This is a genomic window from Halopseudomonas oceani (assembly GCF_002903165.1).
GTDB lineage: Bacteria > Pseudomonadota > Gammaproteobacteria > Pseudomonadales > Pseudomonadaceae > Halopseudomonas > Halopseudomonas oceani.
Genome location: NZ_PPSK01000006.1, coordinates 1 through 57,671, shown reverse-complemented (window position 1 = coordinate 57,671; position 57,671 = coordinate 1). Strand labels below are relative to the sequence as shown.

The 57,671-nt window shown below is 61.3% G+C and carries 50 protein-coding genes (1 of these 50 running past the window's edge); 28 read left to right on the top strand and 22 right to left on the bottom strand.

The features are described 5' to 3' along the window. Positions 1-534: the end of a polyphosphate kinase 1 gene (gene ppk1 / locus C1949_RS08450; protein WP_104738047.1), read on the top strand. Its footprint begins 1,683 nt before the window's first position; 534 of the gene's 2,217 nt are visible here — the last part of the coding sequence; its start codon lies off the left edge, out of view; its stop codon occupies positions 532-534. Here ppk1 and ppx read toward each other — a convergent pair. Then, positions 513-2,018, bottom strand: coding sequence for an exopolyphosphatase (gene ppx, locus C1949_RS08445; protein WP_104738046.1), 1,506 nt, complete (start codon positions 2,016-2,018; stop codon positions 513-515). The two genes, ppk1 and ppx, sit on opposite strands and share 22 nt — an antisense overlap. 151 nt (positions 2,019-2,169) lie before the next feature. Here ppx and trxA point away from each other — a divergent pair, with 151 nt between their 5' ends. The 5 genes from trxA (at position 2,170) to C1949_RS08420 (ending at position 7,370) form a co-directional block, all read left to right on the top strand. Beyond that, on the top strand, positions 2,170-2,496 hold the full coding sequence (gene trxA / locus C1949_RS08440; RefSeq protein ID WP_104738045.1) for a thioredoxin TrxA: 327 nt from the start codon (positions 2,170-2,172) through the stop codon (positions 2,494-2,496). Positions 2,497-2,710: 214 nt separating this feature from the next. Further along, the gene (gene rho / locus C1949_RS08435) at positions 2,711-3,976 is read left to right on the top strand and encodes a transcription termination factor Rho (protein WP_088276203.1); all 1,266 of its coding nucleotides are present in this window, start codon (positions 2,711-2,713) and stop codon (positions 3,974-3,976) included. A gap of 147 nt (positions 3,977-4,123) precedes the next feature. After that, complete coding sequence (ubiD, locus tag C1949_RS08430; protein WP_104738044.1) at positions 4,124-5,590, top strand: 4-hydroxy-3-polyprenylbenzoate decarboxylase; 1,467 nt, start codon at positions 4,124-4,126, stop codon at positions 5,588-5,590. Further along, on the top strand, positions 5,590-6,561 hold the full coding sequence (locus C1949_RS08425; RefSeq protein WP_104738043.1) for a 2Fe-2S iron-sulfur cluster-binding protein: 972 nt from the start codon (positions 5,590-5,592) through the stop codon (positions 6,559-6,561). Before ubiD ends, C1949_RS08425 begins: the two co-directional genes overlap by 1 nt. Positions 6,562-6,569: 8 nt before the next feature. After that, on the top strand, positions 6,570-7,370 hold the full coding sequence (locus C1949_RS08420) for a substrate-binding periplasmic protein (protein WP_104738042.1): 801 nt from the start codon (positions 6,570-6,572) through the stop codon (positions 7,368-7,370). On the opposite strand, the gene C1949_RS08415 is transcribed toward C1949_RS08420, so the two are convergent. From C1949_RS08415 to C1949_RS08390, 6 genes are all read right to left on the bottom strand, one after another. Continuing rightward, positions 7,337-8,569 carry a heme biosynthesis HemY N-terminal domain-containing protein gene (locus C1949_RS08415; protein ID WP_104738041.1) on the bottom strand — a complete coding sequence of 411 codons (1,233 nt, stop codon included), beginning with the start codon at positions 8,567-8,569 and terminating at the stop codon, positions 7,337-7,339. The two genes, C1949_RS08420 and C1949_RS08415, sit on opposite strands and share 34 nt — an antisense overlap. Next, entirely contained in the window at positions 8,562-9,698 is a 1,137-nt protein-coding gene (locus tag C1949_RS08410; protein ID WP_170063031.1) for a uroporphyrinogen-III C-methyltransferase, read from the bottom strand. The genes C1949_RS08415 and C1949_RS08410 overlap by 8 nt, the downstream gene beginning before the upstream one ends. An 8-nt stretch (positions 9,699-9,706) precedes the next feature. Further along, on the bottom strand, positions 9,707-10,462 hold the full coding sequence (locus C1949_RS08405) for a uroporphyrinogen-III synthase (protein ID WP_104738039.1): 756 nt from the start codon (positions 10,460-10,462) through the stop codon (positions 9,707-9,709). Continuing rightward, the gene (hemC, locus tag C1949_RS08400; RefSeq protein ID WP_104738038.1) at positions 10,459-11,397 is read right to left on the bottom strand and encodes a hydroxymethylbilane synthase; all 939 of its coding nucleotides are present in this window, start codon (positions 11,395-11,397) and stop codon (positions 10,459-10,461) included. Before hemC ends, C1949_RS08405 begins: the two co-directional genes overlap by 4 nt. Positions 11,398-11,475: 78 nt before the next feature. Continuing rightward, on the bottom strand, positions 11,476-12,225 hold the full coding sequence (locus C1949_RS08395) for a LytR/AlgR family response regulator transcription factor (RefSeq protein ID WP_104738037.1): 750 nt from the start codon (positions 12,223-12,225) through the stop codon (positions 11,476-11,478). After that, a complete protein-coding gene (locus C1949_RS08390) occupies positions 12,206-13,309 on the bottom strand; it encodes a sensor histidine kinase (protein ID WP_104738036.1) in 1,104 nt (367 codons plus the stop codon). Before C1949_RS08390 ends, C1949_RS08395 begins: the two co-directional genes overlap by 20 nt. A gap of 94 nt (positions 13,310-13,403) precedes the next feature. Here C1949_RS08390 and argH point away from each other — a divergent pair, with 94 nt between their 5' ends. Next, positions 13,404-14,798, top strand: coding sequence for an argininosuccinate lyase (gene argH / locus C1949_RS08385; protein ID WP_104738035.1), 1,395 nt, complete (start codon positions 13,404-13,406; stop codon positions 14,796-14,798). Positions 14,799-14,927: 129 nt separating this feature from the next. Here argH and C1949_RS08380 read toward each other — a convergent pair whose 3' ends face one another. From C1949_RS08380 to C1949_RS08350, 7 genes are all read right to left on the bottom strand, one after another. Beyond that, on the bottom strand, positions 14,928-16,280 hold the full coding sequence (locus C1949_RS08380) for a hypothetical protein (RefSeq protein ID WP_104738034.1): 1,353 nt from the start codon (positions 16,278-16,280) through the stop codon (positions 14,928-14,930). Between the two features lie 140 nt (positions 16,281-16,420). Further along, positions 16,421-17,521 carry an agmatine deiminase gene (gene aguA, locus C1949_RS08375; protein WP_104738033.1) on the bottom strand — a complete coding sequence of 367 codons (1,101 nt, stop codon included), beginning with the start codon at positions 17,519-17,521 and terminating at the stop codon, positions 16,421-16,423. Positions 17,522-17,525: 4 nt separating this feature from the next. Beyond that, entirely contained in the window at positions 17,526-18,404 is an 879-nt protein-coding gene (gene aguB / locus C1949_RS08370) for an N-carbamoylputrescine amidase (RefSeq protein ID WP_104738032.1), read from the bottom strand. Between the two features lie 161 nt (positions 18,405-18,565). Next, positions 18,566-19,345: a M90 family metallopeptidase gene (locus tag C1949_RS08365; RefSeq protein ID WP_104738031.1), complete on the bottom strand. Its 780-nt coding sequence runs from the start codon at positions 19,343-19,345 to the stop codon at positions 18,566-18,568. Beyond that, the gene (locus C1949_RS08360) at positions 19,346-19,972 is read right to left on the bottom strand and encodes a TetR/AcrR family transcriptional regulator (protein WP_104738030.1); all 627 of its coding nucleotides are present in this window, start codon (positions 19,970-19,972) and stop codon (positions 19,346-19,348) included. A 12-nt stretch (positions 19,973-19,984) separates the two neighbouring features. Next, the gene (locus tag C1949_RS08355; protein ID WP_104738029.1) at positions 19,985-21,244 is read right to left on the bottom strand and encodes an NAD(P)/FAD-dependent oxidoreductase; all 1,260 of its coding nucleotides are present in this window, start codon (positions 21,242-21,244) and stop codon (positions 19,985-19,987) included. A 93-nt stretch (positions 21,245-21,337) separates the two neighbouring features. Then, positions 21,338-22,759: a glutamine synthetase family protein gene (locus tag C1949_RS08350; RefSeq protein WP_104738028.1), complete on the bottom strand. Its 1,422-nt coding sequence runs from the start codon at positions 22,757-22,759 to the stop codon at positions 21,338-21,340. 277 nt (positions 22,760-23,036) lie between these two features. On the opposite strand from C1949_RS08350, the gene C1949_RS08345 reads away from it, so the two are divergent. From C1949_RS08345 to C1949_RS08295, 11 genes are all read left to right on the top strand, one after another. Continuing rightward, the gene (locus C1949_RS08345) at positions 23,037-23,798 is read left to right on the top strand and encodes a gamma-glutamyl-gamma-aminobutyrate hydrolase family protein (protein WP_104738027.1); all 762 of its coding nucleotides are present in this window, start codon (positions 23,037-23,039) and stop codon (positions 23,796-23,798) included. A gap of 7 nt (positions 23,799-23,805) precedes the next feature. Continuing rightward, on the top strand, positions 23,806-25,152 hold the full coding sequence (locus C1949_RS08340; RefSeq protein WP_104738026.1) for a glutamine synthetase family protein: 1,347 nt from the start codon (positions 23,806-23,808) through the stop codon (positions 25,150-25,152). Positions 25,153-25,214: 62 nt separating this feature from the next. Continuing rightward, a complete protein-coding gene (locus C1949_RS08335; RefSeq protein WP_104738025.1) occupies positions 25,215-26,579 on the top strand; it encodes an aspartate aminotransferase family protein in 1,365 nt (454 codons plus the stop codon). 114 nt (positions 26,580-26,693) lie between these two features. Further along, positions 26,694-27,788 carry an extracellular solute-binding protein gene (locus C1949_RS08330; RefSeq protein ID WP_104738152.1) on the top strand — a complete coding sequence of 365 codons (1,095 nt, stop codon included), beginning with the start codon at positions 26,694-26,696 and terminating at the stop codon, positions 27,786-27,788. Between the two features lie 117 nt (positions 27,789-27,905). Then, positions 27,906-28,997, top strand: a complete 1,092-nt coding sequence (locus C1949_RS08325) for a polyamine ABC transporter substrate-binding protein (protein ID WP_211287110.1) — start codon at positions 27,906-27,908, stop codon at positions 28,995-28,997. Between the two features lie 133 nt (positions 28,998-29,130). Next, complete coding sequence (locus C1949_RS08320; RefSeq protein WP_104738023.1) at positions 29,131-30,267, top strand: ABC transporter ATP-binding protein; 1,137 nt, start codon at positions 29,131-29,133, stop codon at positions 30,265-30,267. Next, positions 30,264-31,163: an ABC transporter permease subunit gene (locus tag C1949_RS08315; RefSeq protein ID WP_104738022.1), complete on the top strand. Its 900-nt coding sequence runs from the start codon at positions 30,264-30,266 to the stop codon at positions 31,161-31,163. Before C1949_RS08320 ends, C1949_RS08315 begins: the two co-directional genes overlap by 4 nt. Further along, on the top strand, positions 31,160-32,026 hold the full coding sequence (locus C1949_RS08310; RefSeq protein ID WP_104738021.1) for an ABC transporter permease subunit: 867 nt from the start codon (positions 31,160-31,162) through the stop codon (positions 32,024-32,026). The genes C1949_RS08315 and C1949_RS08310 overlap by 4 nt, the downstream gene beginning before the upstream one ends. Positions 32,027-32,245: 219 nt before the next feature. Beyond that, complete coding sequence (locus tag C1949_RS08305) at positions 32,246-32,851, top strand: TetR/AcrR family transcriptional regulator (protein ID WP_104738020.1); 606 nt, start codon at positions 32,246-32,248, stop codon at positions 32,849-32,851. 41 nt (positions 32,852-32,892) lie between these two features. Next, positions 32,893-33,396 carry a DUF4334 domain-containing protein gene (locus tag C1949_RS08300; RefSeq protein WP_104738019.1) on the top strand — a complete coding sequence of 168 codons (504 nt, stop codon included), beginning with the start codon at positions 32,893-32,895 and terminating at the stop codon, positions 33,394-33,396. Between the two features lie 144 nt (positions 33,397-33,540). Beyond that, a complete protein-coding gene (locus C1949_RS08295) occupies positions 33,541-34,665 on the top strand; it encodes an aminotransferase class V-fold PLP-dependent enzyme (protein WP_104738018.1) in 1,125 nt (374 codons plus the stop codon). 227 nt (positions 34,666-34,892) lie between these two features. On the opposite strand, the gene C1949_RS08290 is transcribed toward C1949_RS08295, so the two are convergent. Together C1949_RS08290 and C1949_RS08285 are read right to left on the bottom strand one after the other, a co-directional pair. Beyond that, the gene (locus tag C1949_RS08290) at positions 34,893-35,606 is read right to left on the bottom strand and encodes a VC0807 family protein (RefSeq protein ID WP_104738017.1); all 714 of its coding nucleotides are present in this window, start codon (positions 35,604-35,606) and stop codon (positions 34,893-34,895) included. 95 nt (positions 35,607-35,701) lie between these two features. Further along, entirely contained in the window at positions 35,702-36,673 is a 972-nt protein-coding gene (locus C1949_RS08285; RefSeq protein ID WP_104738151.1) for a calcium/sodium antiporter, read from the bottom strand. A 190-nt stretch (positions 36,674-36,863) separates the two neighbouring features. Here C1949_RS08285 and C1949_RS08280 point away from each other — a divergent pair, with 190 nt between their 5' ends. Further along, positions 36,864-38,486: a methyl-accepting chemotaxis protein gene (locus tag C1949_RS08280; RefSeq protein WP_104738016.1), complete on the top strand. Its 1,623-nt coding sequence runs from the start codon at positions 36,864-36,866 to the stop codon at positions 38,484-38,486. 16 nt (positions 38,487-38,502) lie between these two features. Here the strand turns inward: C1949_RS08280 and C1949_RS08275 are convergent, their stop codons facing one another. After that, positions 38,503-40,200 carry a long-chain-fatty-acid--CoA ligase gene (locus C1949_RS08275; RefSeq protein ID WP_104738015.1) on the bottom strand — a complete coding sequence of 566 codons (1,698 nt, stop codon included), beginning with the start codon at positions 40,198-40,200 and terminating at the stop codon, positions 38,503-38,505. 274 nt (positions 40,201-40,474) lie between these two features. Here C1949_RS08275 and C1949_RS19760 point away from each other — a divergent pair, with 274 nt between their 5' ends. From C1949_RS19760 to C1949_RS08260, 3 genes are all read left to right on the top strand, one after another. Next, positions 40,475-41,566: a methyl-accepting chemotaxis protein gene (locus C1949_RS19760; RefSeq protein ID WP_104738014.1), complete on the top strand. Its 1,092-nt coding sequence runs from the start codon at positions 40,475-40,477 to the stop codon at positions 41,564-41,566. Positions 41,567-41,680: 114 nt separating this feature from the next. Further along, on the top strand, positions 41,681-42,925 hold the full coding sequence (locus C1949_RS08265; RefSeq protein WP_104738013.1) for an efflux RND transporter periplasmic adaptor subunit: 1,245 nt from the start codon (positions 41,681-41,683) through the stop codon (positions 42,923-42,925). Next, a complete protein-coding gene (locus C1949_RS08260) occupies positions 42,922-46,035 on the top strand; it encodes an efflux RND transporter permease subunit (protein ID WP_104738012.1) in 3,114 nt (1,037 codons plus the stop codon). The genes C1949_RS08265 and C1949_RS08260 overlap by 4 nt, the downstream gene beginning before the upstream one ends. A gap of 315 nt (positions 46,036-46,350) precedes the next feature. Here C1949_RS08260 and C1949_RS08255 read toward each other — a convergent pair whose 3' ends face one another. Next, positions 46,351-47,271 (bottom strand): SPFH domain-containing protein, encoded by a 921-nt coding sequence (locus tag C1949_RS08255; RefSeq protein WP_104738011.1) that lies wholly within the window; start codon positions 47,269-47,271, stop codon positions 46,351-46,353. Positions 47,272-47,297: 26 nt separating this feature from the next. Then, positions 47,298-47,768, bottom strand: coding sequence for an NfeD family protein (locus C1949_RS08250; protein WP_104738010.1), 471 nt, complete (start codon positions 47,766-47,768; stop codon positions 47,298-47,300). A 142-nt stretch (positions 47,769-47,910) separates the two neighbouring features. Between C1949_RS08250 and C1949_RS08245 the strand changes: the two genes are divergently transcribed. The 4 genes from C1949_RS08245 to C1949_RS08230 all read left to right on the top strand — a co-directional run bounded on the left by C1949_RS08245 (position 47,911) and on the right by C1949_RS08230 (position 51,918). Further along, the gene (locus C1949_RS08245) at positions 47,911-48,999 is read left to right on the top strand and encodes a transporter substrate-binding domain-containing protein (RefSeq protein ID WP_229744402.1); all 1,089 of its coding nucleotides are present in this window, start codon (positions 47,911-47,913) and stop codon (positions 48,997-48,999) included. Between the two features lie 222 nt (positions 49,000-49,221). Further along, positions 49,222-50,169, top strand: coding sequence for a triacylglycerol lipase (locus C1949_RS08240; RefSeq protein ID WP_104738009.1), 948 nt, complete (start codon positions 49,222-49,224; stop codon positions 50,167-50,169). 55 nt (positions 50,170-50,224) lie between these two features. Then, complete coding sequence (locus tag C1949_RS08235) at positions 50,225-51,232, top strand: lipase secretion chaperone (protein ID WP_104738008.1); 1,008 nt, start codon at positions 50,225-50,227, stop codon at positions 51,230-51,232. 38 nt (positions 51,233-51,270) lie between these two features. Then, positions 51,271-51,918 carry a DUF3047 domain-containing protein gene (locus C1949_RS08230; RefSeq protein ID WP_104738007.1) on the top strand — a complete coding sequence of 216 codons (648 nt, stop codon included), beginning with the start codon at positions 51,271-51,273 and terminating at the stop codon, positions 51,916-51,918. Here C1949_RS08230 and C1949_RS08225 read toward each other — a convergent pair. The 3 genes from C1949_RS08225 to C1949_RS08215 are packed head-to-tail and all read right to left on the bottom strand — an operon-like array spanning position 51,893 to position 55,039. Next, positions 51,893-52,240 carry a YdbL family probable chaperone protein gene (locus C1949_RS08225; RefSeq protein ID WP_104738006.1) on the bottom strand — a complete coding sequence of 116 codons (348 nt, stop codon included), beginning with the start codon at positions 52,238-52,240 and terminating at the stop codon, positions 51,893-51,895. The genes C1949_RS08230 and C1949_RS08225 overlap by 26 nt on opposite strands. Before the next feature lie 21 nt (positions 52,241-52,261). After that, complete coding sequence (locus C1949_RS08220) at positions 52,262-52,453, bottom strand: YnbE family lipoprotein (RefSeq protein ID WP_104738005.1); 192 nt, start codon at positions 52,451-52,453, stop codon at positions 52,262-52,264. 12 nt (positions 52,454-52,465) lie between these two features. Beyond that, positions 52,466-55,039 carry an intermembrane phospholipid transport YdbH family protein gene (locus C1949_RS08215; RefSeq protein ID WP_104738004.1) on the bottom strand — a complete coding sequence of 858 codons (2,574 nt, stop codon included), beginning with the start codon at positions 55,037-55,039 and terminating at the stop codon, positions 52,466-52,468. Between the two features lie 222 nt (positions 55,040-55,261). Here C1949_RS08215 and C1949_RS08210 point away from each other — a divergent pair, with 222 nt between their 5' ends. Next, positions 55,262-55,624 (top strand): DUF805 domain-containing protein, encoded by a 363-nt coding sequence (locus tag C1949_RS08210; RefSeq protein ID WP_104738003.1) that lies wholly within the window; start codon positions 55,262-55,264, stop codon positions 55,622-55,624. 97 nt (positions 55,625-55,721) lie between these two features. After that, entirely contained in the window at positions 55,722-57,158 is a 1,437-nt protein-coding gene (locus C1949_RS08205) for a phospholipase D-like domain-containing protein (RefSeq protein WP_104738149.1), read from the top strand. Positions 57,159-57,671 lie beyond the last annotated feature (513 nt).

Sequence of the window (57,671 nt, the reverse complement as noted above, 5' to 3'; positions counted from 1 at the left end):
GAGCTGATCAACCGGGAAACCCTCAACGCCCAGGCCGGCAAGCCGGCGCACATCATCGCCAAGGCCAACTCGCTGACCGATGCCAAGGTCATCAAGGCCCTGTACAAGGCCTCCCAGTGCGGGGTGAAGGTCGACCTGATCGTGCGCGGCATGTGCTGCCTGCGCCCTGGCATTCCCGGGGTCTCGCACAACATCACCGTGCGCTCGATCATCGGTCGCTTCCTGGAACACAGCCGGGTCTATTACTTCCTCAACGACGGTCAGGAGCAGGTCTGGATGTCCAGTGCGGACATGATGGAGCGCAACCTCGACAAGCGCGTCGAGACCTGCTTCCCACTTGAAGGCAAAAAGTTGATCACCCGCGCCAAACAGGAACTGCAGGTGTTTCTGACCGACAATACCCGCAGCTGGATCCTGCAACCCGATGGCTCCTACGTGCTGAGCTCACCGAGCGGCAACCAGATTCCCCGCAGTGCCCAGGCAACACTGCTGGAGAAACTAGCCAATTCGTCTCAGCGGACCGTCAACCTGTAACCAGCCTTGGCCCAGTACTGCGCTTCACGCTCGAAGTCAGCCTGGGTCAGCGGGTTCTGCTCAAGCCAGCCACCGGGGAAGGTCACGACCAATGCGTCGTGACTGGCCTCGACGGCGATTTCCGGCATTTCCTGAAAGCCACGGATATGGTGATAGAGAATCGCCAGCCGCAGGATCATGCACAACCGCAGCAGGTTGACCGCCTCATCACCGAACTCGGCCAGCCGGTCGCCGCTCGGCATGTTGCGCCGATGCCCGCGCACCAGCAACGCCAATGCCTGCTGATCCTGCCGTGAGAAACCGGGCAGGTCAGAGTGCTCGATCAGATAGGCACCGTGCTTGTGGTACTGACTGTGGGCGATATCCAGCCCGATCTCGTAGACCCGCGCCGCCCAGGTCAACAGCGGGGCCTGCTTACTGTTAGCCAGTTGCCAGGCAGCGTCCACCTTGTGCAGCAGCCGCTGGGCCTTGGCCTCGACCCGGGCGGCCTGCTCCAGATCGACGTGATAACGCTCCATCAGCGCGCTCAGCGTGCGCTCACGCACGTCTTCATGGCTGTAGCGACCAAGCAGGTCGTAGAGCACACCCTCACGCAAGGCGCCCTCGGAATGATGCATGGTCTCGACCCCAAGGGCATCAAACAGCGCTTCGAGAATCGCGAGGCCGGCTGGCAGGATCGGCTGCCGATCCGACTTGAGACCTTGCACCTCCAGTTTGTCGACATGCGCGGCCTTCAGCACCTTGCGCTTGAGCCACTGCAACCCTTCGCGGGTTACTTCGCCCTGACCGCGGCCACCAGCCTGAATGCACTGGCCAACCGCGCGAATGGTTCCAGATGCGCCAATCGCCTCGCTCCAGCCAAGGCGCTGAATAGCCTGTTCGATGTTCATCAGCTCCAGGCGGGCCGCAGTGTAGGCCTGGCTGTAGCGCGCAGCCGTGATCTTGCCATCAGGAAAAAACTGGCGCGTGAAAGCAACACAGCCGATGCTCAGGCTTTCCCGCAGCAGCGGCTCGAAGCGCTCACCGACGATGAACTCGGTGCTGCCACCGCCAATGTCGACCACAAGGCGCTTGCCTTCGTCGTCGGCCAGCGTGTGGGATACCCCCAGGTAAATCAGGCGCGCCTCTTCGCGGCCCGATACCACTTCAACCCGGTGGCCCAGCACCTGCTGCACCTGACGAATGAACTGTCCGCGGTTGCGTGCCTCACGCAGGGCGTTGGTACCGACGATCCGCACCGCCCCCTGCGGCAGACCGTTGATCAACTGCGCGAACCGGCGCAAACAGTCGAGCCCTCGTTGCATTGCCTCGTCGCTGAGCATGTTGTCATCGTCCAGCCCAGCGGCCAGCTGCACCTTTTCGCCCAACCGCTCGAGGATACGTATTTCCCCTTGCTCAACCCGTGCCAACACCATGTGAAAGCTGTTGGAGCCCAGATCAATTGCGGCTACCAGCGAAAAATCATTCGGCTGTGCGTCTGCCATGCACTCTTCCTGTCAGGTCTCAGTTGCCCCGATTCTAGCACCGGGTCGATGACAATTGCCTGCACAACGGTACTGATCATCGCCTTTCGCAGCCGCATCCGGTGGTGCTATGATTCGGCAATTCCGCCTTTTTATCCCTCTGGAGAAACACATGAGCGATCTGATTGTGCATGTCACTGACGGCAGCTTCGAAGACGAAGTGCTCAAGTCCGATACCCCTGTTCTGGTTGATTACTGGGCAGAATGGTGTGGTCCCTGCAAAATGATCGCCCCGGTACTGGACGAGATAGCCAAGGACTACAGCGGCAAGCTGAAAATCTGCAAGCTGAACATCGACGAAAACGCAGAAACCGCACCAAAGTACGGCGTACGCGGCATTCCGACCCTGATGCTGTTCAAGGACGGCAACGTCGAGGCGACCAAGGTTGGCGCCCTGTCCAAGTCGCAACTGGCAGCCTTCCTCGACAGCAACATCTGATATATCCAGCCCCGACACAGCCGTCGGGGCTTTTTTTGCAACCGCAATGCTGGACGTCACCGGCAGGCGGTGCTAGATTTGGCTTCCAACGCCCTGACCGCACCCTGCGCAGCGGCTTCTCAAACACACACCGCAGCCAAGCTGATCGCCCCATGTTCCGTGGCGGCCGAAACAAACCTTTCCTGCCGAAACTCTTACATCACTCTCCGAACCTATGAACCTGACCGACCTCAAACAAAAACCTATTACCGAACTGTTGGAAATCGCCAACCAGATGGGCCTCGAGAATATGGGCCGATCGCGAAAACAGGATGTGATCTTCGGCATCCTGAAAAAGCACGCCAAAGGCGGTGAAGACATTCTCGGTGATGGCGTTCTGGAGATTCTGCAGGACGGCTTCGGCTTCCTCCGCTCGGCTGACTCGTCCTATCTCGCCGGCCCGGACGACATCTACGTCTCGCCCAGCCAGATCCGCCGTTTCAACCTGCGTACCGGTGACACCATTTCCGGCAAGATTCGCCCGCCGAAAGACGGCGAACGCTACTTTGCCCTGCTGAAGGTTGATTCGATCAACTTCGACAAGCCGGAAAACACCAAGAACAAGATCCTGTTCGAAAACCTTACCCCGCTGTTCCCTGATGAGCGCCTGGTCATGGAAGCCGGCAACGGTTCCACCGAAGACCTGATGGCCCGCATCATCGATCTCTGCGCGCCGATCGGCAAAGGCCAGCGTGGCCTGCTGGTTGCACCGCCGAAGGCCGGTAAGACGCTGATGCTGCAAAACATCGCTTCGAACATCGCCCGCAACAACCCCGAGTGCCACCTGATCGTTCTGCTGATCGACGAGCGCCCGGAAGAAGTAACCGAAATGCAGCGCACCGTGCGCGGCGAAGTGGTCGCTTCTACCTTCGACGAGCCGCCAGCCCGTCACGTTCAGGTCGCCGAAATGGTGATCGAGAAGGCCAAGCGTCTGGTTGAACACAAGAAAGACGTGATCATCCTGCTCGACTCCATCACCCGTCTGGCCCGTGCCTACAACACGGTGATCCCGAGTTCCGGCAAAGTACTGACCGGTGGTGTCGACGCCCACGCCCTGGAAAAGCCCAAGCGCTTCTTTGGCGCCGCGCGCAACATCGAAGAAGGCGGCAGCCTGACCATCATCGCCACCGCGCTGGTCGATACCGGCTCGAAAATGGACGAGGTGATCTACGAGGAGTTCAAGGGTACCGGCAACATGGAGATCCACCTGGATCGCAAGATTGCCGAGAAGCGCACCTTCCCGGCGATCAACATCAACCGTTCCGGCACCCGTCGCGAAGAACTGCTGACCAGCGAAGACGAACTGCAACGCATGTGGATTCTGCGCAAGATTCTGCATTCGATGGACGAGATCGCCGCGATCGAGTTCCTGCTGGACCGTCTGAAAGATACCAAGACCAACGACGAGTTCTTCCTGTCGATGAAGCGCAGCAAGAACTAAAACCCAGCCACAAGCGGCAAGCTTTCCGCGCGGGCTTGCCGCTTCGCGCTGGGCCCGCCGCCCCGCTGCCAACCCGGCGGGCGGGTCAAACTCCCAAGCGGCATGCCTCGTCCAGCTTGCCGCTTGCAGCTTGAGGCTTGAAGCTAGATGCAATATTCCGATCTACGCGATTTCATCAAGGGCCTGGAACAGCGCGGCGAACTCAAGCGCATCCAGACACCCATTTCTCCCGTGCTGGAGATGACTGAAGTCTGCGACCGCACCCTACGCAAGGGTGGCCCCGCCCTGTTGTTTGAAAACCCTACCGGTTTCGACATGCCCGTCCTTGGCAACCTGTTCGGTACACCCGAGCGCGTCGCCATGGGCATGGGCGCCGAGAGCATCAGTGAGCTGCGCGAAATCGGCAAGCTGCTGGCCTTTCTCAAGGAACCCGATCCGCCGAAAGGCCTGAAGGACGCCTGGTCAAAGCTGCCAATTTTCAAAAAAGTCATCAATATGGCGCCCAAGGTAGTAAAGGACGCGCCATGTCAGGCCCAGGTATTTGAAGGCGACGATGTCGACCTCGGGCGCATTCCGATACAAACCTGCTGGCCCGGCGACGCTGGGCCGCTGATCACCTGGGGACTGGTAGTCACCCGCGGCCCGCACAAAGAACGACAGAACCTGGGCATCTACCGCCAACAGGTCATTGGCCGCAACAAGGTGATCATGCGCTGGCTCAGTCATCGCGGCGGTGCGCTCGACTTTCAGGAATGGCAACGCGCCCATCCGGGCGAACCCTTCCCGGTTGCTGTGGCACTGGGCGCCGACCCGGCCACCATTCTCGGTGCCGTAACCCCGGTGCCCGACAGCCTGTCCGAATACGCCTTTGCCGGCCTACTTCGGGGGCAGCGTACCGAGCTGATCAAGTGTCGTGGTTCCAGTCTGCAGGTTCCTTCCAGTGCCGAGATCGTGCTCGAAGGGGTTATCCACCCGGGCGAGATGGCCGATGAAGGACCATTCGGCGATCACACCGGCTACTACAATGAAGTTGACCGCTTCCCGGTGTTTACCGTCGAGCGTATCACCCAGCGCGAAAAACCGATCTACCACAGCACCTACACGGGTAGGCCGCCGGATGAGCCCGCCGTACTCGGCGTAGCGCTGAACGAGGTGTTCGTCCCGCTGCTGCAGAAGCAATTCCCGGAGATCACCGATTTCTACCTGCCACCCGAGGGCTGCTCCTATCGCATGGCGGTGGTATCGATGAAGAAGCAGTATCCGGGCCATGCCAAGCGAGTGATGCTCGGCGTCTGGAGCTTCCTGCGCCAGTTCATGTACACCAAGTATGTGATCGTGGTCGACGACGACATCAACATCCGCGACTGGAACGACATTATCTGGGCCATCACCACGCGAATGGACCCCAAACGCGACACGGTGATGATCGACAACACCCCCATCGACTATCTCGACTTCGCCTCGCCCGTCTCAGGTCTCGGCAGCAAAATGGGACTGGACGCGACCAATAAGTGGCCGGGCGAGACCACGCGAGAATGGGGCGTTGCGATCGAGCAGGACGCGCAGGTTCGCCAGCGTGTCGATGCGCTCTGGGCAGAATTGGGTATTGATTGATGAGAGTGACACTGGAGCCGGGCGGTCTCAACCTGCAGGCCGAGCAAGGCGAAACCATCCTCGACGCAGCACGCCGCCAGGGCTTTGATGCGCCCAGCAGTTGCCGCAACGGCAACTGCCATGTTTGTGCGGCGGTATTACTGCATGGCCGCGTACAGCTGCCGGACAACCGCGAAGCCGGACCGGGCGAAGAGATTTTCACCTGCGTGGCCGAGCCGCTGGAAGACTGTGCACTGCACTGGGAAGGCATTCTTGCCCCGGGGCAGCTGCCGGTGCGCAAACTGGCCTGTCAGGTCGTCGAATGCACTCCGATTGGCGGCGATGTCTGGCGCGTCCGCCTGCGTACCCCTGCCGGCAAGCCACTGCGTTACTACGCTGGCCAATACCTGCTGCTGGAGCGCGATGGCGCGGAGCCCGCAGCATTCTCGATTGCGTCTGCACCTGATGAAGGCCGGATGCTTGAGCTGCATATCCTGACCCGCGACCCGGTGACCCAGGGCGTCATCAACTACCTGCAGCAACACAAGATCGCGCGCATTCAGGCACCGTTCGGTGAGGCCTGTCTGCCGGTGCTGCCAGATGAACCGCTGGTGTTGATTGCCGCCGGTACCGGGCTGGCACAAATGCAGAGCATCGTTGAGCAATGCCTGCGACAGGGCTTCGCTCAGCCGATCCACCTGTACTGGGGCGTTCGCCACAGCAGCGACCTGTATGAGGCGCCGCACTGGCAGAGCTGGCAACAGGCGTCTAACCTGTACTTGCATCGGGTGGTCAGCGACCAGCCTGACTGGCCGGAGCGTCAGGGCGTGCTGCATCAGGCCGTTTGTGAGGATATCGCTGACCTGGCGGACTACCGTTTTATTGTCAGCGGCTCGCCTGGCATGGTCTACGCAACCCTGGATGCACTGGTCGCTGCCGGCATGCCAGCTGATCGCATGCTAGCCGACGTCTTCGCCTACGCACCCCGGTAGCCCACACCATGACTAGCGACGCGGACGTATCTGAATTCACTCAAGCATACGCTCCGCATCGCAGCAGATCGCGGCACAGGGCGCTGTTCGGCGTTGCGCTGATCGCCCTGCATTCGCTCTTTTGCAACCCACTGGCCGCGATCGAGCTCAGCAGCCTGGAATGGCCACCCTACAGCGGCGCGGACCTGCCGGGCCAGGGTTCGCTGTCAGAGCTGCTACGCCGTGCGCTGGCAAGTCAGGATACCCCTCTGCTGATCCATTTCCAGCCTTGGAGCAGAGCCATCAGGTCCGCGACGACCGAACCTGACATCGTCGGCTATTTCCCCCGCTACTTTGCCGACGACCAGCTGTGCCTTTACTCAGACAGCATCGGCACCAGCCGGGTTGGCCTGGCAACCCGCAGCGATCTTTCCGTAAGCTGGGACCAGCTGGAGGACCTGAGAACGTACCGCATCGGCGTAGTACGCGGCTATCGTAACGTGCCCGAGTTCGATGCGCTGGTGGCCGACGGCACGCTCAAGGTCAAGGAGGCCGCCAACGACCAGCTGAACCTGCTCAAGCTGGTGTACGGAAGACTGGATCTGGCGGTAATCGACGAACAGGTGATGCAACACTGGCTGAGCCATGAGCCCCTGCTGCGCCAGAATGCGGACAAACTGACGTTTGCCAAACAGCTGCTTGGCGAACCCACCATGCACGTCTGCTTCATCCCTGGCGAGGCCGGAGAGCAGGCCCGGCTGTTACTCAATCAGGGCCTGCAGCAGATTCAACACTATCAGGCGTCAGGGAGCGGCAACGCCGGCAGGTGATCTTCCAGCATCTCGAAGCCGTCGCGAATCGTGCGCAGGGAACCGCTGGCATCCCCCATCCGGTCCAGCAACCGAGCCAGTTCGGCGCAGGTCTGGATATCTCGGCGGCTGGCAAAGCTGGCTTCAAGGTAGTCACGCGCCTTGCCCCACAGACTGTTTCTCTGGGCCAGACGACCAGCGGCCAACAGCAGCGCCGCGTTGTGCGGGTGCGTGACCAGCCATTGCTCGACATTTGCCAGCTGACGCGCACAGTCCTTGCCCTTGACCAGGCCATACAGATTAGCAAGTCGCTCGTTGAACTGTTGTTGCAGACCGTGACGCAGCGCTTCTTCAGCCATTGCGTCGCGTCCATGTGCGCGCAGCTGCAGCGCATAGGCCTCGATCAGCTCCGGATCCTCACGCAGCCGCTTAGGCATACGCTCCCAGGCAGCAATGACCAGACTGGCCGGGTCGGCATCCGCCGCGGCCGACCGCTGCCCGGCCTGAGCCAACAAGGCGGCGTGGACCTGACGCTCCAACGCCTGCTGTTCATCCTCGCGCAGCACCTTCTGCTTGCGCAATTCCGGCAACAGCTCAAGTAAGCTCCCCCAGTCTTCCAGCCGCAGGTAGACCTGGCTCATCAACTTGAGTGCATACAGATGCTTGGGATGATCCTTGCGCAGACGGGTCAGCGTCGCCAGCGCCTGTTCCAGCTGACCGCGGGCGATCTGCAGCTGCGCCTGGGTCACGGCGATGGCAACGTCAGCCTTGGGCGTAGCCTCGTAGGCCGCACGCAGCAAGGAGTCCGACTCGGCGTAGTCTCCCAGCTCGTTGGCTGCACGGGCAGCCGCCAGATAGTTGATCAACGGCAGCTCTGAATGGGGCGCAGAGCGCTTGAGCAGGCGTACCGACTGCTGCCAGTGGCCTTCAGCAAACTCCAGCAGGCCGCGAGTCGCCAGCGCGCTGGCGCGCTGTTGCAGGTTGCGCCGCGACCAGGGGTTGATCCGGCGACCGGACGCTGTCAGCAGACGCCAAAGCGAGCGCACCAGCCAGAGCAACAGCCAGAAGGCGAGCAACACACCAATACCGACCCAGATACTGGTCTCAATCGACACATTACGCCAGGCAATCAGCAGGTAGCCCGGGTCCTCGGCAATCGCCATGCCCAGCAACGCAGCGACCAGCACTACCGCCAGAATGGCCACATAGCTTTTACTCATCGGCCGGCTCCTCTACCTGCGGCGTCTTGCGCGACTGCAGGTAATTGGCCAGGCTCTGCTGCAGCGGTGCCAGGTCCGGCGGCGAGAGACTGACAGCCCGCTCATGCAAGGCCTGCAGCTGTGTCTGCATGGCCTGGACCTTCGGATTCTCCAGCTCGAAGTACTGGGTCAGCAACTTCTCTGCCTGGGTCAGGCTGGCTTGATATACCTGTTCCTCTCCCCGCAGCGCGGCCCACTGGGCCTGCTCCAGCGTCAACTGCAGGGTCCGGCGTACCCGCTGCAACTCGGCATCATCCAGCAACGGGGTAATCACCTTGCCGCGCTGAAAATCCACCCGAACATAGCGCTCCAAGCGCATCAGCACCCGATCCCAACGATCACGGCGCTGCAGGCGGTCGGCGTATTCCTCCTCAGTGCTGACCTCATCCGGATCAAACTCAGGGACGGGCAGAGCGGCAAGGGTTTCGACCTGGTCACGCAGGGCGCCAAGGCGCAGGAAAACACCGGCGCGGTCCAGTTCGGGCAGGCTCTCCAGTTCTGTCTGATAACGGGCAAGTTGCTCGCGGACACCGTACAGTCCACTGTCAGGCATCGACTTCAGAATGCCATCCACGGTTTCCAGCAGCTCACGTGCTGCTGTCACGTCCTGCACCGCCAGCAGACGTAACGAGGCAAGGCGCAACAGGTACTGGGCTTCCGCCAGCTTCCACTCTTCGCGACCATCCCCCTGAAGAACGTTCAGACGCTCAACCAGCGCCTGCTGACCGCGCTGCATCTCGGCTATCAGCCGCTGAGCTGCGTCCCAGTCGCGCCCCTGCGGAACACCCTCAAGGCGCTGATCAAGCCTCGCGCTGGCACTGTCGAACTGGCTGCTCTGCTGTTCCAGCAAAGCAAGCTGGGCCTGCTGTTGCTGGCGAGCCTGCTGCCATTGCCAGCCAGACAGCCCCAGCGCCGCTGCAGCCACCAGCAGCGCCAGCCAGCTGACCCCACGGCCGCCACCACCATTGCCCGCTGACTTACGACTCGTCGCCGGACTCGGCTTGCTCGGCTCAGCCTTGGCAGCCTCGGGCTTGACCGCAGTCTGCGGCTGTTCGGTCTTGTTGTTCGCTTCGCTCGGTTCCACACGCATCCCCTTTGTCATCCCGACGAGCCGGTCAGCACGGCCTCGACCAACGCGCTATCGTCCGCACCTCGACAGGTTACTACATCCGTACAACCCAAGGCCGCGGCCTGTGCCGCAATCCGTTCACTCGGCACCCAGCAGCGCCAGTGACGCTGGCGCTGCCAGTCATCGCCAGCGGCCGTTCGCCAGTTGTTCAAGGCCTGCACGCTGAGCACGATCAACCGATCTACCCGCCGGGCCACCGCAGTCAACTCCGCAGACAGCGAATCCGGTGCGCTACGCGCATATAACGGCAGGTAGTCCACCGTACCACCGGCAGCGCGAATCTGATCGGCCAGATGCTCGCGGCCGTCCTCACCCCGCCAGATCAACACCTTCAGATCCGGCCGGGCAAAGTGCGCTTGCCACAACGGCAGCGCCAGCAATGCCTCGCTATCTTGCCCCTGCTCCGGACATTGGGCCGGCAGACCATATTCACGCAGCACTTGCGCAGTTCCGCCACCCACCGCCAGCCAATCGATACCGACCGGAGGCTGTGTCCAGTAGCGGTCAAGCCGCTCCAAACCCAGCCGGGCAGCAGTCGGACTGACCACGACCACAGCGTGATAGCGATCCAGGTCGAGCATATGTTGTCGCTCGACCGGCCCTTCCACGCAGGGCCGCAGCTCAAGCAGCGGTACGCTGCAGGTCTCAACCCCTTCAGCTGCAAACCGTGCAGCCAGACGCTGATTATCCGCCGCCTGACGGGTCAGCAGCAGGCACCCGCTCACCGCGCCGGCGCCTCCTCGTACACGGCATCCAGAATCGCCTGCGCACCCTGCGCCAGCAGATCCTCAGCCACCGCAATGCCGAGTGTCTCCGGATCGTTTTCCGGGCCGCTGGCTTCAGCTCGCAGCATACGCTGACCGTCCGGGTCGCCAACCAGTCCGCGCAACCAAAGCTGGCCGTTCTCGCGCTCGGCATAACAGGCGATCGGCACCTGACAGCCGCCGTTCAGGCGGGTGTTAAGTGCTCGCTCGGCGCGCACACGCAGCGCACTGTCTTCGTCGTTGAGCTTGCTCAGCAGCGCCTGCAGCTCGGTATCGCCGCTGCGGCACTCAATGCCAACAGCACCCTGCCCCCCAGCCGGGAGGCTCTCCTCCGGCGGCATCGAATAACGAATACGCTCACCAAAGCCAAGCCGCATCAGGCCTGCGGTTGCCAGAATGATGGCGTCGTACTCACCGGCATCCAGTTTGGCCAGACGGGTATTGACGTTGCCACGCAAAAACCGGATCTGCAGGTCAGGCCGACGCGCCATGACCTGCGCCTGACGCCGCAGGCTGGAGGTACCGACCACGCTGCCAGGCGGCAGGCTGTCGACATGATCAAAGGTGTTGGAAACAAAGGCGTCGCGGGGGTCTTCTCGCTCGCAGATGGCGTACAGCCCCAGACCGTCGGGGAACTGCATCGGCACGTCCTTCATGGAGTGCACAGCCAGATCCGCCTCGTCGTTCAGCATGGCAGTTTCCAGCTCCTTGACGAACAGCCCCTTGCCGCCAATCTTGGCCAGCGGGGAATCCAGCAGCTGATCGCCGCGGCTGACCATCGGGACCAGACTGACGCTGAGCGTCGGGTCCAGCTGTTCGAGACGCGCCTTTACATATTCGGCCTGCCACAGGGCCAGTGCGCTCTTGCGGGTGGCAATTCGCAGATGTCGACTCATGAGACTCTCGCTTCAAACCAGGCCCCATCATACGCCATGGTCAGGTGGGCATCCACGCGAGTCGGTGTCGCAGGCCGGTCACAACCGCTCCATCAGCCGGCGCACACCCGGCACATGACGGCGACTGACCGTCAGGGTCTCGCCTTCCAGATCTTTCAGACAAAGCTCAAAGTGCCCCATCGATGTTCGCTGCAGACATTCGATACGCGCCCGCGCGACCAGCGCATTGCGGTGGATGCGTACAAACCGGTCGCCGAACTCCTCCTCCAACGCCTTCAGCGGCTCGTCCAGCAATACCTCACCATGCACATGACGAAGGGTGACGTATTTGTGATCGGCAATAAAATACAGCACGTCCTCGATCGGAATCAGCTCGATACCCTTGCGGGTACGCGCACTGATGTGACTACGCGCCTGGGCGCCCTCGGCCGGCGGAGTGGCCTTGCCAAGGTTCGCCAGCTGCATGCGATTGGGCCGCTGCGCCTTGGACAGGGCTTCGACCAGCGCCTCACTGCGCACCGGCTTGAGCAGATAGCCAACCGCACTGACCGCAAAGGCATCCAGTGCATACTCACCATGCGCCGTACAGAACACGACGGCTGGCGCTTCCGCATTCTCGCAGAGCTTGGCAGCCGTCTGCAGACCATCCAGCCCAGGCATGCGAATGTCCAGCAGAACAATATCCGGGTGGTGCTCTTCCACCAGTTGCAGTGCCTCATGACCGTTGCTGGCCATCTCCGGTAGTGCCTTGTAACCCGGCAGTGATCCGACCAGTCGCGCCAGCCGCTCGCGGGCCAGCGGCTCATCATCAGCGATCAATACTTTCATTCGATAATGACTTCTCTGCCATTGTTGGACGTTGTCTAACAGGATAGACCAGCCTGCTGAAGAAGCATTCCCCTTCCCGCCAGCCTTCCAGTTCCGACTGCTCCCCGAACAGCGCCTGCAGGCGTGCACGGATATTTCCCATCGCCATCTGCGCACCATGATGCGCCCCTGTCTGCTCAGGACAGGTATTACGTACCACAAGTTCAACCAGCCCGTTCTGCAACCGGCCTTCAATATGAATATCGCCGCCATCCACTCTCGGCTGCAGCCCATGCAAGATAGCGTTCTCCAGCAACGGCTGCAGGGTCAGCAACGGCATGGGCACGTCGTCCGGCAAATCGGCAACCGCCCAGTGCACACGCATGCGCTCACCAAAGCGGTACTGTTCGATCCGCAGGTAACCCTCGCACAAGGCCCGCTCCTCGCCCCAGCTGGACAAGGTGTCGGGGCGAGCCAGATTGGCCCGAAACAGGTCAGAGAGATCGAGCACCGCCTGCTCCGCCTTGGCCGGCTCAATCTCGATCAGACTGGCGATACTGTTGAGGCTATTGAACAGGAAGTGCGGCCGGATGCGCGATTGCAGCGCTTGCAGGCGCGAGCGCAGTTCGGCCTGGTTCTGCCGCTGCCATTGCTGCTGCAGGTAAAAGTAGCGCAACAACAGGCTGGTCATGATCAAGGCAATCAGCCCGTGGCGCAGCAGCTGCTCGGCTTCCCAGTGCAATGCGCCCTGCATACCCCGGTAGACCACCCAGTCACCGAGCACGGTGAACAGCAGAGTCGGAGCGATAACGACCGCGAAACAGACCGCCACTGCTAACGCCAGCGGCCTGCGCTGCATCCATCCTCGCAAGCGGCACAGCAGGGCAGCCGACAGCAGCACAATCCACTGCACGAACAATGACGCCATGGCCAACTGGAGCCAATCAAAGACGCCGGCCACCGGCTGCGCCAACACCCATACCAGCACGACCAGCTGGGCCAGAATAATGAGGGTGAATACGGCCACGGACGAGCACAGATCGGGGAGGAAGAAATCCTCTCCGTCATAGGGTTGTTTGAGCAACGTCCAGAATCCGTTCTTCATCGCATCAGTGTCTGCCAGCCCGCCGCCATCGTGCAAGCATGAAGTGGTATGCTACGCGTTTTCTGATACTACACGCAGCGGACCCATCCGAGACATGACCCAAGACAAGACAACCAACCAATCCTGGGGTGGCCGGTTCAGCGAACCGGTCGACGCCTTCGTTGCCCGTTTCACCGCCTCCGTGGATTTCGACAAGCGTCTGTACAAGCACGACATTCAGGGCTCGATCGCCCACGCCACTATGCTGGCCAAGGTAGGCGTACTGACCGATGCCGAGCGCGACACCATCATCGATGGCCTGAACGGCATTCGCAGCGAGATCGAAGCCGGGCAGTTCGACTGGCGGGTCGACCTTGAAGATGTGCACATGAACATCGAAGCCAGGCTGACCGACCGCATCGGCATCACCGGTAAGAAGCTGCATACCGGCCGTTCACGCAACGATCAGGTCGCCACCGACATCCGCCTCTGGCTGCGCGAAGAAATTGACGTCATCGTCGCCGAGCTGATCCGCCTGCAGACCGGTCTGCTGGATCAGGCCGAGCGCCACAATGCCGTGATCATGCCCGGTTTCACCCACCTGCAGACCGCCCAGCCGGTGACCTTCGGCCACCACCTGCTGGCCTGGTTCGAGATGCTGCAGCGTGACCGCGAGCGCCTAATCGACTGCCGCAAGCGGGTCAACCGCATGCCGCTGGGCAGCGCTGCGCTGGCCGGCACCACCTACCCGATCGACCGCAGCGTGACCTGCGAGCTGCTCGGCTTTGAAGCCATCTCCGGCAACTCGCTGGACGGTGTTTCCGACCGCGACTTCGCCATCGAATTCTGCGCCGCCGCCTCGCTGGCAATGATGCACCTGTCGCGCTTTTCCGAAGAGTTGGTGCTCTGGACCAGCGCCCAGTTCAACTTCATCGCCCTGCCCGACCGCTTCTGCACTGGTTCCTCGATCATGCCGCAGAAGAAAAACCCGGACGTTCCTGAGCTGGTGCGCGGCAAATCCGGCCGCGTCTACGGTCACCTGATGGGGCTGCTGACCCTGATGAAGAGCCAGCCACTGGCCTACAACAAGGACAACCAGGAAGACAAGGAACCGCTGTTTGACGCGGTTGACACCCTACGCGACAGCCTGCGCGCCTTTGCCGATATGATTCCGGCCATCGAGCCGCGGGTCGAGGTCATGCGCGAGGCGGCGCTGCGCGGCTTCTCCACCGCCACCGATCTGGCCGACTATCTGGTGCGCAAAGGTATTCCCTTCCGCGACTGCCACGAGATCGTCGGGCATGCGGTCAAGTACGGTGTGGATTCCGGGAAGGATCTGGCAGAAATGTCGCTGGATGAACTGCGCCGCTTCAGCGACCAGATCGAACAGGACGTATTTGAAGTTCTGACACTGGAAGGCTCAGTCAACGCCCGCGACCATATTGGCGGCACGGCACCGGCTCAGGTGCTGGCAGCAGTCCAACGCGGCCGCGCCCTGCTCAAAGCCTGAGTCAGGGCCTGTTGCCGCTTCGCTTACCCCCTTGCCGGCGGCCATGTATCGACCAGGCAGGCAGAGCGAACGAAACGGCGACAGGGCCTCTAACCGGCAGCCCAACCGGGCTGCCGGCCTTACTACTTACTACTCGCGCTCGGCGCTGATCACGAAGCTGCCACGACCGTTGTTGTCGTAGCTGCTCGCGGCCAACGTGTAACGACCCGCTTCCAGATAGGTGCTGATACGCGAGTTTGTTCCGCCGGCACCGTCATCGTCTTCCAGCTCTACACCATTGCCAGTCAGCTTCAGCATGGCATCAAAGTCGCTGGAGTACAGCTCAACCTTATAGTGGCCGGCCTCCCTGACGACCAGAGTCTTCTCGACACTGGCACCGGACAGCACGCCGGAAACGGCCTCGCCAGGGCGCAGACTGGAGCCGTTGCCATTGACCGCCTGGGTTGAGGTGGTCAGCGTGAACAGACCGGCACTGCCGTCTACAGTAGAGGCACTGACCCGATAGCTGCCGGGAGCAACCAGAGTGGTAATGGCCGCATCCAGATTGCTGCCGGCGCCATCGTCGTCACTCACGTCAACACCCGGACCCTGCAGGGAGAGATAGCTGTCGACAACCGCAGAACTCATGACCACGCGCACTAGCGAACGCTCTGACACATCGAAGCTGTAGACCTTCGGGCTACTATCGGCCAGACCGGTAATGCTGCTGCCGAGTTCGATCGGACCACCGTTGACCAGCTCCACACCCTCAGGCAGCGGACGGCTGGTCACCGACAGATCGTAAGCGCCCTCTGCCGGGTCATCCAGTGCGGTCGCGGTGACCTGGTAGCTGCCAGGATCCAGCTGAACGGTCAGACGGGAGTTGGTACCGCCACCGCCATCGTCATCCTCAGCCGACACAGAACCACCGCTCAGTTTCAGCACAGTATCCATGTCATCAGACGTCATGGTAATTTCGTACAGGCCGGCCTCAGCAACAGTCAAGGTGTAGTCGTTGGCCTGATTGCCTCGGGTCAGCAGACCGAAGACCGAGTCATCCAGCTCAAGTGCGCCACCATTACGCGCAGAGACCTTTTCCAGCGCCAGCTGGAACGGACCAAAGGTGCTGGGGCCAGAGCCGCTAACGCCCAGACGGTAGGTGCCATCGGCGTCAGGGGTCAGATGCAGCGTGCCGTGATTCGGGCCGCTGACCAGTTGATTGCGCTCATCGACCAGCGTCAACACAGCGCCATCGAGCGCGCCACCCTGCTGAACACGTACCAGATCGCCCTGCTTGAGCTTGACGCTGAAGACCTGATGGTGCGAGCCGTCGCTGAAGTTGACCGGACTGGTGCTGGTAATTTCGCCCTGCAGACGAGCCTTGCCTTCAGCATCGAATACCGCGGTGCCTTGGGTAGCTGCACAACCAGCAAGGGTAACCGCCATACCCAGCGCGACAGCGCCACGGGTAAGCGGGAAGGGAAGATTTTTGATAAACAGCATGAAAATTCCTTCTGGACGGATTACATCCTGAAACCGCCGAGCTTAAGCGCTCGGCTCCGTATTGGTACAGTCCGATTATGCCCGCTGGGCTCGCCAGTCTCCAGTACTCAAACCTGGGATGTGAGCCAATTCCGCACCGCTCATCCGACTGACGGTTGTTGCTGGGTAATACAGTGAATATTGCCACCGCCCAGCAGAATCTCACGGCCGGGAACCGTCACCACCCGTCGCTCGGGAAATATCCGCTGCAGCACCTCCAGCGCCTCGGCATCACGCGGATCATCAAAGCAGGGCGCAACAATCCCATCGTTGACGATCAGGAAATTGACGTAGGAGCCGGCCAGACGAATCGCGGGGTCACGGGCCTGACTGCCGTCCACCGCCAACACATCCGCGCACTCTTCGGCCGTCGCGTGAATCGGCCCGGGGATCGGAATCCGGTGCACGATCAGCTCGCGCCCCTGAGCATCGCGCTCGGTGGCCAGCACCTCGGCCGCTGCCTGGCAGCGCGGATAATTCGGGTCCTGCGGGTCGTCGGTCCAGGCCAACAGCACCTCGCCAGGACGAACGAAACAGCAAAAGTTATCAACGTGGCCGTCGGTTTCATCGTTGAACAGGCCCTCGGGCAACCAGATGACCTTGCTGATCCCCAGGTGCTCCGACAGTTGCAGCTCGATCTCCTCGGGCTGCAGATGCGGGTTGCGATTGGCGTTTAGCAGGCATTCTTCGGTTGTCAGCAGGGTGCCTTCACCGTCGACATGAATAGAACCGCCTTCGAGCACGAAGCCCTCGGTGCGATAACGCGGGCAGCGCTCCATCGACAGAATCTTGCTGGCGACCTGATCGTCCAGCGCCCAGTCGCGGTAGAGCCCACCAAGCTCGCCGCCCCAGGCATTGAACGTCCAGTCAACGCCGCGCAGCCCGCCCTGTCCGTTAATGACGAAGGTCGGCCCGGTATCACGCACCCAGGCATCGTTGCTGCTCAGCTCAACCACGCGAATCGCCGGATGGTCGAGCTGAGCACAGGCGTTGGCATACTCTGCCGCAGAAACGCCAACGGTCACCGGCTCAAATCCGGCGATAGCCTGCGCCACAGCAGCAAAAGCCGCCTGCGCCGGCGCCGCCTGCTGACGCCAGTTATCCGGTCGCTCTGGCCAGATCATCCAGGTTTGGCTGTGCGGCGCCCACTCGGCGGGCATGAAGTAACCATCGTGGCGCGGCGTGGTATGCAGGTTGAACATCAGCTCAGGACTCCAGTTCACCATCCAGGGTTTTGACCGGACCGTACAGATTCGGACGACGGTCACGGAATACCCCCCAAGCACTGCGGATGTGCTCCAGCTCGTCCAGATCAAAGGTCTGCACCAGCACGCCGGTTTCCGTCTCGTTCAGCTCCTGCACCTTCTCGCCAAACTGGTTGGCGATAAATGAGGAGCCGTAAAAGGTGATGTCATAGCCATCCTGCTCTTCGCGACCAATCCGGTTACTGGCAATCAGCGGCATCAGGTTGGCACCGGCATGGCCCTGCTGCACCCGCTGCCAGTGATCACGCGAGTTGATGCTGTGGTCATGCGGCTCGCTGCCGATGGCGGTCGGATAGAACAGCAGCTCGGCGCCCATCAGTGCCATGCTGCGCGCGCACTCGGGGAACCACTGATCCCAGCAAATGCCAACGCCAATCTTCGCATAACGGGTCTGCCAGACCTTGAAGCCGGTATCGCCCGGGTTGAAGTAGTACTTCTCGTGATAACCGGGACCATCAGGGATGTGGCTCTTGCGATAGATGCCCAGGTTGCTGCCATCGGCGTCGATGATGGCAACACTGTTGAAGCGCGCCCGTCCGGCCAGCTCGAAGAAACTGATCGGCAGCACCACCGCAAGCTCCTTCGCCAGCGCCTGAAAGTGCTTGATTGCGGGGTTGTCTTCGACCCGTGTCGCCAACTGCAGATAGTCCGGGTTGGGCTTCTGGCAGAAGTACGGCGTTTCAAACAACTCCTGAATCAGGATGACCTGCGCACCTTGGGCGGCGGCCTCGCGCACCAGCTTTTCTGCCTGCGCAAGGTTGGCCTGACGATCCCAGGAACAGCCCATCTGGGTTGCAGCTACGGTAACGGTACGGGTCATGACGCACTCCTGAAGATAAAAGCCATTTAAGCCGATAATTATCGACTTATACCTAATCAGAATCAGACTAGCAATAAAACAAAGGCCGGAAAATCGATATTTAACCGCATTTACTCCGATTCAGCAGGGCAAGCATAGCCCTGTCTACGTCAGCCTGCCGCTCAGGTATGCCAACGCAGCGGGTTCTGCCGATAAAAATCGGTCAAGTGCCGATAAACCGCCGGCCAGGTGCCGTGTAACACCTGGGGGCACTCAAAAAAGCTCTCCGACAGCACGGCAAAGAACTCTGCCGGCGCCTCCAGCGCGTAGGCATCCAGGGGCAGGTGCTCACCGCGCTCGGCACGCAGGGCCAGATCATCCCAGGCAGCCTGCATATCACGCGCCCAGTCCGTCTGACTCATGCCCCGGTGCAACGGCGGCGAGCCGTTGGCGACCGACGAGCGCATATCCAGCGTATGCGCCAACTCATGGATCACCACGTTGAATCCGTCCGCGCGCCCCGAGTGGCTCACATCCTCCAGCGACAACACCACCGGGCCGCGCAACCAGGCTTCACCGCTCAACTCACGTACCGCTTCGTGCACGACGCCAGCTTCATCACGCCATTTTTGCCGGGTACGAAACGGGCCGTCGTACAGCACTAGCGTCTGCCAGCCGTCGTACCAGTCAAGACCGATCTCCAACACCGGAAGCGCCGCCATTCCAGCGACTCGCAGTCGCAGGACATCATCCAGCTCAACACCCTCCAGCGGGTGCAGGTGCTTGCGCAGCAGAAAGCGCAGCGCGGTATCGTGCAGACGCTCACGTTGCTCCGGGTTCAGGTGACGGTAGCAGAGCCAGTCACCCAGCGCCTGCTGCCAAAGCGCCGGGTCGAGTTCAGCCTGCACGCGTTGCAGTCGACGCTGCTCGCTGCGCGCACGCCACCAGCGCAACAGCCCCACTCAGCGTCCCTCGACGCGCGCCAGCACCGGCGGCAGGTAGACACCCAGATACGCGGTCATCAGCCGTGTTGCTTCACGGCAGGTCGGGCCCGACAGCTCACCCGACTGCTGATAGCCGACGGCGAGCAGCTTGTCTGCCGCCTGCATCGCCAACGCGAAGACATCCACATCATTCGGCAACGACGGCAACACGAAGACCTCTGCCAGGCATTGCTGAAAACGCCGCCCAAGCAGTTGATCGTGCTGCTGATCCGCCTGCCGAATCGCAGCTAGATCGTGCCCAGCCAGCAGTAGCTCACGGGCGGCCGGGTTGCTGCGGTAGTAATCCTGAAAGCGCTGTTCAATGTCGGCCACCAGTTCCATCCAGCTGGACGGACGGGAGACCGGAGGTATCTGGAGAATCGCATCCAGTTGGAGAAACAGGCGCTCGGCCAGCGCCGCCAAGACGTCGCTGACTTGAGGAAAGAAGTGATACACCGAAGACGGCGGGATGCCGGCCTGCTCGGCGATGGCATAGATCGACAGCGCACTCAGTCCGCCCTGATCAAGCAGCGCAGTGGTCGCCTCGAGGATACGGTCGATCCGGTCCTGACTGCTGGCGCGGCGTTTCGGGGCGGATCTGCTCATAGGGGTTCCGTATCAACGACTGTCCTGCAGACGATACCACAGCAACGCCAGCGCCCGGATAGCGGTCTGCAGCGGCGCACCCGGCGGAACCGGCAGGTGACGCCAGCGCGCCATGAGGTCGAAGTTGCGCGCATCGCCCAACACCGTCTCGGCCATCAGCTTGCCAGCCAGCCCGGCCAGCGCCACCCCCTGCCCGGAATACCCCTGGGTGAACAGCACCCGCTGGCCCAGCCGACCAAACACCGGGGCCTTGCTCATGGTCATTGCTACCTGACCACCCCAGAGATATTCGAAATCCTCACCCGCCAGCTGCGGAAACACCTGCGCCATGCGCTCACGCATGGTCTGGCGCAATGCATCAGGACGGGCATCGCGGGCGCTCGCGCGCCCACCGAACAGCAGACGGTTATCCGGCGTCAGGCGGTAATAATCGATCAGGGTGTTCATGTCGCAGACCGCTGCGCGGGAGGGAATCAACTGCCCGGCCAGATCACCGAGCGGCCGAGTCGCCCCGATATAGCTGCCAATCGGCATAAAGCCCTTGCGGTACCAGGGCAGCAGCTTGCCGAGGTAGGCGTTACCCGCCAGCAGCAGATGGCCGGCGCGCACCTGACCGCCAGCCGTACAAACCTGAACCTGCCCGCGCTGCTCGCTATAGCTGCGCACAGCGGACCGCTCAAGGATACGCACGCCTGCCTGCTCAGCTGCGCGCGCCAGTCCCTGCACGTACTTCAACGGATGCAGATCACCGCCACCCCAGTCCATGACGCCGGCGTGATAATCGGCTCGGAGCAGACCTTGAAGCGCTGCGCGGTCATGGAACTCCAATCGGTCGTAGCCCAGCGCACCCAGCTCGTCCTGCCAGGCATGCAGCTCAGGGACATGACGGGCCTTGTTGGCAACCAGCAGAATGCCCCATTTCAGATCGCAGTCAATGCCATGCCGCTCGACCCGGTCACGGAGCAGGTCCACGCCATCGACGCCCAGCTGCCACACCCGACGCGCATCGGTCTCGCCCAACTCGCGTACCACCCTTGCATGATCGCAGGCCACGCCGGGGTTGATCTGCCCGCCATTGCGACCAGAACACCCCCAGCCGACATCCTCGGCCTCAAGCACAATCACGCTGCGCCCGGCCTCGGCCAGCTCCAGCGCTGCCGACAGGCCAGTAAAACCGGCACCCACGATACAGACATCCGCATCCAGCACACCCTGCAGCTGCGCACGGGGCGGAACAGCAGGCACACTGGCCCGATACCAGGAATCATTCATCACAAAGGCTCTCGTATAACGAACAATCCCGCCGGATGGCGGGATTGTGATGGGTCACGCCGTCAAGGAAGCGCCGACCAACTCCACACGCCCTTACACGGTGTGCAGGTACCACATGTACTCAAGGTCGGAGATCGTCTTCTCAAACTCCTCCATCTCGCTTTCCTTGCAAAGCACAAAGACGTCGAGATACTCCTCGCCGATGTACTCCTTCATGACCTCGGAGGCTTCCAGCTCACGCAGCGCATCCCGCAGGTTGGTCGGCAACGACGGTTCGTGCTGATCGTAGGCGTTACCTTCGGTCATCTCCGGCGGCTCGACCTTGTTGCTGATACCGTAATGAATCGCTGACAGCAATGCAGCCATCAACAGATACGGGTTGGCATCGGCACCAGCCAGACGATGCTCGATACGCATGGCCTCCGGCTCACCGCCGGGTACGCGAACTGCCACCGTGCGGTTATCAATACCCCAGGTCGGCGCGCAAGGCACAAAGAAGCTCGGACTGAAGCGGCGATAGGAGTTGACGTTGGGGCAGAGGAAGGCCATGTACTGCGGCAGCGTTTCCAGCAACCCACCAATCGCCCAACGCAGGGTGTCGCTCAGGCTGCCATCCGGGTTCGGTGCAAAGATATTGCGGCCGTTCTCGTCCATCAGGCTGATATGCACGTGCATGCCGTTGCCGGCCTGGTCGTAATACGGCTTGGCCATGAAGGTGGTATCCATTTCATGGTCATAGGCGACGTTCTTTATCACCCGCTTGAGCAGCACGTTGAAATCACAGGCCTTCACCGGATCATCAACGTGATGCAGGTTGACTTCGAACTGCCCCGGAGCCGACTCGGCCACGATGGCGTCAGCGGGGATGCCCTGCTCGTGGGCAGCTTCGATGACGTCCTCAAGAAACTCGGCGTACTCGTCCAGATCATCCATGGAGTAAACCTGCACCGAATTCGGACGCTTACCGGACATCGGCGAGCGCGGCGGCTGCGGTCGGCCGGTGATGTTCTCCTGGTCAATCAGGTAGAACTCCAGCTCAAAGGCAGAAACCGGGGTCAGCTTGAGGTCCTTGAAGCGTTCTACGATGCGTTGCAGAACATAGCGGGGGTCTGCGAAGAAGGGGGTCTTGCGGTCAAACTCGTACATGGTCATCAGCAATTGTCCAGTTGGACGCTTCTGCCATGGCTCCACCGTCAGCGTTCCGGGAATCGGCAAACAGATGCGGTCAGCATCGCCGATCTCCAGACCGAGTCCGGTCTCCTCTACGGTCGTACCTTGGATATTGAGCGCAAAGACCGATGCCGGCAATGCGATGCCCTTCTCGAATGCTTTGGCCAACGCAGAACGATCAATACGCTTGCCGCGCACGATGCCGTTCATATCGGCAATAAGAAGGTCAATAAAATGGGTTTCCGGATGCGTGGCGAGAAAGGCCTCCGCTTCCTGGATGCCTACCGGCTCACTGGGCGTGGCGGCAACGGCGGTTACAGCATCCGCTCCGGCTTGGGGCTGCATGGGATTTCACCTGTTATTTGTAAAATATATCAATCACAGAACTTACACGCTGTGAGTTAATCCGAAAGGCCCTTCGGAGTCAATAGAACTAATACCGCACAAACATGGTGCGCACTGCACTATAAAAGGCCACACATGGCGAATATTGACGAAAATAAGCGGCTCTTGTGTTCGTTATTTTTGCTCTTTGTGTTAATTATTTTTTATTGCTATTGTACGAAAAAACGAACAACAATCGGTTCGCATTCACTTTGTCACTGACTTGCTGGAACATCAAATGTCCGTCCTACGCAAACCCGTCATTGGTATCGTCTGCTGCTCAGAACAGCTTGGCCTCCACCCGTTCAACATCGTCGGAGAGAAGTACATCCTCGGCGTTGTAGACGGTGCCAACGGCCTGCCGCTGCTGATTCCAGCCCTGGGCGAGCGACTGGACAGCGATCAGCTGCTAGAGATGCTGGACGGCATTCTGTTTACCGGCTCGCCGTCCAATGTCGAGCCCCATCATTATAGAGGGCCGGACAGTGTCGAAGGCACCAAACACGACCCCAAGCGCGACGCGACAACCCTGCCGCTGATTCGCGCCGCCATTGACCGCGGCGTACCGGTACTTGGCATCTGCCGCGGCTTTCAGGAAATGAACGTCGCCTTCGGCGGCACCCTGCATCAGCGACTGTACGAAGTTGGCGGTTATATCGAACACCGCGAAGACAAAAATCAGCCCGTCGACGTCCAGTATGGACCAGCCCACGAGGTTCGCCTTGAACCCGGGGGGTTGCTCTACGAAATTTCAGGCTGCAGCTCGGCTCAGGTCAATTCCCTGCACACTCAGGGAGTCGCTACACTGGGAACCGGTCTGCAGCCTGAAGCGACAGCACCCGATGGACTGATTGAGGCTTTCTCGGTCAGTCAGGCAACCCAATTCGCTCTCGGCGTACAGTGGCACCCCGAATGGCAGGTAACCCAAACCCCCTTTTACCTGTCCATTTTCCAGGCGTTCGGTAACGCCTGCCGGGCCCGCGCGTCGCGGCACTCCTGAGGCAGTTATGAACAAGATTGAAAGCTGGCTGAAAGAAAACAAGATCACTGAAGTGGAATGCATGGTTGGCGACCTGACCGGCATTGCCCGCGGCAAGATCGCTCCGACAATGAAATTTATCTCGGAAAAAGGCATGCGCCTGCCCGAAAGCATCCTGCTGCAATCGGTCACCGGTGACTATGTAGAAGACGACATCTATTACGACCTGCTCGACCCGGCCGACATCGACATGATCTGCAAGCCGGACGAGACCGCGATGTTCATGGTGCCGTGGGCGCTGGAACCGACCGCGCAGATCATCCATGACTGCTTCGACAAGATGGGCAACCCCATCGAGATGGCACCGCGCAACGTGCTCAAGACCGTGCTCAAGCTGTATGAAAAGAAGGGCTGGAAGCCAATCGTCGCGCCCGAGATGGAGTTCTACCTGACCCGCCGCAACGAAGACCCGGACCTGCCGCTGCAGCCGCCGATCGGCCGCTCCGGCCGCCAGGAAACCGGTCGCCAGTCCTTCTCTATCGACGCCGCCAACGAATTCGATCCACTGTTCGAAGACATGTACGACTGGTGCGAGGCACAGGGCCTGGATCTGGATACCCTGATCCACGAGGAAGGCACCGCGCAGATGGAAATCAACTTCCGTCACGGCGACTCACTGCATCTGGCTGACCAGATTCAGGTGTTCAAGCGCACCATGCGCGAAGCAGCCCTCAAGCACGACATGACAGCCACCTTTATGGCCAAGCCAATTACCAATGAGCCGGGCAGTGCGATGCACCTGCACCAGAGCATTGTCGACGCCAAGACCGGCAAAAATATTTTCTCCAATGATGACGGCAGCATGAGTGAGCTGTTCCTCCATCACATCGGCGGCCTGCAGCGCTACATCCCGGAAGTGCTGCCGCTGTTCGCGCCGAACGTCAACTCGTTCCGCCGCTTCCTGCCAGACACCTCGGCACCGGTCAACGTTGAGTGGGGCGAGGAAAACCGCACCGCCGGTCTGCGCGTGCCGGACTCCAACCCCCAGAACCGCCGGGTCGAGAACCGCCTGCCGGGCGCAGATGCCAATCCCTACATCGCCATCGCGGCTAGTCTGCTGTGCGGCTATCTGGGCATGGAGAACAAGATCGCACCCTCCGCGCCGGTCAAGGGCCGCGCGTATGAACGCCGCAACCTGCGCCTGCCGCTGACCATTGAATCGGCATTGGAACGCATGGAGCAATGCAAGGACGTTGAAAGCGTCCTGGGCAGTAAGTTCTGCCGCGGTTATGTCGCGGTGAAACGTGCTGAACACGAGAACTACAAACGGGTTATCAGTTCCTGGGAGCGCGAATTCCTGCTGCTGTCCGTCTGATTCCTTAACCTTGTAACGGTCGCTGCCGGAGGGCAGCGACACCACGGAAACCGGAGTACCGTATGAGCAAACTCAATACCGCCGAACTGCAGGCCATGGACGCCGCCCATTATCTGCACCCCTTCACCGACCACAAGGAGCTGGGTGAGCGCGGCACGCGCATCATCGAGCGCGCCGAGGGCGTGTATCTCTGGGACAGCGAAGGCAACAAGGTGCTCGACGGCATGGCCGGTCTGTGGTGCGTGAATATCGGCTACGGCCGCAAGGAGCTGGCTGAAGCCGCTTACCAGCAGATGCTCAAGCTGCCTTACTACAACAGCTTCTTCCAATGCGCGAACCCGCCGGCCATTGAGCTGGCCAAGGCTATTGCCGAGGTCGCGCCAGCGCACATGAATCATGTGTTTTTTACCGGCTCCGGCTCGGAGTCGAACGACACCGTGCTGCGCATGGTCCGGCGCCACTGGGACCTGAAAGGCAAGCCGAGCAAGAAGACCATTATCGGCCGCATCAACGGCTACCACGGCTCCACCGTCGCCGGTGCCAGCCTTGGCGGCATGTCTGTGATGCACGAACAGGGCGACCTGCCGATTCCCGGCATCGTCCACATCCCGCAGCCGTACTGGTATGGCGAAGGTGGCGACATGTCGCCGGACGAGTTCGGCATCTGGGCCGCCCAGCAACTTGAGGCCAAGATCCAGGAGCTGGGCGAGGACCAGGTCGCCGCCTTCATCGCCGAGCCGATCCAGGGCGCTGGCGGCGTCATCATCCCGCCAGACACCTACTGGCCGGAGATCAAACGCATCCTGGCCAAGTACGAGATTCTGCTGGTCATCGACGAAGTGATTTGCGGCTTCGGCCGAACCGGCCAATGGTTCGCCAGCCAGCACTATGACCTGCAGCCCGACCTGATGCCGATAGCCAAGGGCATGACTTCCGGTTACCTGCCGATGGGCGGCGTGATCGTCAGCGACCGCATGGTCGAAACCATGCTTGAGCACGGCGGCGAGTTCTATCACGGCTACACCTATTCCGGTCACCCGGCCTCGGCGGCAGTCGGCCTGGAAAACCTGCGCATCATGCGCGACGAGAAGATTGTCGAGTACGTTCGCGATGAAGCGGCACCGTATTTGCAAGACAAAATTGCTGGCCTGGCAGCACATCGCCTGGTTGGTGAAGTGCGCGGTGTCGGCCTGCTCGGTGCCATTGAGCTGGTCAAGGATAAGGCAACCCGCGAGCGCTTCCCGGACAAGGGTACCGTCGGCACATTGTGTCGCGACCTCTGTGTCGCCAATGGCCTGGTGATGCGTGCGGTGGGTGACACCATGATCATGTCGCCGCCGCTGATCATCAGCCGCGATGAGATCGACGAGCTCGTCGCGAAGGCCTGGAAAGTGCTTGATCAGGTGGCTGAACAGCTGGGCGTTTGATCGCGCGGCCCCCGACCAGCGGCTATGCTGCCAGTGGGCGCGCTACCCCGATCAGGGGCACGTGTCCACGCCGACACAGCGTTTCCAAACAATGGATGGAGAGTTGAAACGATGATGAAACATCTGGGCAAGACCCTGCTGGCAACGGCCACTGCTGTATCCATCAGTACCGCAGCCATGGCAGAGGAAGTGGTAAACGTCTACAACTGGTCGGACTACATCGCCGAGGACACCCTCGACAACTTCCAGAAGGAAACCGGCATTCGCCCGGTCTATGACGTCTTTGACAGCAACGAAGTTTTGGAAGCCAAACTGCTGTCGGGCAGCTCCGGATTCGACATTGTCGTACCGTCCAACCAGTTCCTGGGCAAGCAGATCAAGGCTGGCGCCTTCCTGCCGCTGGACCGCAGCAAGCTGCCGAACTGGGAGAACCTGGACCCGACGCTGCTGCGCGCGCTGGAAACCAACGACCCGGGTAACCAATACGCGTTCCCCTATCTGTGGGGCACCACTGGCATTGGCTACAACCCGGAGAAGGTCAAGGCCGTACTGGGTGAAGATGCACCGGTCAACTCCTGGGATCTGGTATTCAAACCCGAGAACATGGAGAAACTGGCCTCCTGTGGCGTGGCCGTTCTGGACGCACCCGCCGAGATCATTCCATCTGCCCTGTTCTACCTCGGCCTGAACCCGAACAGTGCCGACGCAGCGGACTATCCGAAGGCGCAGGAACTGCTGATGAGTGTGCGGCCGTACATTACCTACTTCCATTCCTCCAAGTTCATTACCGATCTGGCCAACGGTGACATTTGCGTTGCCGTAGGCTGGTCCGGCGACATTCTGCAGGCGGCAGCGCGCGCCGATGAAGCCGAAAACGGAGTCGAAGTGAAGTACGTGATTCCGCGGGAAGGGGCGGCCATGTGGTTCGACATGATGGCCATTCCGAAGGACGCAAAAAATGTCGATAACGCCTACGCGTTTATGGATTATATTCTGCGCCCCGACGTGATCGCCGGCATCTCCAACTATGTTGCCTATGCCAATGGCAATGCGGCTTCCAAGCCGATGGTCGACGAAAGCGTACTCACCGATCCGGGCGTGTACCCCAGCGACGAGACACTGGCAAAACTCTTTACCCTGGCAGAGCTGCCGGCCAACATCGAACGCACCCGGACCCGTGTCTGGACGCGCGTGAAATCCGGTCAGTAATACAGAAGACAGTAACAAGAAACGGTCGGCTGCGGGGCGCTCTCCCTGCACCGGCCAGAACCAAAACAGGCCTGGCAAGCACCGGCGCCTGAATCAGGAGACACCATGAAGCATCCAATGCAAAAGTCGTTGCTGGCACTGACCACTGCCGCCCTGCTGGGCGGAGCCGGTGTCACACACGCTGCCGGTCAGTTGAACATCTACAACTGGTCGGACTACATCGCCGAAGACACCATTGCCAACTTCGAGAAGGAAACCGGCATTCAGGTGACCTACGACGTTTACGACTCCAACGACGTACTCGACGCCAAGCTGCTGACTGGGCGCTCGGGCTTCGACATTGTCGTGCCTTCCAATAACTTCCTGACCAAGCAGGTGCAGGCTGGCGTCTACATGGAGCTGGACCACAGCAAACTGCCGAACATGAGCAACCTGAATCCCGAGCTGATGAAGCAGATGGAAAGCATCGACCCGGGCAGCGCTCACTCGATTCCCTACCTGTGGGGAACCAACGGTATCGGTTACAACGTAGAAAAGGTCGAGGCCGCACTGGGCGGTGAGGCACCACCCAACTCCTGGGCGCTGATCTTCGATCCGCAGTACACCAGCAAGCTTTCCAGCTGTGGCATCAGCATGCTCGACTCAGCCGATGAGATGCTGCCCAATGCTCTCGCCTATCTGGGCCTGAACCCGAACAGCAGTGATGCCGAAGACATCAAGAAAGCCGAAGAACTGCTGCTCGGCGTGCGCAAGGACATTACCTACTTCCACTCCTCGCGCTACATCTCCGATCTGGCCAATGGCGATATCTGCGTAGCGGCCGGCTTCTCTGGTGATATCTTCCAGGCGGCTGCGCGTGCCGAGGAAGCCGAAAACGGCATCGACATCAAGTACATCATCCCCAGAGAAGGCGCGACCCTGTGGTTCGACATGCTGGCGATTCCGAAGGATTCGTCAAACCCAGACAACGCCCATGCCTTCATCAACTACATTCTGCGCCCTGACGTAATCGCACCGATCACCGATTACGTGGCTTATGCCAACCCGAACAAGGCGTCCAATGAACTGATTGACCAGGACATTCTCAACGACCCGGCCATTTACCCCTCCGATGAGGTGATGAGCCGTCTGTATGTCAACGTACCACGTTCCATGGCCGGCCAGCGTCTGATGACACGCGCCTGGAGCCGGATCAAGTCCGGTCAGTAACACACAAGGGGCTGCCTGCGGGCAGCCCCTTGTTGAATCAACAGAACAACGACATCAGGTGCCGCCCCGGCGACCTGCCAATATCTTTTTGTGCAGCCTTGCTGCACAGGTGGAATGAGATCCGGAGACGAATATGGTTGGTGCAGCAGGAGCCATGAAACAGGCGATGGCCAAGGCCGAACCCAATGACTTTGTGAAGATTGAACGCGTCAGCAAGCGGTTCGATGAAGCCCTGGCCGTTGATGACGTCAGTCTGAGCATCAATCGCGGTGAGATTTTCGCCCTGCTCGGCGGCTCGGGTTCGGGCAAGTCGACGCTGCTGCGCATTCTTGCCGGATTCGAACGACCGACCGAGGGTCGAGTACTGCTCGACGGTCAGGACATCACCGATCTGCCGCCCTACGAGCGTCCGATCAACATGATGTTCCAGTCCTACGCGTTGTTCCCGCATATGACGGTCGAACAAAACATCGCCTTCGGTCTCAAGCAGGACAAGCTGTCAAAGTCCGAAATCACCGAGCGCGTCAAAGAGATGCTCAAGCTGGTACACATGACCGAGTATGCGCGCCGCAAACCGGATCAGCTGTCCGGCGGCCAGCGTCAGCGTGTCGCCCTGGCCCGCTCACTGGCCAAACGGCCAAAGGTCCTGCTGCTCGATGAGCCGATGGGTGCACTGGACAAGAAACTGCGTACCCAAATGCAGCTGGAGCTGGTCGAGATCATCGAACGGGTCGGCGTAACCTGCATCATGGTGACCCATGATCAGGAAGAAGCCATGACCATGGCCCAGCGCATCGCGATCATGCACCAGGGCTGGATTGCCCAGGTTGGTACGCCGATGGACATCTACGAGAGCCCGGTCAGCCGGCATGTCGCCGAGTTCATTGGCAGCGTGAACATCTTTGAAGGCGAAATCACCGCCGACATGGAAGACCACGCCATTATCCAGTGCGACTGTCTGGACGAGCCGATTTACGTCGGCCACGGCATCACCACCCGCGCCCAGGACAAGAACATCATCTACGCCCTGCGCCCGGAGAAGGTCTGGGTCAGTGCAGACAAGCCCGAAGGCGAGTACAACAGCTCCCACGGCGTGGTCCATGACATCGCCTATCTTGGCGGCCACTCGGTGTACTACATCAAGCTCGACAGCGGCAAGATGGTGCAGGCCTTCTTCGCCAACTCCGAACGCCGGCTGCCTCGCCCGACCTGGGAGGACGAGGTGTACATCAGTTGGGAAGACGACAGCGGGGTCATTCTGCACTCATGAAAATGCCACGCCTGACTCCGCCTGGGCGCTTCTGGGTCATTAGCGTCCCCTATCTCTGGCTGTTCCTGTTCTTCCTGCTGCCCTTCGCCATCGTGCTGAAGATCAGCTTTTCGGAAGCCGCGATCGCCATTCCGCCCTATCAGCCGATCTTTCAGTACGTCGAGCAGAAGCTCAACGTCATGCTCAACCTCGGCAACTACATCTTCCTCAGCCAGGACGGCCTCTATCTGTCGGCCTATCTGGGATCGTTGAAGATTGCCTTCTTCTCGACCCTGATCTGCCTGCTGGTCGGCTACCCGATGGCCTATGCCATCGCTCGCGCTCCGCGCGAGAAGCAGCTGGTCTACCTGCTGCTGGTGATGATGCCGACCTGGACCGCGATCCTGATCCGCGTTTATGCCTGGATGGGGATTCTCAGCAACAACGGTCTGCTCAACAGCACGCTGATGAGCCTGGGCCTGATCAGTGAGCCGATGCAGATTCTCAACACCAATACCGCGGTCTATATCGGCGTTGTCTACGCCTATCTGCCGTTCATGGTGCTGCCGCTGTATGCCAACCTGGTTAAGCATGATCACAGTCTGCTGGAGGCGGCCATGGACCTTGGCGCCGGGCGCATCAAAGCGTTCTGGAGCATTACCGTGCCGCTGTCGAAAACCGGCATCATTGCCGGCTCCATGCTGGTCTTCATTCCGGTAGTCGGTGAGTTCGTCATCCCCGAACTGCTGGGTGGTCCGGAAACACTGATGATCGGCAAGGTGTTGTGGCAGGAATTCTTCAACAACCGCGACTGGCCGGTGGCCTCGGCGCTGGCAATTGTCATGCTGGTAATCCTGATCATCCCGCTCGTCCTGTTCCACTACAACCAAGCCAAGGAAATGGAGAAAAAAGCATGAGCAAGCGCCTTTCGTTCTCCACCCTGATGCTGTGGCTGGGTCTGATCTTCATCTACTTGCCGATGATCATTCTGGTGGTCTACTCGTTCAACTCCTCCAGGCTGGTAACCGTCTGGGGCGGCTGGTCAGTGCACTGGTACGTTGGCCTGTTGGACAACACCCAGCTGATGAACGCGGTCAAACGCAGCCTGCAGATTGCCTTCTTCACCGCCTGCGCCGCGGTCTGCCTCGGCACCCTGGCCGCCTTCGTCATGACCCGCATCAAGCGCTTCAGGGGCCGGACCCTGTTTTCCGGCCTGGTCACCGCGCCGCTGGTCATGCCTGAGGTCATTACCGGTCTATCGCTGCTGCTGCTATTTGTGGCGATGGCGCAAATGGTCGGCTGGCCGGCGGAACGCGGCATGGTGACCATCTGGATAGCGCACGTGACCTTCTGTACCGCGTATGTCGCGGTAGTGGTAAGTGGCCGCCTGAGCGAACTTGATCAATCGATCGAAGAAGCCGCGATGGATCTGGGTGCCCGTCCGTGGAAGACCTTCCTGTTGATCACCGTACCGATGATTGCACCGTCGATCGCCGCCGGCTGGCTGCTGTCCTTTACCCTGTCGCTCGATGACCTGGTACTGGCCAGCTTCGTATCCGGCCCCGGCTCGACTACGCTGCCAATGGAAGTCTTCTCCGCCGTTCGGCTTGGTGTGAAGCCTGAAATCAACGCAGTCGCGAGCCTGATCCTGCTAGCGGTGTCGATCTTCACCCTGATCGGCTGGCTGATCGCCCGCAGTGCCGACAAACGCCGTGCGCAGCCGCCAGAGGATGACGACACCATCACCTGGCAGGCGGTCATCGAAAGCCGTCGCAACTGATCCATCCGAGCACGGACGAGGCAGCCAACCTGCCTCGTCCGTGCTCATCACTACGACCTTGCCCCTCCCGAGATAAAACAGTTGGCTTTGACCACCAATCGGTTTAACCTCTCTACTATGAATGAATATTCATTCTATAAGTGCAGAGCGTTCTCATAACGTGCGAAAAGCCGCTATCACGCACTGCACAACGCTGGCGATAGTGACTAGAATACGCGAATGAACACTCATTCGATGACCGTAAAAACACCCCGTCCACGCATCAAGGACAAACGCCAGGCCATTCTCAATGCGGCCTTGAAAGTCTTTGCCAAAGGCGGTGTGAACGGCGTTCCCATGCCCGCCTTGGCCGAACAGGCTCAGGTTGGTACCGGCACGATCTATCGCTATTTCAGCAGCAAGGAGGTTCTGGTCAACGAGCTGTTTCGCGAGCAGCGACAGTTCAAACGGGACCTGCTGTTCGAAGGGCTGGATCCAAACCTGTCGGCGCACGAGCAGTTTGCTGTCGTCTGGCAACGCATGATCCGCTATAGCCGCGAACACCCGGACACCTACCGGTTTCTGGAAATGCAGGATCACCGCCCGTATCTGGACGAGCAAAGCCGCCAATTGGAACAAACGTTCTTTGCCCCGCTGGTCGCGCAGTACCGGCTGTATCAGCAGCAGGGCGTTTACCGCAGCGATCTGCGCGCAGAGGTGCTGCTGACCATGGTTTGGGGCACCTTTGCCAACCTGGTCAAGTGCGAGCGCGAAGGCTTGCTGGTACTGCAGAGCGAAGATCTGGAGGCGGCCTGCGAGACCTGCTGGTCAATGCTTACCGGCTGACAACCACCTTGCTGCCAGACCCATAACACGAGGCAGCAATAATGAGCAAGACAGCGAAATCCCTGAGTGCATTGGGCCTGAGCGCAGCGCTTGGTACCGGAGCTGTGGCCGGTGAAACAGAAGAGCGCGTGCTGCAGATGATAGCGAGCGGCGAAGCCTATTCGGCCGACACCCTGATGCCGCTGTTCAAGCAATTGGAGCCGGTCAGTCTGGAATTCATGCTCGGTACCTGGCGTGGCGGCAAGTTTGATGGTGGTGCCGAACCAGACCCGCTGAACTGGTACGGCAAACGCTTCACCAGCGTCAACGATGTCGAGCCTGTCCTCTACCCCAGCCCGGATGGAACCCTGCAAAACTATGACAAGCTCGGCCGTGCCCAGATCCGTGAGATGGTATTTGACGGCACAGTCTCTGCTGCGCTGATCTACGATCAGCAGCCGATCATCGACTACTTCCGCAAGGTCAACGACGACGTGGTAATCGGCCTGGGCGACATCAAGGGCAGGCCACTGGAGTTCTTCTTCCACCTGACACGCGACCACTGAAACCCGCCCCGCCGCACGCCCCTGCGCGCAGTTAACAAAACGCCGCTTTTCGGGACTGCGCCCAGCCATAAATCGGGGTAGGATTGACGTCACATCAACGCCGGCACTGCCGGCGTTTTCCTGTCACCCGTCTGGAGAAACCCCGTGTCCAAACTGGTTCCCGCCATCGACCCCGAAGGCCTGCTGGAATACTCAGTCGTCTTCACCGATCGCTCCCTCAACCATATGTCCCAGACCTTCCAGCAGGTCATGCGCGACATCTCCGCAACATTGAAGAGCGTTTACAACGCGCATGCGGTCGCAGTCGTCCCCGGTGGCGGTACCTACGGCATGGAGGCGGTTGCCCGCCAGTTTGCCCAGGACAAAAACTGTCTGGTTATCCGTAACGGCTGGTTCAGCTATCGCTGGAGTCAGATTTTCGAAATGGCACGCATTCCAGCCAGCGAAACCGTGCTCAAGGCGGTCAAGTCAGACAGCAGCAACCAGCCGGCGTTTTCCCCGGCGCCGATTGAACAGGTGGTCGCCGAAATTCGTGCCAGCAAACCTGATCTGGTTTTCGCCCCGCACGTCGAAACCGCCGCGGGCATCATCCTGCCCGATGACTACCTGCGCGCCGTAGCCGATGCGGTACACGAAGTCGGCGGTCTGTTCGTACTCGACTGCATCGCCTCCGGCACGGTCTGGGTCGACATGCAGGCCTGCGGCATCGATGTATTGATCAGTGCTCCGCAGAAGGGCTGGAGCGCCTCTCCGTGCAGTGCGCTGGTGATGTTCAGCGAACGCGCCGAACAGGTTCTGGAGCAGACTACCAGCACCAGCTTTGCAGCCGACCTGAAGAAGTGGCGGCAGATCATGCAGGCCTACGAAAATGGCGGTCACGCCTACCATGCCACCATGCCAACCGACGCGCTCAAGGCGTTCCGCGACACCATGCTGGAAACCCGCGACTACGGCTTCGCTAAGGTCAAGCAGGAACAACTGGCGCTCGGCACTGAAGTGCGCCAGCTGATGCAGGAACTGGGCTACAAGAGCGTCGCCGCTGAGGGTTTCGGCGCACCGGGTGTCGTCGTCAGCTATACCGATAACGACGGTATTCAGAGCGGCAAGGCCTTCGCCCCGCTCGGCCTGCAGACCGCAGCCGGCGTACCGCTGATGTGCGACGAACCGGAAGGCTTCAAGACCTTCCGCCTCGGCCTGTTCGGTCTGGACAAGCTGCACAATCCCGAACGCACGGTTGCCACGCTGCGCGAGGCCTTTGCTGCGCTGTAGGCGCAGCAAAAACAGCGACAAGCCTCAAGCTGCAAGCCGCAAGCAAACCCGGTCTCGATGCCGGGTTTTGTTTGTGCGCTGGGGTTGGCTGCCGCGCAGCATGCAGTTCTGCTGGCGCCACCTACCACAGCGTGCCCCGTATAAAGCCAAAAGAAAACCCGCACGGCTGAACACCGCGCGGGTTTGCTTGTAGCTTGCAGCTTGTGGCTTGCCGCTGGCTAGCCCAGCTAGCCCTTTTGCTGCGCCATGATCTCTTCCATGCTCAGACCGGTCAGGCCGTGAATGGTGCGCCAGAGGTAGAACAGAATGGCCATCATCATGATCATCGACGGAATGGCGATCATCGGATAGCTGACCAGCGTCATCTGCCCCAGCTCTTCATTGAAGGCCTCAGTACCCGCCGGACTGACCACAATCCACTTGGCAACAATGTAGTTCATGACCGACGAGAAGAAGAAGGTGCCGGCCAGAAAATAGGTCGCCCGCAGCAAGCGCAGATTAAACAGCTCGACCAGCCCCCGCTCCTGCAGCCGCTCCTGCACCAGTGCCACATTGATGACCTTCTCGTTGTAGAGCATGGTACGAATCAACGGATAACGGGTGCGGGTCGAGACCAGTACGGCCAGGCCGATCACCCCCGGTACCGCTGCCTCCTTGATCGCCAGCCACTTGGTATCGAGTTGCAGCACACCAATCCCACCGGTCAATAACACGCTGACCACGCCAAGCAGCGCGATAAAGTTGAACTTGCGGTACTGCACCAGTTCGAACAGCCCCCAGCCCACCGGCAGCGCCAACGCCAGAATCAGCGCTTTGGTGGCCCCCAGGTGGCTGTCGCCACTGAGTTTCATGAGAATAATCGAGGGGATGATGATACTGACCAGCAGATCGATCAGCGGGCGCGGCTTATGCTGCGCAGGAGCGGTTTTCGCGTCAGACATGGCGGAACAGAAAGTCTCTGGCGGAATGAAGAAGGGCCATCATACACTGGCTGGGCTGGGCGCATAGCAACACGACGCGCCCAGCCGCCGACCGGTCAGCGCAGCATGGTGCTGACCAGCCAGCCGGTATAGCCCAGGTAGGTTGCCAGCAGCAGCATACCGTTGAAGCGGGACACCTCGCCCTGCTTGCCAAAACGTCCAATGCCCATGACCAGCAACACCACGGTCAACACAAACATAATTACCCAGTCACGCTGCAGCACTACCGGGTCGACTGCCAGCGGCGCAATCCCGGCGGCAATACCTACCACCGCCAGGGTATTGAACAGGCCAGAGCCAATCACATTACCCAGCGCGAGATCGTGCTCGTTGCGGCGAATCGCCGCCAGCGAGGAGGCCAGTTCCGGCAAGGATGTACCCACCGCCACGATGGTCAGACCAATGATCAGATCGCTCACCCCCCAACTTTCTGCAATAAACACCGCGCCCCAGACCAGCAGCCGCGAGCTGGCGATCAACAGCACCAGGCCAAGCACCAGCCAGAACAGCGCCTTGGGCAGCGGCATCGCGTGACTGGCGACTTCTTCAGCGTATTCGCCAGACAATGAATCGTCTTTGCCGCGCATGCCCTGCACGATGGACCAGCCCATCAGTACGAAAAACACTCCCAGCAGCACCCAGGCATCGTTGCGGGTGAGCTCGCCGTCAAGCAACTGATACCCCGCCAGCAGGGTAACGCCAAGCAGAATTGGCAATTCCTTGCGAATCACCTGGGAGTGAACCTTGATCGGGCTGATCACCGCAACGAGACCGATGATCAACGCAATATTGGTGATATTCGAACCGTAGGCGTTACCCAGCGCCAGCCCCGGGTTGCCCTGCCCGGCAGCCAGTGCCGAGACCACCATTTCCGGCGCCGAGGTACCAAAGCCGATGATCAGCATACCGATCAGCAGCGGCGGCATGCCCGCATGGCTGGCAGTCGCTGACGCCCCATCGACGAAACGATCCGCACTCCAGACCAAAAGCCCCAAGCCCACTACCACCGCGGCCAATGCCAGCAACATCATCAGATTCCTGTGCCAAATTGAGAAATAGCGTCCATTATCAATGAAAGCGACAGGCGGAGACAGGGGCAGCGAACGTCAGCCGTTACAAAAATGTTCAGCGTTCGGCAAATCCGCCGATACACTCTGTGTCCGCTTTTTTCCCGTGGTGAGGGATCGCCCAATAACCCTGATCTAACAGGTGCTCATAATGGCAATCAATCGTTCACTGCGTCTGCAGACCCTCGTACTCATGGCTGGCAGCCTCGCGCTCATGCTGCTGGTGTCACTCGCCATCACCGTATCGCTGGCCAACAGCGTCGATGGCTACCGCGACCTGCTGGAGCGCCCCGTGACCAGCGCGACGCTGATCAACCGGGCTAATCTCGAGTTCAAAACCCAAGTACAGGAGTGGAAGAACGTCCTGCTGCGCGGCGCCAAACCGGCTGACAAGGACAAATACTGGAGCCAGTTTGAGGCATCCGAACAAGCGGTACAGAACACCTTGCAGCAGATCGGCAGCCTAGCCCTGGCACCCGAGGTGCTCGCCGAGGTGCGGTCACTGGCCGACAAGCATCGCCAGCTCGGCGCGCGTTACCGCGACAGCCTGAAAGCCTATGAGGCCGCTGGTCTGGACCCCACCGCCGGCGACCGTGCGGCGCGAGGCATCGACCGCGAGGTCAGCGAGCACATGGACCAGCTATCCGGTCAGCTCAACACCACAGCGCTGGAACAGAGCACAGTAATCAATACCACCGCCGCACGTACCGTCTGGACCGGGCTGGTACTGCTGGTCATCGCGGCACTGGTTATTGGCGTACTCAGCCAGTGGCTGGTCAACCGCCGACTGGTCAGCCCGATCACCCAGCTGATCGCCCAGATTGAGCGCCTGAGCCAGGGCCGACTCGGTCAATCGGTCAGCCTGGACCGGGCCGACGAGCTGGGCACCCTGGCCCGTGCCGCCAATCAATTGCGCAGTTTCCTCGAGGATACGTTCAGCCAGCTGCAACGCAGCACCAGCGAACTAGACCGTGCCAGTGGCGAGCTGAATACCATTGCCACCCGCATGGCGCATGGTAGCCGTGAACAGTTTTCGCGCACCGACCAGGTAGCCACCGCGATGCAGGAAATGTCTGCCGCCGCCGCGGAGGTGGCACAGCACGCTGCCGAGGCGGCCCGCGCAGCAGACGACGCCGACAGCAATGCGCAGGAAGGGGGCCAGGTAATGCAGGCCACCATCCACGCGATGCAGGACATGCTGGCACAGATCACCCAGACGACCGAAGTGATTCGCCGCCTGGAGGGCGACAGCAATCGTATCGGCAAGGTACTGGATGTCATTCAGGGCATCGCCGAGCAGACCAACCTGCTGGCCCTCAACGCGGCCATCGAAGCGGCGCGCGCAGGTGAGGCGGGACGGGGCTTTGCGGTCGTCGCCGACGAAGTGCGTACGCTGGCCAAACGCACCGCCGAGTCAACGGCGGAGATTCAGCAGATTATCAACGACGTGCAGTCCGGTGCCGGCGAGGCGGTCAAGGCCATCGCCATCGGCCAGACCCGCAGCGAGTCGAGCATGCAGCAGGTCAACCTGGCCGGTGAGCGGCTCACCCAGATCACGGTCGCCATCGAGTCTATCCGCGATATGAACCGGCAGATATCGACGGCAGCCGACGAGCAGACCAGCGTCGCTGAGGACATCACCCGCAACATCACCGAGATCACCGACATTGCCGCCGCCAACCAGAGTGAGGTCGACAATACCGCCCGTGCCAGCCAGGCACTGCATGACCTGTCCGGCGAATTGAGCACCCTGACCCAGCGCCTGTCGGCCTGAGCCAGGGACGTGGGCGTCAGGCCGTCGCGGTGGCGGCCTGGCGCTGACGTTCTTCCTCGTAGAGTTCCTTTTTCGACAGCTTGCCAACCGGCGTTTTCGGCAGCTCTGGACGGATCTCCATCGCACTCAGCCGCTCATGCTTGCCAAGACGCGAGGCGAGAAACGCTTGCAGGGTGTCAAAGTCGAAGGGCTCGGCACCAGCCCGCAGCTTGATGAAGGCTTTCGGCGCCTGTCCGCGATAGGGGTCGTCGATACCGATCACCGACACCTCCTCAACGCCCGGGTACTCGTAGATGGCCTCTTCGATCACCCGCGGATAGACGTTGTAGCCGCTGCACAGAATCATGTCCTTGGTGCGGTCGACAATGTAGACGTAACCGTCTTCATCCATGTAACCAACATCGCCGGTACGCAGGAAGCCGTCGGAGGTCATCGCCTCTGCCGTCGCATCCGGGCGCTTCCAGTAGCCAGCGGTAATGTTCGGTCCCTTGATGCAAACCTCGCCGCGCTCGCCGACCGGCAACTCGTTCTCGCCGCCGTCGAGCGGCAGAATGCGAATCTGTGTACCTGGTACCGGCACACCACATGAGCCGGGGCGCGGACGGGCATCACGCGGCGTAAAGGTGCCGCTGGTGGTGGTTTCGGTCATCCCCCAGCCCTCACGCAGGGCGCAGCCCGAGCGGGAGAAGTACTGCTGTTGCACCTCGACCGGCAACGGCGCGCCACCCGAGTTGGACATTTTCAGCGACGACAGGTCGTGTTGATCAGTCTGCGGGTGACTGAGCAGGCCGATGAACATGGTTGGCACGCCCGGGAAGGTGGTAATCCGGCTCTGGCTAATCTCGCGCAGCACGGTGAGCACGTCGAAGCGCGGATGCAGGTAGATCTCGGCAGCAGCACGCAGGCCAAAAATCATATTCACCATCAGCGCGTAGATGTGGAAAGGCGGCAGCACCGCCAGCACCCGCTCCTGGCCGGGCACGATGGCCGAGCTAAGAACTTGGCGCAACTGGGCACAGGACGCCGTGATGTTGCCGTGGGTCAGCATCGCGCCCTTGGGTACGCCGGTAGTACCACCGGTATATTGCAGCACTGCCAATGTGCTGGCCGGGTCGGCCAGTGAATGCGCCTGGTAATCACCCGTGTTGTCGAGCAGCTCGGCAAAGCTGCAGCACTGGGCATTCCATTCCACCGCGGCCGGGCGGCCCAGCAGATGACGCTGATCGTCGCTCACTTCACCGCAGAACTCGACCAGATTGCCCACCACCAGCTGACGCAGGCGGGTACGCGCCATCAGCGTGACCATACGCGGGTAGAAGGCCTCCAGATCAAGGGTCAGCATGATGTCGGTCTGGCTGTCCTCGATTTTGTGCTCAAGGGTGCGCTCGGCGTCCAGCGGGGAGTAGTTGACGACGGTGCCGCCAGCGCGCAATACGCCGAGAAAGCCGATGAAGTAATGCGGGCAGTTAGGCAGATACAGGCCGACATGCACACCGGGACCGACGCCCAGCTTCTGCAAACCCCGTGCAGCGCGGGACACCAGCCCGTCAAGTTCACGGTAGCTCAGCTTGTGGCCAAAGAAATCGATTGCCGAGTTATCCGGGAACTCGGCGACGGCCGCATCCAGCAACGCCGGAATGGCCTCCGGGGTGTGGGTAAGCTCCCAGTTCACATCCGAGGGATACGACTTCAACCAGCGCAGTTCGGTGTCCACAGCATGCTCTCCATTGTCTGCCCCGGGCGGCTTTGGCGCGGGGCGCTTTTTGTTTTCCCAACCCTAGTCGCTGCGCCGTGCCATAGAGAAGCTTGATCGACTGCGGATATGTCGGACCATAGCCGTTGCCAACGCCGACCGGCACAGCAAATACTGCGGTAAATCAATAATCTGCCAGCCGAATCACCGCATCATTACACTTTTTGCGCGACTCAGCCGATAGCGCTCCAGCGTCGCCTCCCCAATTCAACCAAACCCGTTCAGGAGCACAACCGTGTTCAAAAGCCGTCAATTACGCGCCGAGCTGCAACAGACTCACGATATCAACCGGCAGCTAAAGGATCAGCTCAGCAATCTGGCGACGCAAATGGACGAGCGACAACGGCAATTCGATGCCCGCATCGGCATTGCCGAAAGCGAACAGACGCTGTCACAAAAGCTGCTCAGTTGCCGGGAGACAGGCGACCATCTGGTGCAGGACGTGCGTGAATCCGTGGCCGGTGCGGCCAGCCGGCTGATGGAAGAGCAGCAAACACTGACCGCCCTGAGCGATATTTTCACCCAGACCCAGCAAGCGGTACGCAGCCTGCAGGCACGCTCCAATACCATCGGCAGCCATGCCGAACGTAACGCCGAGTCCGCCAGCAGCCTGGACGAGACCGCCGGGCGCATCCGTTCTTTCGTCGCCGTCATTCACGATATATCCAAGCAGACCAGCCTGCTGGCGCTGAACGCCGCCATCGAAGCGGCACGCGCCGGCGAAGTCGGTCGCGGTTTCGCCGTGGTTGCCGACGAAGTGCGCAGTCTCGCGGAGAAGGCCCAGCATGCCAGTGAAAACATCGAAGACCTGGTCTCCCAGGTAATGGAAAAGAGCCAGGCCCTGTCGGGCATGGCTGAGGAATCGATGCAGAGCAGTCTCGACATCGCTGCCTCTGCCGAGCAAATTGATCAGGTAACCGATCAGGTCATCAACCGCGCCGACCGGATGAAGCAGGTGATCAACGGGTCAGCCACCCACAGCTTTCTGTCCGCGGTGAAACTGGATCACGTGGTCTGGAAAATGGACCTGTATCAGCGCATCGCTGCAGGCAACTTGAGTCAGTCGCTGACCGACCACCATGAATGCCGCCTTGGTCAGTGGTACTACCGCGGCCAGGGCGCCGACCTGTACAGCCAGCTTCCCGCCTTTCGTGAATTGGAGAACGCACACCGCCAGGTACATGAATGCGGCCTGCAGGCGCGTGAAGCCGCACTCAAGGGCGATAACGACTTGCTGCACCGACTGCTGCTGGACATGGAACAAGCCAGTGCGCAGGTCGCCCAGCAGCTTGATCGCCTCGAACGGGAGATCACTGGCAGTCACTGATCCGCGCCGGGGCCGCAAGGACACTGTCACGACACTCAGCGCTATTGCGACCATCGCCGTCACAGGCTATACAGGGAGACCCTTACGCCCGCAGGAAAGAACAAGAGAGAAGGAATGCGTAAACGTCTCACCCCGCTGTTGATCGTAGTAGTCGGAATCATCATCTTCATCCTGCTGCGCGTGACCCGAGATCAACCCGAGCCGCTGGGAACCCAGGAACGTTCGTGGCGGGTCGCTACCGAAACCATCGCCCCCGATGCCTTCCAGCCCCGGCTGACCCTGTACGGTCAATTGGAGTCACCACGGCGCTTCACCGTGGTCGCACCACTGGCAGGACGTATCGCCGCATTACCGGCCACCGATGGCAGCCAGATCAACGCTGGCGAGTTGGTGGTCGCGCTGGACGAGGCCGACATCACGCCACGGGTCGAACAGGCCAAGGCCGAGCTGGCGGATGCCGAGGCGCAGCTGGAAAGTGAAAAGCTGGCACATCAGGCCGACCAGCAGGCCCTGCGCATGGAGCAGCGGCTGGAAGCCAACGCCCGCAAGACGCTCGAGCGCATGCAGCAGCTGGTCGCCCGCCAGATGGTACCGACAGTTGAGGTCGACAATGCCCAGGATGCACTGGACCGGGCTGCGCTGACCGTCGCCAACCGCCAGCGCAGCCTGTCGACCTACCCTTCGCGCCTGGCCGCTCAGCAGGCCAGGGTCGAGCGCGCCAGCGCGACACTGGACAGCATCCAGCGCGACGCCGAGCGCAGCCGCTTTGTGGCGCCCTTTGACGGTGTGGTCGGCGAGGTCAAAGTTGCGGTAGGCGATCAGGTCAACACCAATACTGCGCTGCTCGACTTCTATCCGCTACAGGGGATGGAGCTGCGTGCGCTGGTACCGCAGATTCACAGTCAGGACTTCATCGCCGCGCTAAGTCAGGGGCAAAAGCTGGACGCCCACAGCCTCGACAGCACCCCGGCAATCGAGCTGACCCTGACCCGCATCGCCGGCAAGGCCGACGCCCGCGGTATTGAGGCCATCTTCCAGGTCGAGAATCCGCGTCCGGAATTACGTCTTGGCACTCTGCTTGCCATCAGTGTTGCCCGACCGGCCCACGACAACAGCGTCGCCCTGCCGTACAGCGCGCTGTACGGCAACAACACGGTTTACACGGTCAACGACAGCCGCCTGCAGGCGCTTGCGGTGGAGCGGGTCGGAGAAACGCTGGACGAGCACGGCAACCGACGGGTACTGGTTCGCTCCGACGACCTCAAGAGTGGCATGCAGGTTGTCACCACCCATCTGCCCAATGCCATGTCCGGGCTGAAGGTGGACACCGCTGACCCGGTGGCGGAGCCGGCCCAATGAGCAACACCGGGCCGCTGGGCTTCTTTGTTCGCCACAAGGTCGCCGCCAACCTGCTGATGCTGGTCATGCTGATGGGCGGCGTGATCGGCCTGTCACGCATGAACATTCAGTTCTTCCCGACCTTCGCACTCGACTTCGTCACCGTTCGGGTGGTCTGGAATGGTGCCGCCGCCGAAGACGTCGAGCAAGCCATAACCATCCCGCTGGAACAACGCCTGCGCAGCCTGCAGAACCTCAAGAACATGACCTCGACCTCGGCCCAGGGTGTATCCAGCATCACCCTGGAATTCCGCGAGGGAACCGACCCCATTGTCGCGCTGGACGACGCCCGTCAACAGGTCGACGAATTCCGCAATCTGCCCGCTGCCGCCGAAAAGCCGGAAGTGGTGCGGGTAGCCCGTTACGACCCGATCGCCAACCTGCTGCTGTACGGCCCCTTTGAACCGCACGAACTGCGCAGCATCGCCAACCGCATGGAAGACGACCTGCTCAATCACGGTATCGACCGCATCGTCATCAACGGCGTACCCGAGCAGCAGATCAGCATTGAAGTACCCAATGCCGAGCTGCGCCGCCTTGGCATGTCACTGGATCAACTGGCTAACCGCATCAACGCCGAATCCCGCGACCTGCCCGCCGGACAGGCCGGCGAACTGGATTCGGCCCGCGAGCTGCGTGCCATCGAGCAACGCCGGGACCCGCAGGCCTTTGGCAGCATCGCCCTGCAGCCGGAGAGTGACAGCCACCTGCGGCTGGGCGATATCGCCGACATTCGCCAGGGGCCGCGCCGCAACCAGGTGCTGCTGCGGTACGACGGCCAGCCCGCCGTGGAGCTGCAACTGGAACGCAGCGAAGACGGCGACTCCCTCGAGTCGGCCAAGATTCTCAATGACTGGCTGGAAGAAATCAGCCCGACGCTGCCGCCACAACTGAAGATTCACGTTTATGATCAGGCCTGGCAACTGATTGATGACCGCATCCGGCTGCTGGTCAACAACGGCCTCAGCGGTCTGGTGCTGGTGCTGATCCTGCTCTACCTGTTCCTGCCCGCCCGCGTGGCCCTCTGGGTTGCCGTCGGTATCCCGACCGCATTCCTTGCCGCCATGGCTGTTTTCTGGGTCATTGGCGGCTCGATCAACATGATCTCGCTCTTTGCGCTGATCATGGCGCTGGGCGTCATCGTCGACGATGCCATCGTGGTAGGCGAAGACGCCGACGCTCATCACCGGAGTGGCGAAGCCTCCGAACGCGCCTCCGAAGGCGCTGCCAAACGCATGCTCTGGCCGGTGGTTGCCTCCTCGCTGACCACCATCGCAGCCTTCATGCCGCTACTGATGGTCGGCGGCATCTTCGGCAATATCCTCGGTGACATCCCAGTGGTGATGATCTGCGTACTGATCGCCTCGCTGCTCGAGTGTTTTGTCGTCCTGCCGCATCACCTGCGCGAAGCCTTCCGCCCGAGCAAGCCGCGAAGGGGCAAACTCGCGGCCATTGGCAACCGCCTGGACGATGTCCGCGGCCGCTTCGACAGTGCCTTCAACCGCTTCCGCGACGGCCGCTTCCGGCGCCTGTCACAAGCCGCACTGGCCAACCGCGGCACCACCCTGGCCTGCGCCTTGGTCAGCGTCATCATCACCATTGGCCTGCTCAGCACCGGGCGTATCGGCTTCAGTTTCTTCCCAACGCCGGAGCCGCAGGTGTTGTACGCCAACGTCAGCTTCGTTGCCGGCACGCCGCGCGCCAGCATGGTCGAGTTCATGCGTGAGCTGGAGCAGAGCCTTGGCGAAACGGAAGCAGCGCTGGGCGGCGATCTGATCCTCACCGCACTGACCCGCGAAGGGGAAACCCTTGGCGACAACGGCATTGCCAGGCAGGGTGACAACCTTGGCTCGCTGATGGTCGAGCTGGTATCGCCCGACCATCGGGATGTCCGCAACAAGACCTTCATCCGCGAATGGCAGCAGCGCATTCAGCGCCCGCCCGGCATCGACCGCATCAACATCACCGAGCAGCAAAGCGGCCCGCCCGGCAAGGATGTTGATATCCGACTCACAGGCTCGGACCCGCAGCAGCTCAAGGACGCAGCCGACGCGCTGTCGGTGATTCTCGCCAGCATTGAAGGCGTGGTCAGCACCGACGACGACATGACCTGGGGCCGCGAGCAACTGGTCTACAGTCTCACGCCCTACGGTCAGGCGCTGGGGCTGAGCATCGAGAGTGTCGGCAACCAGCTGCGCGCAGCCTACGACGGTCGGCTCGCGCAGATCTACCAGGACAAACGCGACGAAATCGAAGTTCGTGTGCAACTGCCCCGGGTCGAACGGGAGAGCCTGGCCAGCCTGGGCGACCTGAACATTCGCCTAGATGATGGCCGTTTCGTGCCACTACGCCAAGTGGTCACGTTCTCCAGCAACCAGGGCTTCTCGGCCCTGCGCCATGCCGATGCCCAGCTGGCCACCGATGTGACCGCCGATATCGACAGCAGTCAGACCACCGCCGGCGCGGTGCTCAAGGCCGCGGCGCTGGAGCTGCCGGCCCTGGCCAGTCGCTACAACGTGCGTTACAGCTTCGAAGGGCGCTCGGTCGATCAGCAGGAGACCCTCGCCGATATGCGTGACGGCCTGATCATCGGCCTGTTGCTGATGTACGCGGTGCTGGTCTGGGTGTTCTCATCCTGGAGCACGCCACTGATCGTCATGTCCGTCATTCCGCTGGCACTGGTCGGCGCCCTGCTGGGTCACTGGGTGATGGGTCTGAACCTGACCATTCTGTCGCTGTTCGGCCTGTTCGGCCTGTCCGGTATCGTGGTCAACAACTCCATCATCCTGGTCAGCTTCTACCAGGACCAGCGCACACGCGGACTGCAGGTGAACGAGGCGCTCAACGAGGCGGTAGTGCAGCGCCTGCGGGCTGTGCTGCTGACGTCACTGACCACCATTGGTGGGCTGCTGCCGCTGCTGTTCGAAACTTCGCTGCAGGCCCAGTTCCTGATTCCGATGGCCACCTCAATCGCCTTTGGCCTCGGCTTCTCGACCCTGCTGGTGCTGCTGGTGGTCCCGGCGCTGCTGTCGCTGCTGGAAGGCTGGAAAGCGCGTAGAGCGGCCGCCTAGGGCGGCCGCCAGCTGCAAGCCTCAAGCCGCAAGCAAACCCGGCCTTGGCGCCGGGTTTGCTTTTTGGGGCTGGAAGCCAACAGCTTGCGCGGATGCTTGAACCAACGGAAGGGTGGTTGCAAATTACGTCCAGGTACCACCTGAGCTGCAACCTGAACAGCACCCAACTGTAGGGACGCGACATGTCGCGTCCGCTGCAGCTTTACAGCAACCGGACGCAGAGCGTGGGAACCATCAAACCTGCGCCACCGTGAAGCAAAAAAAACCGCACGACTCACGCCGCACGGTTTTTTCTTGAGGCTTGAAGCTTGCCGCTTACTTTTTAGCCACTTCCAGCGTCTTGGTGATCGCGGCGACCGCCGAGCCGATATTGCTCAGCTCCGCCGGCAGGATCATGGTGTTGTTGGTTTGCGCCAGCTTGCCGAACTCCTTGACGTACTGCTCGGCAACGCGCAGCGAAACCGCTTCCTGGCCACCCTGGGTGTTGATCGCTTCGGCAACGCGACGCAGACCTTCGGCGGTCGCAGTGGCAATCAGCTCGATCTCGCGGGCCTTACCTTCGGCTTCGTTGATCTGACGCATCTTGTCGGCTTCGGACAGGTTGATGGTTTCCTGCTTCTGGCCTTCGGAGACGTTGATCTTGGCTTCACGTTCCCCTTCGGACTGGGCCACCACGGCGCGACGCTCCCGCTCGGCGCGCATCTGCTTCTCCAGCGCATCCAGAATGGTTGCCGGCAGTTCGATATCGGCAATTTCGTAGCGCAGGACTTTCACGCCCCAGGGCTTGGCGGCTTCATCCAGCGCCTCGACCACCTGCACGTTGATGGTTTCACGCTCTTCGAAGGTCTTGTCCAGATCGATCTTGCCGACCACGGAGCGCAGGGTGGTCTGCGCCAACTGAATGGAGGCGTAGCGGTAGTCGTTGATGCCATAGCTGGCCAGCTTGGGATCAACCACCTGCAGATAGATCACCCCGTCGACCACCACTTGGATGTTGTCCTTGGTTACACACGCCTGGCTCGGCACGTTGATGGCTTCTTCCTTGAGTGTGTGCTTGTAGGCCACCCGGTCGATAAATGGAATCAGGATGTGAAAGCCAGCTTCTAGGGTCTTGGCGTACTTGCCCAGCCGCTCGACGATAAAGGCCGAGCGCTGCGGCACGATGCGAGCCGTTTTGGTGAGGGTAATGATGACCAGCACCAAAAACCCGAGTGACAGCATTGTTGCGATTTCCATATGAAAAGCTCCTTGGTCCGAAAAGATCAGTTATTGGTATTAGGCTTGGTTGCGCTGACTCGCAAGACAATCCCCGCATGGTCGGTGACCCACGCCGACTGACCGCTAGTGAGCGGGTCAGCCGATTCCGCATCCCATTTGGCCCCGTTCAGCTGCACATGACCGACGCCATCGACAAAGTCCGTCAGCACCTTGACCCGCACGCCCAACAAGCCGGCGTCGTCCTGATCCCGGGCGGCCAAATCGACCTCGCTGCCCTGCAGCCAACGCTGGAAGCGGCGACGCAACAGCCACAGCGCCACGATGCTCGACAGCGCAAACACCGTCACCTGCACCGGCAGCGAGCCGATGATACCCAGCAGTGTCAGCAGCCCGACCAGCAAGGCACCAAGGCCAAAAAAGGCGGCGATCAAACCGGGGATGAAAAACTCCGAGGCCAGCAACAGCAGGCCCAGCAACAGCCAGAAGGCGTAACTTTCCAGATAACCCGTCAACATCTGCACTCCCTGCCCTTTAATTCAAACTGCAGGAAGACTACCAGATGGTCGCCTGCTGCGCCCCGGGAAAAACACGCAGCGGCAAACTGGCAGCTGAGTGGCAGTCTGGTACCCTGAGCACAATGCCGACAGGGAGAGTCCCATGCCAGATCGCCTTATCACCCGCCTGATCCTGTGCCTGCTGCTCATGGCTCCGCTAGCCAGTGCCAGCGAAACCGGCACCGACACACCAGCACCGCTGCGCGTCGGTATTACCGAAGTACCGCCTTTCGTCATCGCCGACGGCCAGGGCGGCTGGGAAGGCATTAGTGTGGATCTCTGGCGGGCCATCGCCGAGCAGCAGGGCTGGGCGTTCGAGCTCCAGCCAATGGCCTTTGCCGACCTGTTGCACGCGGTCGAGTCCGGCAAGGTCGACGTTGCCGTCGGCGCACTAACCATGACCGCAGAGCGGGAGCTGGTGTTCGACTTCAGTCATCCGTTCTACCAGACCGGGCTGTCGATCGGCGTGCCCCGTGCACCCAAGGCAGGCCTGTTGCAGAGCCTCAAGGCCCTGTTCAGCTGGAGCTTTTTGAGCGTCATCGGGGGACTCGGCTTGCTGCTCCTTGGTGTCGGCGTCGCCCTTTGGCTGTTCGAGCGCCACCGCAACCCCGAGCAGTTCGGCGGAACGGCGACGCAGGGTATCGGCGCCAGCTTCTGGTGGGCAGCGGTGACCATGACCACCGTTGGGTATGGCGACAAGGCACCGGTCACCTTCGCCGGCCGGCTGGTCGCGCTGATCTGGATGTTTGCCGGCCTGATCATGGTCGCCAGCTTCACCGCCGCCATCACCAGCGCCCTGACCGTCAGCAATCTGCAGCTACAGATTCGCGGCCCGCAGGATCTGCCCGGCAGCACCGTTGCAACCATCGACGGCACCGCCAGCGCCCGCTACCTCGGCGAGGAACGCATCGTGTCGCGCAGTTACCCTGATCTGACCAGTGCCATGCAGTCGGTCAGCGCAGGCGAGACTGACGCCGTGGTCTACGACCGGCCACTGCTGCAGTACCGCAATCAGCAACTCGGCAGAGAACGGCTGGAGTTGCTGCCCGGCGTGTTTGATCAGCAGCTGTATGCGCTGGCCATTCCCAGCGGCAGCCCGTTGCGCGACCAACTGAACGAGGCAGTGCTGCGAGTTACAGAGTCCGACGAGTGGCGGCTGATTCAGCGTGCCTACCTCGGCGAGCAGCTGTAACACCAACAAGCTCTGAATTTCCGTTCATCGGATCAGCTGGCTGAATAGTCGCAGTGCAGAGCGAGTGACTCACCGGTCATTCGCTCTGTAGCGCCCTGACGCGGCTGTTCTGTCGCTCAATCACTACTCTCCCCTGAATAGGCTGGCTATGCTCAGCGGCCAGGCACTGGAAAAAGTGCCTCAAGACGATACAAAACAAGCACAACAACAAGGAGTTTCGTCATGTCGCGCAAGACTCGACTAAGTCTTGCCTGCGGGCTGATTGCCGCGTTCGGCGTCAGCACCCAGGCCAATGCCTTCTGGTTTGGTTCCTCCGGCTACACCAAAACCAAATACCCCATCGTGCTGACCCACGGCATGCTCGGCTTCGACAGCCTGCTCGGCGTCGATTACTGGTACGGCATCCCCAGCGCCCTGCGCAAAGACGGTGCTACCGTCTACGTCACCGAAGTCAGCCAGCTTGATACCTCCGAGGCCCGCGGCGAACAGTTGCTGGAACAGGTCGAGGAAATTGTCGCTATCAGCGGCAAGGGCCGGGTCAACCTGATCGGCCACAGCCACGGCGGCCCGACCGTCCGCTATGTCGCTGCCGTCCGGCCGGATCTGGTCGCTTCGGTCACCAGCGTTGGCGCTCCGCACAAGGGTTCGGCAACCGCCGACTTCCTGCGCCAGGTGCCGGAAGGATCGGCTGGTGAGACGCTGCTGGCCGGCATCGTCAACGGTCTCGGCGCGCTGATCAACTTCCTCTCCGGCAGCAGCTCGAATACCCCGCAGAATGCGCTCGGCTCGCTGGAGTCACTCAACAGCGAAGGCGCTGCACGCTTCAACGCCAAGTTCCCGCAGGGTCTGCCGACCAGTGCTTGCGGCGAGGGTGCCTACGTCGTCAACAACGTGCGCTACTACTCCTGGAGTGGTACACGCCCGCTGACCAACATGCTGGACGTGTCGGACCTGCTGCTCGGTGCCTCTTCGCTGACCTTCGGCGGTGAAGCCAACGATGGCCTGGTCGGTCGCTGCAGTTCGCACCTCGGCATGGTGATTCGCGACAACTACCGGATGAACCACCTGGACGAGGTCAACCAAACCCTGGGCCTGACCAGCCTGTTCGAAACCGACCCGGTCACGGTCTACCGCCAGCAGGCCAACCGGCTGAAGAAAGCCGGTTTGTAAGTGCGCGGGCCGCCCCCTTGCGGCGGCCCGCTTCCCCGATCTATCCGAGTACGTCATGAAAGCGCTTGCCTATCTCCCTTTACTCGCCGCCGCGCTGCTGCTCGGCTGGCAACTGAGTCAAAACGCGCAGGAACAGGTTGTCGAGACTGCCGGCAGCCCAGTCGCCTCGAACCCGACCACACCCTCAGACAGCGTGCCTGCCAGCCTGTTGCGTAGCGCGCCCGCCCCGGCCGCGTTGCCGGCGGCTCCGTCGCTGCGAGGAACCGATGTCGACGGCCGCCTGCAGGCCAATCCCGACGGCAGCCTGCTGGTCAGCGATCAGCTACGTCATCTGTTCGACTACTACCTGAGCACGGCAGGCGAGCAGCCACGCGCCGACATCATCCTTCAACTGCAGCAGTTGATCACCGACAGTCTGTCAGACCCGGCCCGTAGTCAGGCGCTGGATCTGCTCCAGCGCTATCTCGAGTATCAGCAGCGACTGGTCGAGTTGGAGCAGCGCTTTCCGGTGGCCGCCGATCTGGATGCGCTGTGGCCACGCCAGGACGCCGTGCAGCGCCTGCGGGCCGAGCTGTTCAGCGCCGAGGAGCACCAAGCGTTTTTTGCTGGCGAGGAGCTGTACAACCGCTTCACCCTGGAACGCCTGGCGATTGTGCGCAACCCGGACCTGAGCGATGCCGACAAGGCCTACGAGGTCGAAGCACTACGCGAACGTCTGCCGGAAGACTTGCAGGCACTGTTGGTGCCGCAGATTCATCAGGATCTGCGCCAGCAGACCAGCGCCTTGCGCGCTCAGGGCGCCAGCGAATCCGAGGTACGGGCGCTCAGGCTGTCGCTGGTCGGTCCGGAGGCGACCGAACGGCTGGAAACACTGGATCAGCAACGGGCCGCCTGGCAGCAACGGCTTAACGACTTCAACCGCGAGCGCGACGCCATTCTCAGCCAGCCGGGACTCGCCGACAGTGACCGCGCAAACGCCGTGCAGACACTGCTGGAAGAACGCTTCGACGCCACCGAACGACTACGCGTCAGCGCGCTTGCGCCATCGGCACAGAGCCGCTGAAGCTGCCATACTGGGGCTCTGCCATACAGAAGCCCCGCATGCACCCACCACGCTTGCTGCTGACGGGTTTACTCATCACCAGCGTCTGCTCAGCCCAAAGCTATAGCCCGGCGGACATCAGCCAGTGGCCCGAGCGAACCTTCACCCAGCCAACCCGGTATCAGATTGAAGACCGTAACGGCCAAACGGTCCTGCGCGCCGATTGCCGGCACGGCCAGGCCAGCGCCCGTTATCTTCAGCAGCCGATTGATCTGCGCAAGACGCCGCTGCTCCGCTGGTCCTGGACCATCAGCCAGCCGTTCAGCCAACTCGACGAAACCAGCAGGCAAGGTGACGACTATCCCGTGCGGCTTTACGTGGTGAAGGATGGCGGTTTGCTGCCCTGGCGGACGCTGGCGGTGAACTACGTCTGGTCATCCAGCCAGACGGCCGGTAAGCACTGGCCCAACGCCTACACCGGCAACGCGCAGATGCTGGCGGTCAGCAGCGGTACACCGAACGGCAGGGCACTGGTGCAACTGGAACGAAATGTCAGAGAGGATTTCCAGCGCCTGCACGGACAGACGCTGGATCAGATTGACGGGCTGGCGATCATGACCGATTGCGACAACAGAGGTCAGGCCGTCACCGGTTGGTACGGCAGCATCGAGTGGCTACCGGCTACTTCTGTCGCCACTGACCGTTAAGTTTGATGTACTGCCCGGACGGGGTGCGATCAATCGCTTTCTGGCCGGCTATCAACTCAACGTCACTCAGCGAGATACCGTTGTCGCGCGCCACCTTCTGGTACTCCGCCTTGCGCGCTGCGTTGATCTGCTGCGCCACCTCGGCCGCATTACCAGACGCCCGTACCACGCCCAGATAACCATTCGACTGCTCACCCAGCAGCCCTGCCTCCTTCGCTGCCGGCAGTGCCGACATCGCCTCATTCAGGCTCAGCGCCCAGGCTGAGCCACTGCCGATCAGCAGCGCCAGCAGGCAACAGGTCAGATATATCGTCTTGCGCATTGTCTCGTTCCTTCTGCCGACTCAAAACAGGCCGCTGGACTGGTCGAATACATCGTCCAGCTGACGGTCTACCTTGACGTAGATTTCGTGCTCGATCTTCACATTCAGATTGATGTTGATCGGCTCGCTCGGCGCAGCCAGCTGCACCGTGGGTCCGGCACAGGCGACCAGCAGGCCCGCCAGTGCCGCAATCATCAGCTCTCGCCCGTACATAGGCGCTCCTCGTCAGGGTTGCTGAACCCGCCGTTTGAGCAGGTACTGCTGCACCCGTTGTTCAATGATGTCGCTGACCTTGCCGCTGAGTTGCAAACTGGCCAGCAACGCCGGAATGTTCTCCTGCAGGTTAATGTTCAGGTTGACCTGACGCCCCTGCTGAAAATCAGGGTTGCTGCCCTGCAGGCGCAGCGCCAGCGTCAGATCACCACCCTCGGCCAACTCTACCTGACTACTCAAGACAGTGTAGTGAAATTCCTCCAGCGCACCGGCCAGCTCACGCATGCTTGGATTGCTCGCCGCCAGTCGCTGCAGCTTATCGGACTGGTAACTCAGCACACCACCAGGGGCCCTTGCGGCGACTGCGCCCTGATCCACCAACACCTGGCCATCGCGCAGCAGCACCGGTAACCGTCCATCCAGCGTACCGCCACCGCTTAACCCCTCTGTTGGATAGACTTCGAACAGGCGACCCAGTTCCAGCCCCTGCAGCACCAGCTCGGCGCGTTGTTCGGGCTGAGCCAGGTCCAACGTGGCGGGCGTCAGCGACACCCGCCCTCCCAGCAGTTCGAGGGTCAGTCGCCTGGCCTTCAGGGTCCCGGTTGTCGGATGGGCCAACGCCCCCTGATAGTCCAGACTGGCCTGCAACGGCCCGGCCGGAATACCGGCGTTCAATTCGCCCAGCTGCAAATCCGCCAACGTCAGACTGAAATGCTGCCCTTGCAGCGACGCGCGCAGCGGCGTACTCAGACCACTGAACGCGGTGCGATCGTAGATGCCCTTGGCACCGTTGAGCTGGCCGTTAAATTGGACGCTGAGGCCCTTGCCACTGTCGCCCGCCTGCAGCTCAGCGCTGAGCTGGCCGCTGGACAGACTGAGCAGTGCAGGCCAACTGGCGAAGGTCTGCTCAAGCGGATTACCGGCGCGGAAAAAGATCGGTGCCAGCGTGCCCTCAAGCTGCCACTGGCCATTGCTGCTGACGTTCGCCTGATGATCGAGCTGCAAACCGGCCGCGTTAGCCACCTGCCCCTGCCAGAGCAGCGCGCCATCCTGCCACTCCCAGTCACCAGAGAGCGACCAGCTTTGCGGTTTGAGCTCTGCGTGCTCGACCCGGTTAATCTCGGCGGCAAGTTCGCCGGTGGCGCTCGCTGACTGGCCCTCATCCGGCGGTAGGGTGATCGCCAGTGCGCTTATCCGCGTGGAGGTAGCCGTCAACGTAAGCTCGGCCGCTGGCAATTGCAGGCGCTGCCAGCCCAATTCACCGGCCTTGCTCAAACCAATGGTTGCCGACCGGGCATTGGCCTGCAGCTGCAACGGCAAACGCGCGGTAACCGAACGCACCGCCAACTCCGGCAGGGTCAGCTGTGGTAGTTGCAGCTGAACCAGCAGCGCGTCGCTATTGATCTGCCAATCAGCCAACCCCTGCACTTGCAAAGGCCCATCCAGCTGAGCGGTGCCGCCGCTGGGCAAGGTCGCGTCAGCAGAAAGCTGCAGCGCCAACGGCTGCCCCAGCACCAGCTGTTGCTCGGTAGCCGGTTGCAGCTGCAATGCTACCTGCGTCGGTTGCAGCGCGCTCGGTAGCTGCTGCAGTGTCGCCAGCAGGTCAGGCACCAACACCATGTTCAGTTGTGCGTCGGGTAACGCCCAGCGGCCATGATCACCGCTCAGTTGCAGACTCATCTCGCCGGTCAGCGAGCCCACCCCGGCAATCGCCCAAGGCTCAGGCAGCAAGACGTTCGCCTGCAGGGCGACCGCACCGCCCAGCCAGTCATCAACACTGGTGGGCTGCACCGCAGGGCGTAATTGCCACTTCAGATCAGCCTGTGCCGCGGTCGGCACCTGCTCAAACGGCAGGGCGCCCAACGTTACCCAGCGCCCGAGATAGCCGAACAACCAGGACGTCTGCGGCCAGCCGGGGATCGCCAGATGCCCCTGCCAGGCGTGTCCCTGCTGCCACTGGCTGTCGAGTTGAGCGGCCGGCTTGCCGTCAATCGCCAGCGCGGCCTGCAGCACCACATGCTCTGTATCGACCTGCAGGTGCGGACTGAGCAGCAACTGCTGGCCCTCCAGATCTAGCGTCAATCGACTCGCCAGGGTTGTGCCAGTGTCGCTGTGCTCAGCATCAAGCAGCCAGCTGCCAGCCAGCTGGCAACTGCCGGCACGACAGGGCAAGGTCGCCTGAATCTGCTGCACCCGCGCCCGGTCAGGCAACCAACGCGCCAGCGAGCGCCAGAAGGTTTCGTCACCCAGAAGTAGCAGAGGAGAGCCGGACTCGGCAGCGGGTGATACCTGATCGGTCGCCGGCAGGCTTAACAGCAGCCGATCCACCTCGGCACGCTTGAGCATAAACCCTGAACGCCAGCCGGGCGCCAGGTCCAGCTGCTGCAGCTCGACGGTGCTGCCGTCGTCCAGCGTCAGCGTCAGTCGGTCAAGGGTCAGAGCGCCGTGCTGCCAACCGGGCGCGGACCATACCAGTTCGCTGACGCCGGCACGCTGCAGTTGCTGATGCAGATACAGGCGTCCGAGCAGCCCTGCCAGCAACAGCAGCAACCCAAGCAACAGAAAAATGGAAATGCGTCGACGCATCGTCCTTACACTCAGCCGGAATCCGGTCACAGGTTAGCACGCAGGCTACACTCGACGGTTGACCTGAAATGGTGCAACAGTCTCTAATGCCGTCTGGCGGCCATCACCGCCTCCCAAGGGAGTGACCATCGCGCGCAGGGAACGTTCGCCACCGAGCCAGCCTGTACGCCCGACCCATTCCCTCTCTCTGCCAAAACGACTTATAGACAGGAAGGACGTTTCATGGATTGGTATCTCGCTGTACTCAAGCAATACGCCGTATTTCAAGGCCGCGCGCGCCGCAAGGAATACTGGATGTTTACGCTTTTCAACATCATCGCCTACGTTATCTGCAGTGTCATTGACGGCGTACTCGGCATCATGATCTTCATGCCGATCTACGCTCTGGCCGTGCTGATCCCGTCGCTGGCCGTGACCATCCGTCGCCTGCACGATACCGATCGCAGCGGCTGGTGGATTCTGATCTCACTGGTGCCCGCTGTCGGCGGCATCATCCTGCTGATCTTCACCTGTCTGGAAGGCACCGCTGGCGACAACCGCTTCGGTCCTAACCCGAAACAGGACGGCACGGCCCAACTGGCCTGATCGCCCTGCCGCCAGCGCGTCCGCGCTGGCGGCTCTGCCATTGCATTAATCTCGCCGCTTCGGCAGGCTGAACACCTGCTCACCACCGATGCGCACCATGCTCACAACCAACCTGCTTCGCCTATGCTGTCTGCTGCTCGCCGCAGCGGTCATTATCGCGTGTCTGATCGTTGCCTGGCGCCCCATGCCCCCCGGCCTGTCCGTAAGCACGCCACTGCGCCCTGCACAGGACGTGGTGCTGCTATTCGACCAGAGCTGGCGTGATACGCACGGCGATCTCCGTACCCGGCAGCAGATCATGGACCACATCCTCGCGCTGATAGATGAGGCCCGCGAGCTGCTGGTGGTTGACATGTTTTTGTTCAACGACTTTGCCGGCACCGACAGCTACAGGCCGCTCTCCGCCGAGCTGACCGATGCCCTGATCCGCGCGCGCCACCAGCACCCCGAGATGCCGGTAGTGCTGATCACCGACCCATTCAACACCCTGTATGGCGGCCTTCAGCCCGCCCATTTCGCACGACTGCGCGCCGCCGGAGTAGACGTGGTGATGACCGACCTCAGCCAGCTGCCGGCGTCCAACCCACTGTGGACCGGCATCTGGACCCTGTGCTGCAGCTATGTGGGTAACAGCACTGAGGGGGGCTGGCTGCCGAACCCGGTTGGCCCCGGCAAAGTCACCTTGCGCAGCTACCTGCACCTGCTGAACTTCCGCGCCAACCACCGCAAGACGCTGGTGGTCGGCACCGGTAGCGAGTGGAAGGCGCTGGTCACCTCGATGAACCCGCACGATGCCAGCAGCCGTCACGATAACAGCGCGGTGCAATTCAGCGGTGCGGCAGCGCTGGACCTGTTGCAGACCGAACGCGCCGTCGCGCTGATGTCCGGCTACCCGGCCGCCATCAACTGGCCGTCTGCGCCGGCGCTTGATACAAGGCCGGCGGCCGGCAACCAGCTGCAGGTACTGACTGAGGGGGCCATTGAGCGCGGCCTGCTGCACCTGATCAGCTCGGCCCAGAACAAAGAGCAGCTGGATGTGGAAGTGTTCTATCTGTCCTCGCGGCCGATCATCGACGCGCTGATCGCAGCCCAGAAGCGCGGCGTAACGGTGCGGGTCATGCTCGACCCCAACCGGGACGCCTTCGGCCGCGAGAAGAATGGCATCCCCAACCGCCAGGCGGCATGGGACCTGCACGACGCCGGCATCGCGGTGCGCTGGTGTGCGACCTTCGGTGAGCAGTGCCACCGCAAGTGGATTCGGCTGGAACGGGCTGATGGCAGCGCCGAGCTGATCGCCGGGTCAGCCAACTTCACCCGGCGCAATCTGCACGACCTCAACCTAGAAACCAGCGTGCGCCTGGTCAGCCGCCGCGACGACCCGCAGATCAGCGCGCAGCGTGCCGACTTCGAGCGCCAATGGCAGAACGCCAACGGCGCGGTCTACAGCCTGCCCTACGCAGACTTTGCAGACCACAGCCGTTGGCGCTATCTGGTGTACCGCTTTATGGAAGCGAGCGGACTGTCGACCTTCTGAGCGCCGCCGGGCGCAGATATCCGCGACGGCCGCACCACCGTGCGTGCGGCAAGCCGCACCAATCACCAATCCTGGCGTAGGGGCACAGCATGCTGTGCCCGAACGGCCGTGGCGCTTACATCGGTCGGCCCGGGAAGCCGCCGTGCGAGCATGACCACGGGCACGGCATGCCGTGCCCCTTGTATGTTGACTGTGGTTCCTGTGACCATGGTCCCCGACTGATCATCGGGCGGCAGGTGACAGGCCGGTGTGCCCCTGAAGCCTCAAGAGCTTGGTTCGTAGATGGGCCGTCACCTGCCAACACACTCAGACAGTTCGAACGGTATCTGGTGCCGGCGCTTAGCGCCTGAGCACGTATTCGCAAGGTAGAACAGAGTGTGGTGACGATCGCCTGTCAACAGAGCCGGAGGCCCCATGACCTGCGTTATCGGAATCGACATTGCCAAGCACACCTTCGACATCGCCAAGCCGCTGGAGCGCTATAAATACCGCACCAAAGCCAAACTGGCGAAC

Coding starts and splice junctions, on each gene's coding strand:
- ppx (WP_104738046.1), bottom strand. CDS start 2,018: ATGGCAGACGCACAGCCGAATGATTTTTCGCTGGTAGCCGCAATTGAT.
- trxA (WP_104738045.1), top strand. CDS start 2,170: ATGAGCGATCTGATTGTGCATGTCACTGACGGCAGCTTCGAAGACGAA.
- rho (WP_088276203.1), top strand. CDS start 2,711: ATGAACCTGACCGACCTCAAACAAAAACCTATTACCGAACTGTTGGAA.
- ubiD (WP_104738044.1), top strand. CDS start 4,124: ATGCAATATTCCGATCTACGCGATTTCATCAAGGGCCTGGAACAGCGC.
- C1949_RS08425 (WP_104738043.1), top strand. CDS start 5,590: ATGAGAGTGACACTGGAGCCGGGCGGTCTCAACCTGCAGGCCGAGCAA.
- C1949_RS08420 (WP_104738042.1), top strand. CDS start 6,570: ATGACTAGCGACGCGGACGTATCTGAATTCACTCAAGCATACGCTCCG.
- C1949_RS08415 (WP_104738041.1), bottom strand. CDS start 8,569: ATGAGTAAAAGCTATGTGGCCATTCTGGCGGTAGTGCTGGTCGCTGCG.
- C1949_RS08410 (WP_170063031.1), bottom strand. CDS start 9,698: ATGCGTGTGGAACCGAGCGAAGCGAACAACAAGACCGAACAGCCGCAG.
- hemC (WP_104738038.1), bottom strand. CDS start 11,397: ATGAGTCGACATCTGCGAATTGCCACCCGCAAGAGCGCACTGGCCCTG.
- C1949_RS08395 (WP_104738037.1), bottom strand. CDS start 12,225: ATGAAAGTATTGATCGCTGATGATGAGCCGCTGGCCCGCGAGCGGCTG.
- C1949_RS08390 (WP_104738036.1), bottom strand. CDS start 13,309: ATGAAGAACGGATTCTGGACGTTGCTCAAACAACCCTATGACGGAGAG.
- argH (WP_104738035.1), top strand. CDS start 13,404: ATGACCCAAGACAAGACAACCAACCAATCCTGGGGTGGCCGGTTCAGC.
- C1949_RS08380 (WP_104738034.1), bottom strand. CDS start 16,280: ATGCTGTTTATCAAAAATCTTCCCTTCCCGCTTACCCGTGGCGCTGTC.
- aguA (WP_104738033.1), bottom strand. CDS start 17,521: ATGTTCAACCTGCATACCACGCCGCGCCACGATGGTTACTTCATGCCC.
- aguB (WP_104738032.1), bottom strand. CDS start 18,404: ATGACCCGTACCGTTACCGTAGCTGCAACCCAGATGGGCTGTTCCTGG.
- C1949_RS08360 (WP_104738030.1), bottom strand. CDS start 19,972: ATGAGCAGATCCGCCCCGAAACGCCGCGCCAGCAGTCAGGACCGGATC.
- C1949_RS08355 (WP_104738029.1), bottom strand. CDS start 21,244: ATGAATGATTCCTGGTATCGGGCCAGTGTGCCTGCTGTTCCGCCCCGT.
- C1949_RS08350 (WP_104738028.1), bottom strand. CDS start 22,759: ATGCAGCCCCAAGCCGGAGCGGATGCTGTAACCGCCGTTGCCGCCACG.
- C1949_RS08345 (WP_104738027.1), top strand. CDS start 23,037: ATGTCCGTCCTACGCAAACCCGTCATTGGTATCGTCTGCTGCTCAGAA.
- C1949_RS08340 (WP_104738026.1), top strand. CDS start 23,806: ATGAACAAGATTGAAAGCTGGCTGAAAGAAAACAAGATCACTGAAGTG.
- C1949_RS08335 (WP_104738025.1), top strand. CDS start 25,215: ATGAGCAAACTCAATACCGCCGAACTGCAGGCCATGGACGCCGCCCAT.
- C1949_RS08330 (WP_104738152.1), top strand. CDS start 26,694: ATGAAACATCTGGGCAAGACCCTGCTGGCAACGGCCACTGCTGTATCC.
- C1949_RS08325 (WP_211287110.1), top strand. CDS start 27,906: ATGCAAAAGTCGTTGCTGGCACTGACCACTGCCGCCCTGCTGGGCGGA.
- C1949_RS08320 (WP_104738023.1), top strand. CDS start 29,131: ATGGTTGGTGCAGCAGGAGCCATGAAACAGGCGATGGCCAAGGCCGAA.
- C1949_RS08315 (WP_104738022.1), top strand. CDS start 30,264: ATGAAAATGCCACGCCTGACTCCGCCTGGGCGCTTCTGGGTCATTAGC.
- C1949_RS08310 (WP_104738021.1), top strand. CDS start 31,160: ATGAGCAAGCGCCTTTCGTTCTCCACCCTGATGCTGTGGCTGGGTCTG.
- C1949_RS08305 (WP_104738020.1), top strand. CDS start 32,246: ATGAACACTCATTCGATGACCGTAAAAACACCCCGTCCACGCATCAAG.
- C1949_RS08300 (WP_104738019.1), top strand. CDS start 32,893: ATGAGCAAGACAGCGAAATCCCTGAGTGCATTGGGCCTGAGCGCAGCG.
- C1949_RS08290 (WP_104738017.1), bottom strand. CDS start 35,606: ATGTCTGACGCGAAAACCGCTCCTGCGCAGCATAAGCCGCGCCCGCTG.
- C1949_RS08285 (WP_104738151.1), bottom strand. CDS start 36,673: ATGTTGCTGGCATTGGCCGCGGTGGTAGTGGGCTTGGGGCTTTTGGTC.
- C1949_RS08280 (WP_104738016.1), top strand. CDS start 36,864: ATGGCAATCAATCGTTCACTGCGTCTGCAGACCCTCGTACTCATGGCT.
- C1949_RS08265 (WP_104738013.1), top strand. CDS start 41,681: ATGCGTAAACGTCTCACCCCGCTGTTGATCGTAGTAGTCGGAATCATC.
- C1949_RS08260 (WP_104738012.1), top strand. CDS start 42,922: ATGAGCAACACCGGGCCGCTGGGCTTCTTTGTTCGCCACAAGGTCGCC.
- C1949_RS08255 (WP_104738011.1), bottom strand. CDS start 47,271: ATGGAAATCGCAACAATGCTGTCACTCGGGTTTTTGGTGCTGGTCATC.
- C1949_RS08250 (WP_104738010.1), bottom strand. CDS start 47,768: ATGTTGACGGGTTATCTGGAAAGTTACGCCTTCTGGCTGTTGCTGGGC.
- C1949_RS08245 (WP_229744402.1), top strand. CDS start 47,911: ATGCCAGATCGCCTTATCACCCGCCTGATCCTGTGCCTGCTGCTCATG.
- C1949_RS08240 (WP_104738009.1), top strand. CDS start 49,222: ATGTCGCGCAAGACTCGACTAAGTCTTGCCTGCGGGCTGATTGCCGCG.
- C1949_RS08235 (WP_104738008.1), top strand. CDS start 50,225: ATGAAAGCGCTTGCCTATCTCCCTTTACTCGCCGCCGCGCTGCTGCTC.
- C1949_RS08230 (WP_104738007.1), top strand. CDS start 51,271: ATGCACCCACCACGCTTGCTGCTGACGGGTTTACTCATCACCAGCGTC.
- C1949_RS08225 (WP_104738006.1), bottom strand. CDS start 52,240: ATGCGCAAGACGATATATCTGACCTGTTGCCTGCTGGCGCTGCTGATC.
- C1949_RS08220 (WP_104738005.1), bottom strand. CDS start 52,453: ATGTACGGGCGAGAGCTGATGATTGCGGCACTGGCGGGCCTGCTGGTC.
- C1949_RS08215 (WP_104738004.1), bottom strand. CDS start 55,039: ATGCGTCGACGCATTTCCATTTTTCTGTTGCTTGGGTTGCTGCTGTTG.
- C1949_RS08210 (WP_104738003.1), top strand. CDS start 55,262: ATGGATTGGTATCTCGCTGTACTCAAGCAATACGCCGTATTTCAAGGC.
- C1949_RS08205 (WP_104738149.1), top strand. CDS start 55,722: ATGCTCACAACCAACCTGCTTCGCCTATGCTGTCTGCTGCTCGCCGCA.